The 57,671-nt window shown below is 37.3% G+C and carries 54 protein-coding genes and 1 pseudogene (2 of these 55 cut by a window edge); 18 read left to right on the forward strand and 37 right to left on the reverse strand.

From position 1 onward, the window contains the following. The 3 genes in view from H3T47_RS00530 to H3T47_RS00540 are tightly spaced (each overlapping or abutting the next) and all read left to right on the forward strand, a layout consistent with a single transcriptional unit that may run on beyond the window. On the forward strand, positions 1 to 28 hold the 3' portion of the coding sequence (locus H3T47_RS00530; RefSeq protein ID WP_199282192.1) for a sensor histidine kinase. 1,301 nt of this gene lie to the left of the window's left edge; only the last 28 of its 1,329 coding nucleotides appear in the window; the start codon falls outside the window, past its left edge; the stop codon is at positions 26 to 28. Next, positions 21 to 710 (forward strand): response regulator transcription factor, encoded by a 690-nt coding sequence (locus H3T47_RS00535; protein WP_038521043.1) that lies wholly within the window; start codon positions 21 to 23, stop codon positions 708 to 710. The genes H3T47_RS00530 and H3T47_RS00535 overlap by 8 nt, the downstream gene beginning before the upstream one ends. Next, complete coding sequence (locus tag H3T47_RS00540) at positions 688 to 1,992, forward strand: ABC transporter substrate-binding protein (protein ID WP_199282193.1); 1,305 nt, start codon at positions 688 to 690, stop codon at positions 1,990 to 1,992. The genes H3T47_RS00535 and H3T47_RS00540 overlap by 23 nt, the downstream gene beginning before the upstream one ends. 55 nt (positions 1,993 to 2,047) lie before the next feature. On the opposite strand, the gene H3T47_RS00545 is transcribed toward H3T47_RS00540, so the two are convergent. The 7 genes from H3T47_RS00545 to H3T47_RS00575 all read right to left on the reverse strand — a co-directional run bounded on the left by H3T47_RS00545 (position 2,048) and on the right by H3T47_RS00575 (position 8,607). Then, complete coding sequence (locus H3T47_RS00545) at positions 2,048 to 4,369, reverse strand: SLAP domain-containing protein (protein WP_199282194.1); 2,322 nt, start codon at positions 4,367 to 4,369, stop codon at positions 2,048 to 2,050. A gap of 171 nt (positions 4,370 to 4,540) precedes the next feature. Continuing rightward, positions 4,541 to 4,708, reverse strand: coding sequence for a hypothetical protein (locus H3T47_RS00550; RefSeq protein WP_199282195.1), 168 nt, complete (start codon positions 4,706 to 4,708; stop codon positions 4,541 to 4,543). A gap of 248 nt (positions 4,709 to 4,956) precedes the next feature. Next, positions 4,957 to 5,805: a PTS system mannose/fructose/sorbose family transporter subunit IID gene (locus H3T47_RS00555; RefSeq protein WP_046326663.1), complete on the reverse strand. Its 849-nt coding sequence runs from the start codon at positions 5,803 to 5,805 to the stop codon at positions 4,957 to 4,959. Next, the gene (locus H3T47_RS00560; protein WP_109917970.1) at positions 5,802 to 6,623 is read right to left on the reverse strand and encodes a PTS sugar transporter subunit IIC; all 822 of its coding nucleotides are present in this window, start codon (positions 6,621 to 6,623) and stop codon (positions 5,802 to 5,804) included. Before H3T47_RS00560 ends, H3T47_RS00555 begins: the two co-directional genes overlap by 4 nt. After that, positions 6,620 to 7,096, reverse strand: a complete 477-nt coding sequence (locus tag H3T47_RS00565; RefSeq protein WP_038521026.1) for a PTS sugar transporter subunit IIB — start codon at positions 7,094 to 7,096, stop codon at positions 6,620 to 6,622. Before H3T47_RS00565 ends, H3T47_RS00560 begins: the two co-directional genes overlap by 4 nt. After that, the gene (locus tag H3T47_RS00570) at positions 7,077 to 7,526 is read right to left on the reverse strand and encodes a PTS sugar transporter subunit IIA (protein WP_038521023.1); all 450 of its coding nucleotides are present in this window, start codon (positions 7,524 to 7,526) and stop codon (positions 7,077 to 7,079) included. Before H3T47_RS00570 ends, H3T47_RS00565 begins: the two co-directional genes overlap by 20 nt. Then, positions 7,516 to 8,607, reverse strand: coding sequence for a tyrosine-protein phosphatase (locus H3T47_RS00575; RefSeq protein WP_199282196.1), 1,092 nt, complete (start codon positions 8,605 to 8,607; stop codon positions 7,516 to 7,518). The genes H3T47_RS00570 and H3T47_RS00575 overlap by 11 nt, the downstream gene beginning before the upstream one ends. Before the next feature lie 166 nt (positions 8,608 to 8,773). Here H3T47_RS00575 and H3T47_RS00580 point away from each other — a divergent pair, with 166 nt between their 5' ends. Beyond that, a complete protein-coding gene (locus tag H3T47_RS00580) occupies positions 8,774 to 9,574 on the forward strand; it encodes a MurR/RpiR family transcriptional regulator (RefSeq protein WP_046326661.1) in 801 nt (266 codons plus the stop codon). Positions 9,575 to 9,634: 60 nt separating this feature from the next. Here the strand turns inward: H3T47_RS00580 and efp are convergent, their stop codons facing one another. Together efp and coaA are read right to left on the reverse strand one after the other, a co-directional pair. Then, positions 9,635 to 10,207 (reverse strand): elongation factor P, encoded by a 573-nt coding sequence (gene efp / locus H3T47_RS00585; RefSeq protein ID WP_187159485.1) that lies wholly within the window; start codon positions 10,205 to 10,207, stop codon positions 9,635 to 9,637. 267 nt (positions 10,208 to 10,474) lie between these two features. After that, positions 10,475 to 11,389 (reverse strand): type I pantothenate kinase, encoded by a 915-nt coding sequence (gene coaA / locus H3T47_RS00590; RefSeq protein WP_199282197.1) that lies wholly within the window; start codon positions 11,387 to 11,389, stop codon positions 10,475 to 10,477. Between the two features lie 90 nt (positions 11,390 to 11,479). Between coaA and H3T47_RS00595 the strand changes: the two genes are divergently transcribed. Continuing rightward, the gene (locus H3T47_RS00595; protein ID WP_199282198.1) at positions 11,480 to 12,052 is read left to right on the forward strand and encodes an SGNH/GDSL hydrolase family protein; all 573 of its coding nucleotides are present in this window, start codon (positions 11,480 to 11,482) and stop codon (positions 12,050 to 12,052) included. Between the two features lie 14 nt (positions 12,053 to 12,066). Here the strand turns inward: H3T47_RS00595 and H3T47_RS00600 are convergent, their stop codons facing one another. Both H3T47_RS00600 and helD read right to left on the reverse strand, forming a co-directional pair. Continuing rightward, positions 12,067 to 12,516, reverse strand: coding sequence for a GNAT family N-acetyltransferase (locus H3T47_RS00600; RefSeq protein ID WP_109917964.1), 450 nt, complete (start codon positions 12,514 to 12,516; stop codon positions 12,067 to 12,069). Between the two features lie 8 nt (positions 12,517 to 12,524). After that, positions 12,525 to 14,819 carry an RNA polymerase recycling motor HelD gene (helD, locus tag H3T47_RS00605; RefSeq protein WP_199282199.1) on the reverse strand — a complete coding sequence of 765 codons (2,295 nt, stop codon included), beginning with the start codon at positions 14,817 to 14,819 and terminating at the stop codon, positions 12,525 to 12,527. 178 nt (positions 14,820 to 14,997) lie between these two features. Between helD and H3T47_RS00610 the strand changes: the two genes are divergently transcribed. Genes H3T47_RS00610 through H3T47_RS00620 form a run of 3 tightly spaced genes read left to right on the forward strand, consistent with a single transcriptional unit; the run spans position 14,998 to position 17,227 of the window. After that, complete coding sequence (locus H3T47_RS00610) at positions 14,998 to 15,672, forward strand: matrixin family metalloprotease (RefSeq protein ID WP_199282200.1); 675 nt, start codon at positions 14,998 to 15,000, stop codon at positions 15,670 to 15,672. Positions 15,673 to 15,696: 24 nt separating this feature from the next. Further along, a complete protein-coding gene (locus H3T47_RS00615; protein WP_199282201.1) occupies positions 15,697 to 16,341 on the forward strand; it encodes a histidine phosphatase family protein in 645 nt (214 codons plus the stop codon). A gap of 28 nt (positions 16,342 to 16,369) precedes the next feature. Next, positions 16,370 to 17,227, forward strand: a complete 858-nt coding sequence (locus H3T47_RS00620; RefSeq protein WP_199282202.1) for a bifunctional 2-polyprenyl-6-hydroxyphenol methylase/3-demethylubiquinol 3-O-methyltransferase UbiG — start codon at positions 16,370 to 16,372, stop codon at positions 17,225 to 17,227. 123 nt (positions 17,228 to 17,350) lie between these two features. Here the strand turns inward: H3T47_RS00620 and H3T47_RS00625 are convergent, their stop codons facing one another. From H3T47_RS00625 to H3T47_RS00645, 5 genes are read right to left on the reverse strand one after another with little or no spacing between them, the layout of a single operon-like run. After that, positions 17,351 to 18,061, reverse strand: coding sequence for an ABC transporter ATP-binding protein (locus tag H3T47_RS00625; RefSeq protein WP_162542253.1), 711 nt, complete (start codon positions 18,059 to 18,061; stop codon positions 17,351 to 17,353). Continuing rightward, entirely contained in the window at positions 18,062 to 18,844 is a 783-nt protein-coding gene (locus tag H3T47_RS00630; RefSeq protein ID WP_199282203.1) for an ABC transporter ATP-binding protein, read from the reverse strand. A 3-nt stretch (positions 18,845 to 18,847) separates the two neighbouring features. Continuing rightward, positions 18,848 to 19,804 (reverse strand): branched-chain amino acid ABC transporter permease, encoded by a 957-nt coding sequence (locus H3T47_RS00635; protein ID WP_109917960.1) that lies wholly within the window; start codon positions 19,802 to 19,804, stop codon positions 18,848 to 18,850. Between the two features lie 8 nt (positions 19,805 to 19,812). Next, positions 19,813 to 20,691, reverse strand: a complete 879-nt coding sequence (locus H3T47_RS00640) for a branched-chain amino acid ABC transporter permease (protein WP_038520996.1) — start codon at positions 20,689 to 20,691, stop codon at positions 19,813 to 19,815. Between the two features lie 28 nt (positions 20,692 to 20,719). Then, complete coding sequence (locus H3T47_RS00645) at positions 20,720 to 21,919, reverse strand: ABC transporter substrate-binding protein (protein ID WP_038520994.1); 1,200 nt, start codon at positions 21,917 to 21,919, stop codon at positions 20,720 to 20,722. A gap of 462 nt (positions 21,920 to 22,381) precedes the next feature. Here H3T47_RS00645 and H3T47_RS00650 point away from each other — a divergent pair, with 462 nt between their 5' ends. Beyond that, on the forward strand, positions 22,382 to 22,696 hold the full coding sequence (locus H3T47_RS00650; RefSeq protein ID WP_199282204.1) for a hypothetical protein: 315 nt from the start codon (positions 22,382 to 22,384) through the stop codon (positions 22,694 to 22,696). A gap of 90 nt (positions 22,697 to 22,786) precedes the next feature. On the opposite strand, the gene H3T47_RS00655 is transcribed toward H3T47_RS00650, so the two are convergent. The 4 genes from H3T47_RS00655 to H3T47_RS00670 all read right to left on the reverse strand — a co-directional run bounded on the left by H3T47_RS00655 (position 22,787) and on the right by H3T47_RS00670 (position 26,649). Then, positions 22,787 to 23,746 (reverse strand): polyprenyl synthetase family protein, encoded by a 960-nt coding sequence (locus H3T47_RS00655; RefSeq protein ID WP_199282205.1) that lies wholly within the window; start codon positions 23,744 to 23,746, stop codon positions 22,787 to 22,789. 1 nt (position 23,747) lies between these two features. After that, entirely contained in the window at positions 23,748 to 24,293 is a 546-nt protein-coding gene (locus H3T47_RS00660) for a Gx transporter family protein (RefSeq protein ID WP_199282206.1), read from the reverse strand. A gap of 11 nt (positions 24,294 to 24,304) precedes the next feature. Continuing rightward, positions 24,305 to 24,679 (reverse strand): NusG domain II-containing protein, encoded by a 375-nt coding sequence (locus H3T47_RS00665; RefSeq protein WP_199282207.1) that lies wholly within the window; start codon positions 24,677 to 24,679, stop codon positions 24,305 to 24,307. 74 nt (positions 24,680 to 24,753) lie between these two features. Beyond that, complete coding sequence (locus H3T47_RS00670) at positions 24,754 to 26,649, reverse strand: FAD-dependent oxidoreductase (protein ID WP_199282208.1); 1,896 nt, start codon at positions 26,647 to 26,649, stop codon at positions 24,754 to 24,756. A 247-nt stretch (positions 26,650 to 26,896) separates the two neighbouring features. On the opposite strand from H3T47_RS00670, the gene pplA reads away from it, so the two are divergent. The 3 genes from pplA to H3T47_RS00685 all read left to right on the forward strand — a co-directional run bounded on the left by pplA (position 26,897) and on the right by H3T47_RS00685 (position 30,028). Beyond that, positions 26,897 to 27,814, forward strand: a complete 918-nt coding sequence (gene pplA, locus H3T47_RS00675; RefSeq protein ID WP_199282209.1) for an extracellular electron transfer flavoprotein PplA — start codon at positions 26,897 to 26,899, stop codon at positions 27,812 to 27,814. Between the two features lie 69 nt (positions 27,815 to 27,883). Next, positions 27,884 to 28,975: an FAD:protein FMN transferase gene (locus H3T47_RS00680; RefSeq protein WP_199282210.1), complete on the forward strand. Its 1,092-nt coding sequence runs from the start codon at positions 27,884 to 27,886 to the stop codon at positions 28,973 to 28,975. A 39-nt stretch (positions 28,976 to 29,014) separates the two neighbouring features. After that, complete coding sequence (locus tag H3T47_RS00685) at positions 29,015 to 30,028, forward strand: UbiA family prenyltransferase (RefSeq protein ID WP_199282211.1); 1,014 nt, start codon at positions 29,015 to 29,017, stop codon at positions 30,026 to 30,028. Between the two features lie 55 nt (positions 30,029 to 30,083). Here the strand turns inward: H3T47_RS00685 and H3T47_RS00690 are convergent, their stop codons facing one another. From H3T47_RS00690 to H3T47_RS00700, 3 genes are all read right to left on the reverse strand, one after another. Then, positions 30,084 to 31,586 carry a hypothetical protein gene (locus H3T47_RS00690; RefSeq protein WP_199282212.1) on the reverse strand — a complete coding sequence of 501 codons (1,503 nt, stop codon included), beginning with the start codon at positions 31,584 to 31,586 and terminating at the stop codon, positions 30,084 to 30,086. A gap of 410 nt (positions 31,587 to 31,996) precedes the next feature. Next, a complete protein-coding gene (locus H3T47_RS00695; protein ID WP_038520966.1) occupies positions 31,997 to 32,845 on the reverse strand; it encodes a helix-turn-helix domain-containing protein in 849 nt (282 codons plus the stop codon). Positions 32,846 to 32,994: 149 nt separating this feature from the next. Next, positions 32,995 to 34,587 carry an ABC transporter ATP-binding protein gene (locus tag H3T47_RS00700; protein WP_038520963.1) on the reverse strand — a complete coding sequence of 531 codons (1,593 nt, stop codon included), beginning with the start codon at positions 34,585 to 34,587 and terminating at the stop codon, positions 32,995 to 32,997. A gap of 707 nt (positions 34,588 to 35,294) precedes the next feature. On the opposite strand from H3T47_RS00700, the pseudogene H3T47_RS09385 reads away from it, so the two are divergent. Continuing rightward, a pseudogene (locus H3T47_RS09385) lies at positions 35,295 to 35,460 on the forward strand (IS3 family transposase); the annotation flags it as partial. Between the two features lie 42 nt (positions 35,461 to 35,502). Here H3T47_RS09385 and H3T47_RS00710 read toward each other — a convergent pair. The 5 genes from H3T47_RS00710 to H3T47_RS00730 all read right to left on the reverse strand — a co-directional run bounded on the left by H3T47_RS00710 (position 35,503) and on the right by H3T47_RS00730 (position 41,651). Further along, a complete protein-coding gene (locus H3T47_RS00710) occupies positions 35,503 to 37,317 on the reverse strand; it encodes an FtsX-like permease family protein (RefSeq protein WP_199282213.1) in 1,815 nt (604 codons plus the stop codon). Between the two features lie 54 nt (positions 37,318 to 37,371). Beyond that, positions 37,372 to 39,177, reverse strand: coding sequence for an FtsX-like permease family protein (locus H3T47_RS00715; protein WP_199282214.1), 1,806 nt, complete (start codon positions 39,175 to 39,177; stop codon positions 37,372 to 37,374). Between the two features lie 11 nt (positions 39,178 to 39,188). Next, the gene (locus H3T47_RS00720) at positions 39,189 to 39,938 is read right to left on the reverse strand and encodes an ABC transporter ATP-binding protein (protein ID WP_199282215.1); all 750 of its coding nucleotides are present in this window, start codon (positions 39,936 to 39,938) and stop codon (positions 39,189 to 39,191) included. Positions 39,939 to 40,114: 176 nt separating this feature from the next. Next, positions 40,115 to 40,729, reverse strand: coding sequence for an ECF transporter S component (locus tag H3T47_RS00725; protein WP_199282216.1), 615 nt, complete (start codon positions 40,727 to 40,729; stop codon positions 40,115 to 40,117). 124 nt (positions 40,730 to 40,853) lie between these two features. Further along, positions 40,854 to 41,651, reverse strand: a complete 798-nt coding sequence (locus H3T47_RS00730) for a DUF4931 domain-containing protein (RefSeq protein WP_187159336.1) — start codon at positions 41,649 to 41,651, stop codon at positions 40,854 to 40,856. Between the two features lie 114 nt (positions 41,652 to 41,765). On the opposite strand from H3T47_RS00730, the gene H3T47_RS00735 reads away from it, so the two are divergent. Next, entirely contained in the window at positions 41,766 to 42,977 is a 1,212-nt protein-coding gene (locus tag H3T47_RS00735; RefSeq protein ID WP_046326636.1) for a L,D-transpeptidase, read from the forward strand. Between the two features lie 162 nt (positions 42,978 to 43,139). On the opposite strand, the gene H3T47_RS00740 is transcribed toward H3T47_RS00735, so the two are convergent. From H3T47_RS00740 to H3T47_RS00750, 3 genes are read right to left on the reverse strand one after another with little or no spacing between them, the layout of a single operon-like run. Beyond that, complete coding sequence (locus tag H3T47_RS00740; protein ID WP_038520944.1) at positions 43,140 to 44,465, reverse strand: maltose-6'-phosphate glucosidase; 1,326 nt, start codon at positions 44,463 to 44,465, stop codon at positions 43,140 to 43,142. Between the two features lie 18 nt (positions 44,466 to 44,483). After that, on the reverse strand, positions 44,484 to 46,112 hold the full coding sequence (locus H3T47_RS00745; RefSeq protein WP_109917943.1) for a PTS transporter subunit EIIC: 1,629 nt from the start codon (positions 46,110 to 46,112) through the stop codon (positions 44,484 to 44,486). Positions 46,113 to 46,139: 27 nt separating this feature from the next. Continuing rightward, on the reverse strand, positions 46,140 to 46,925 hold the full coding sequence (locus H3T47_RS00750) for a carbohydrate deacetylase (protein WP_199282217.1): 786 nt from the start codon (positions 46,923 to 46,925) through the stop codon (positions 46,140 to 46,142). A 140-nt stretch (positions 46,926 to 47,065) separates the two neighbouring features. Between H3T47_RS00750 and H3T47_RS00755 the strand changes: the two genes are divergently transcribed. Continuing rightward, complete coding sequence (locus H3T47_RS00755; protein WP_046326633.1) at positions 47,066 to 47,779, forward strand: MurR/RpiR family transcriptional regulator; 714 nt, start codon at positions 47,066 to 47,068, stop codon at positions 47,777 to 47,779. A gap of 117 nt (positions 47,780 to 47,896) precedes the next feature. Here H3T47_RS00755 and H3T47_RS00760 read toward each other — a convergent pair whose 3' ends face one another. Together H3T47_RS00760 and H3T47_RS00765 are read right to left on the reverse strand one after the other, a co-directional pair. Further along, entirely contained in the window at positions 47,897 to 49,150 is a 1,254-nt protein-coding gene (locus H3T47_RS00760) for a glycoside hydrolase family 16 protein (RefSeq protein WP_199282218.1), read from the reverse strand. Between the two features lie 242 nt (positions 49,151 to 49,392). After that, positions 49,393 to 51,924 carry a M1 family metallopeptidase gene (locus tag H3T47_RS00765; RefSeq protein ID WP_199282219.1) on the reverse strand — a complete coding sequence of 844 codons (2,532 nt, stop codon included), beginning with the start codon at positions 51,922 to 51,924 and terminating at the stop codon, positions 49,393 to 49,395. 220 nt (positions 51,925 to 52,144) lie between these two features. On the opposite strand from H3T47_RS00765, the gene H3T47_RS09235 reads away from it, so the two are divergent. From H3T47_RS09235 to H3T47_RS00780, 3 genes are all read left to right on the forward strand, one after another. Next, positions 52,145 to 53,146 carry an SLAP domain-containing protein gene (locus H3T47_RS09235; RefSeq protein WP_233335796.1) on the forward strand — a complete coding sequence of 334 codons (1,002 nt, stop codon included), beginning with the start codon at positions 52,145 to 52,147 and terminating at the stop codon, positions 53,144 to 53,146. 26 nt (positions 53,147 to 53,172) lie between these two features. Beyond that, positions 53,173 to 54,105, forward strand: a complete 933-nt coding sequence (locus H3T47_RS00775; protein ID WP_199282220.1) for an SLAP domain-containing protein — start codon at positions 53,173 to 53,175, stop codon at positions 54,103 to 54,105. 179 nt (positions 54,106 to 54,284) lie between these two features. Then, on the forward strand, positions 54,285 to 54,644 hold the full coding sequence (locus H3T47_RS00780; protein WP_038520922.1) for a hypothetical protein: 360 nt from the start codon (positions 54,285 to 54,287) through the stop codon (positions 54,642 to 54,644). An 87-nt stretch (positions 54,645 to 54,731) separates the two neighbouring features. Here the strand turns inward: H3T47_RS00780 and H3T47_RS00785 are convergent, their stop codons facing one another. The 4 genes in view from H3T47_RS00785 to H3T47_RS00800 are tightly spaced (at most 21 nt apart) and all read right to left on the reverse strand, a layout consistent with a single transcriptional unit that may run on beyond the window. Continuing rightward, complete coding sequence (locus tag H3T47_RS00785; protein WP_199282221.1) at positions 54,732 to 55,607, reverse strand: aldose 1-epimerase family protein; 876 nt, start codon at positions 55,605 to 55,607, stop codon at positions 54,732 to 54,734. A 17-nt stretch (positions 55,608 to 55,624) separates the two neighbouring features. Continuing rightward, complete coding sequence (locus H3T47_RS00790) at positions 55,625 to 56,092, reverse strand: PTS sugar transporter subunit IIA (RefSeq protein WP_109917938.1); 468 nt, start codon at positions 56,090 to 56,092, stop codon at positions 55,625 to 55,627. A gap of 21 nt (positions 56,093 to 56,113) precedes the next feature. Then, the gene (locus H3T47_RS00795; RefSeq protein WP_038520915.1) at positions 56,114 to 56,710 is read right to left on the reverse strand and encodes a class II aldolase/adducin family protein; all 597 of its coding nucleotides are present in this window, start codon (positions 56,708 to 56,710) and stop codon (positions 56,114 to 56,116) included. An 18-nt stretch (positions 56,711 to 56,728) separates the two neighbouring features. Then, positions 56,729 to 57,671: the 3' portion of a galactitol-1-phosphate 5-dehydrogenase gene (locus H3T47_RS00800; protein ID WP_199282222.1), read on the reverse strand. 92 nt of this gene lie beyond the right edge of the window; the window shows 943 of its 1,035 coding nt (coding positions 93–1,035); its start codon lies off the right edge, out of view — the gene reads right to left on this strand; its stop codon occupies positions 56,729 to 56,731.

Consider the following 57,671-nt stretch of genomic DNA (forward strand, 5'->3'; position numbering starts at 1 on the left):
TCCAGCAGAGGGTGATATGTATGATTAAAATAATGATAGCTGACGATCAACAATTAATAAGAGACTCGTTAAAAATAATTCTTGATGCCAATCCCGACTTCACCGTTACAGATACCGTTGCTAATGGTCAGGAAGTATTGGCGAGTATTAAAAAGAAAAAGCCAGACATTATCCTAATGGATGTGCGGATGCCAGTCATGGATGGTACTGTTTGCACAAAATATGTCAAAGAAAAATATCCTAGTATTAAGGTAATAATCTTAACTACTTTTGATGACGATGATTTTATTTTCAGCGCCTTAAAATATGGTGCTTCAGGTTATTTGTTAAAAGGCGCTTCAACAAAGGAACTATATCAGGCAATTAAAACTGTGTATCACGGTGGAGCAATGATCAATCCTGATATTGCTGAAAAGGTCTTTCGCCTCTTTTCCAAAATGGCACAGGCCAACTATGCTATTCAAGTAAACGATAAAGATACTAAGAATTTTTCCCAACATGAATGGCGGGTAATCCAACAAGTAGGATTAGGCTTATCCAACAAAGAAATTGCAGCTAAACTCTTTTTATCAGAAGGAACTGTCCGGAACTACATTTCAAAAATTCTGGATAAGCTGCAACTACGCGACCGCACACAACTAGCAATTTGGGCTGTGCAAACTGGAGTCACGAGCGAAAATATTAAGGATGACAATGAAACGCAAAAATAAAATTATCATAATACTGGTTACACTTATCCTAGTCATCAGTGGCGCTTTTTATTGGCGCTACCGTGTGAAAGAAAACGAAAAGACGCTAACAATCGGTCTTTATACCAGTAGTAGCTGGAACGTACCCAACGGACACCAATATAAAGTAATTGATTATGCTATCCGCAAATTTAAGCAGGAACACCCCAACATCAAAATAAAGTATGAAAGTGGTATTCAACAAGATGATTACCGTAATTGGTTAAGTGAAAAAATCATTGAAAATAAAACCCCGGACCTGATAATTGTGCCTAACCGCGATTTTAATGCCCTGGCCAGTGAAGGCGCTTTTAAAAATCTATCCTCTTTCATGTGGCAAGATAACATCAAAAACTCAACTTTTTATGCCAGTACGCTTAAAGCAGGGCAATATGGTGGTCAGCAGCTGGCCTTGCCTTATGAAGCTAATCCCACACTAATGGTCATGAACAAAACGCTACTGCAGAAATTCAAAATCAAAACACCGAGTTATGACTGGACACCGCAGCAATTTTATAAACTGTGCCACCAAGTCACTTATTCCAATACCAAGAAAAAATACTATGGTGTAACGATGAATTACAATTGGCAAGACGCCCAATTTGCCTACGGTGCGCAAATATTTAATAAAAATGACGGCAAAGTTGAATTGACCTCAGATCGTTCCAGACGTGCTTTTGCTCTGATAGAAAACATTGTGAACGACCAGTCGACTTTTAACGTTACCTCCCAGTTATTTGACAAAGGACGTGTAGCCTTCATGCCGTTGGGGCTGGCCCAATACCGGACTTACACTTCTTATCCTTTCCATATCACCCGCAATAACAAATTTTTATGGAAGTGTACCAAAATGCCCGGTATGGAAGGAATTAAAGCGACTCCAATTGAGACCACCATGTTTGCAATCTCAAGTAAAGCCAAAAACACCAAGGGAGCTTGGGATTTCATGAAGTTACTATGCACTAATAAAAAAGTCCAAAGAGAAGTCATGAAGACCAATATGGGCTGCTCGGTTTTACCAGCAGTCGTAAAAAGCACACAAGCACAAAAAATCTTGGATGAAAAGGTGATTAACTTTCATAACCTAACTATTAAAAAGCTTGATTTAATTATGAAAGACGGTGCGGTTTTACCTAAATTCAAGGATTACAACGATAATCTGGAAAAGTTAGATTACAAAATACAAAATGCCCTCAAAGCCGGCAATTTAGAAACCCAACTATTCAATATCCAATTACAGGTTAATCAGAGTGAAACAAATTAAATAGCAAAAATGCACTTTCAGATTGTGAAAGTGCATTTTTATCTATTCAGAATAGTTAAAAATTAGCTCGTTTGACATACATGTTCTTGCCAATGATATAAAAGGCTTTATGCTTGAGTTTCACGCTGCCACCAAAAGTTACCAATTTTTTACCTTTCTTGAAGTAGTAACGTTTAATTCTTTGTCCTTTTTGATTGTAGACAAAAGCATTGTGGCGTAGTTGCCGTTTCCTGCCCGTCACATTAGTTGCCAGAATATACTTATCATTTGCTAAAACATAGTACTTCTTGCCTTTGACTTCTGTTACACCATACGTAGAAATCGTTGCCCCAGCATTTATTTTGAGAAAAGATTTTTTGCCATTGCTGTGATAAACCCAAGAATTATGCATCACAACCCTTTTTTGTACCTGCTTTTTCTTTGCTGAATTATCAGTTTCTTTATTTGTCTCAGGCTTATTAGTTACAGGGTTATTTACAGTAGGAGTTTCAGTGTTAATTACGTTATTTTCGCTACTAGTACTTCCACCAGATTCACTTGCTGCAGGCTTTTCTTCAAAGCCGATCAGGTCTTTGCCTACTTGACCATAGTTTATTTCGTATTGATTCTTCTTACTTTCATCTTGGGCATCTATTTGCACATCTTGCACATTGTTAACGCAAAAACGGGCTACAGTTGCCGCTTGACCATTCTCAAAGAAAATTTCAATGGCATTTTTATCAGTATAAACTGTGATTGTAAATTCAGCTGACCCTTTCAAGCCGGAGTCATTGATATAGCCCATGCCGCTTTCATAACCATTTTTATAATAACTAGCTGCGTTTCCTGATAATTCACTGCTTACGCCGTCAAGACGGTACTTGCCGGTTGCTGGATCAAAAATTAGAATGTTGTTGTCCTGTCCTTGATTAAGAACCAGTCTCACAGCTCCTTGATATGCACTTTGGTCTTTAGTTGAAAAGTGCAACACATACTTACTATTTGCTGGTTGCTTTTTTAAATTTAACAAACTGTAGTAGTCATCAGCAATCGGCTTTTGGCTGGCAACCTCTCCTACACTCTTTTGGACATTCTTTTCCTCTAGTCCTGTGGTTAAAGGCACACTAGTGATTGTCAGATCGTCATTTAAACTTATTTTTCTGGCTAAGGAATATGTTCCTATCCGCGTTGAATTTGGTAAAAAGCCTTCTTGATTCGCCTTAATCCCTGAATTGGTATAGTTCCAGTTGCCAATCCAACCCATTGAGATGAGTGAATCGTCCGCTTTTTCCAAGTCGTAATTGCCACTGAAGTTGGCACCATAATAATCAGTACCCTGGTCTAATCTTTTCGCTTCCGTTTCGGGGGTAAACATTCCCTTGTCGTCCAGGTGTCCAACTATATAATAAGTGCCAGTTGTCTGTTTCGCTTGTGGCGCTTTGGCACCGAAGAAAAGCACTTGTTTTGTTTCTCCGCCTGCCGTTTTCATGCTCCTTAAAGCGGGGCATTCGACAGGTGCTTCAAACGGCAGTCCTTTGAAAAAAGTACTGCTGGCAATTTTGCTGTCAGCCTGATTACCATTTGCGTTAGACCAGTTAAGACCATCATCAGACTGGTAAACGCCAATATTATCGCCTTCAGCTACGTACATAATGAGTTTATTGTGCCAATAAAAAACAGCAGGGTCTCTTTCATCTGACCTATTAATTGAAGTCCACGGCCAATAATGATCTAATATGATTTTTTTATCATTTAAAGGATGAGCAAAGGTCTTGCCTTTATCATCAGACCAAGCGGCCCAGATATTCTGCTGGTTATCTTTATTGCTTAAGCCTGAAAAGAATGCGACTTGAGCACCTTTGGGAATGCCCGCAATATTGCCTGCGTTAACAATGATTGAACCTGTCCAAGCACTACTCCAGGCATCACCTATATCACCTTTTAAATCCTTGATGGCGATAGTTGGCTGAGAAAAATGAATAAAGTCCTTTGTGGTTACGCGCTGCCAATTTTGCTGGGCACCAGCATCACCATTGACTACTTTTGCTGTATGTAAATAATAAATAACCCACTCTTTATTTTTATTATCATAAACTATTGTTTGCAAGTCATTAGACCAACCTTCATCCGTATCCAGATGATAGGAGCTCTCCCGCTCCGGTGATGTGTCGCTGGGATTGAGATATGTATAACCACCATCCGTGTAACCATTAGAAACATACTTGCCGTTTAACAAGGGATCTTGACCTTTCTGCTCAAAATCTTTTTGCTGTATAAGTACTGCTGGAACATCAATTTGAGCTGCTTTGGCATTTGTTGTACTTAACACTTTTAGACTTAAGCCTAAAAGTGTTGCCACAGTGATTTGAGTAATAAAACGATATTTACTGCACTTCATAGTTATCTCCTAAAAATTAAATTACATTTTTTAAAGCGCTTTCTAAGTCATGACAAGGTCATTATAACGGTAAAATAACAAGACTCAAAGATGATAAATGTCACTTTTTCATGATTATTAATTGCTCTTTGCCCTTAAAAAAGGTATCTAGCGTTTATACTAGATACCCTTTTAGTTAAGATATTGCAACAATTGTTTAATATCCGTTTCTTTTTTGGCATGTGGCATATTATCATTATTCAGAATTTCGATAATATGCTGCACTATTGAATACACCTTTATCATTTTTACTATCTCAGCTGCTGCTGTTACCCACTCAGATAATGGTCCTATACTCATAGTCATTTTCCTCCCGGCTATTATTATACCTTTAACAAATGGACAGCGAAGCACTTTTTAATACCCATTTTTATTCTAGATAGCAAATAAATATCTTAAACAACTTAAAAGCCCTAGAAAAATATTTTAATAAGGAAGAAATAGCAAGTTGGTTATACCTTAAAAGGCTGCTAAATTAGCGTTTTGTTAACGCAATTTAGCAGCCTTTTTAATTATATTAAAGCTTTAGACTAAAGAATCGACTTGTATTATAAAATCTTGAAATAAGTTAAGCCCACTACTACCACCATCATTGCAATAATTAACATTGCCGCATGTTTACCATTCGTCTTCTTTAAGATGTAGTAAACCAAAACAGTTACCAGTAGACTTAACAGACCTGGCATAATCTTATCAAACATTGTTTGCAAGCTAATGACATTGCCACCAACCTTGTTAGAGACATTAGAATGAACCACAATTTTTAATGGTGTTTTGACTTTGATAACTGTTGAAATCAAAGCGCCAACAACCATTAGTCCTACTACATTAGCCATTGTGGAAATACGCTGGATAACATCGTTTTGTTCATTATTATTTAAAAAATCAATGCCCTTCTTATAACCAAATGAGACGGCATAGTATCTTGCCCCCATGTTAATTACGTTATAGAGAATAAACATTAAAATCGGGCCAAAGATACTGCCACCAAAAGCAATTGAAGCACCAATACTACCAACGATTGGCAGCCAGGTAAATTTGATCAGACTATCGCCTAAACCAGCTAGTGGCCCCATCAATCCGGTTTTTAACGGGTTGATACCATCTTTCTCATCGGGAGTTGTTGTTTCCTCCATCGCAGCTGATAATCCTAAAATCACGGCATCGAAGTTAACGTGGGAATTATAGAAAACCAAATGCCGCTTCATAGCTTCTGATAAGTCTTTTTTATCAGGATAAATCTTTGCCAAAGCTGGTGCGATTGCCCGCATAAATCCTACACCTTGCAGTGTTTCATAGTTTAGGGTAATGCGCATTGTATTGAGTCGCATAAACATGCGCCAAATATCTCTATTGTTCAATTTATGTTCTGGCGCAGTTAATTTTTCTTCACTCATAGGTCATAGTCCTCCTCATCATCTTCTTCAGCGCTATTTGAATTGTCGACTTGAGTATTTGGTGAAACTTGCGCTTTAGCACTGGGCTCACGAGTTGCTCTTTCATATAAGAAGGCAAATACTAAGGCGATCAGTGTAATCGGTAAGATATCCAGCTTTAAATAGGACGATAACACAAAGCCTAAAATAATAAACATCCATAATTCACCTTTTTTAAGCATTGTCATCATTAATAATGCAATACCTACAGAAGGGATGATTGAACCTGCTGTGCTTAAACCATTAATGATAAATTTAGGCAGGTCATTTATTGCTTGTTGAATTGCGCCAGCACCAAATTGTAATGCCAAAAAAGTAGGAAATGCACAAGCAAAACCGTATAAAAATGCCGGTGGCCAAGTCAGCCAAAATGTACCTTTAACGTCAGCATTATCAGCTAGCCGTTTGGCCCAGCCGTTAAGAGAACAGTTAACTGTTTCAATTAAGACCAGCAATTGTTGTGCCAAAATTGATGTTGGAACAGCAAGTGTAATTGCAGTTGCCACCATTGTCGAAATATTGCCACTGGTATTACCCATTATTGCAAGTGAAGTGCTGATCATCGTACCGGTAATGATATCTGGAGCCATATAGGCACCAACGTCACCAATACCCATCCACATAACTTCAAGCGTTGCACCAATAATAAGTCCGGCTTGTAAATTACCTAAAATAATGCCCACGATTGGTGCTATTAACAAAGGACGCCTGAACATCTTTGTACTGACATTATCAATTCCTAAGAGAAAGGCCAAAGCCGTTAAGATAAAGACTTTCATTTCTGTAAAACCTCACTTAATTTGACGGCTCCATCTGTTGGAACCATTTGAATTTCTATATCTACTCCTAAGTCCAGCAACTTCTCCAATGCTTTCTTTTCTTCATCAGTTAAGAAAACAGCTTTCGTATATTGCTTACGCTCATCATTGCCGCGAATACCGCCAATATTTAATTTTGGTATTTGATAACCACTGTCAACAATCTTTTCCACCGTAAATGGAGAGGCAAACAAAAGCATAGTTCTCCTTGTTACCGGGTTGTGAGGAACAATTTTTAAAAATTTTTCAGTCGAAAAAATATGTAATTTAACATTGCGTGGAACGCTCATTTTTAAAACATTCGATTGAATCTTATCCTTAGCAACTTTATCATCAACAATGATTACCTGCTCAATTTGCTTAACATTAAGCCAAGTTGTTACCACTTGTCCATGAATTAAACGATCATCAATTCTACAAAATTCCACTGCCATCTTCGTCTTGCTCCTCTTCTTTAAATCTTTCTGAAATATTCTGAAATCCCATGTTGTAGGACTTCTCAAGTGATTCTGCTAGCTCAGCCAAGCTGCGATTACGATTTGTAAATAAATCTAACAGCATTGGCAAGTTCAACCCGCTTAACACCAAGATATTTTCTTTTTCTAAGCAAAAGGTACCACTGACATTTGACGGGGTGCCACCTAAAATGTCGCATATAATGATGGTGCCATTACTGGTGTCAAGCTCATCATACATTTGATTCATTTTTTCTTTTGCTTGATCCAGATTCAGATTTTCAGTCACAGCCAAATAAGCACAATTTTCTTGCTTGCCTACAATCATTTCTGCGCTCCGCAATGCTTCTTTTGCCAAATAGCCATGACTGGCTAAAATTACTGCAACTTCGGAATTGTTATTTGCCATTTTCATTCCCCTTTTCTAAGTAAAAATCTCTAGCACGGTTAATTTCAGCCATAGTTAATTTAAAATGTTGCTGAAAGTAGTTTTCGGGAGTACCAAAGAGCTCGTATATTTTATTGATTGACGCCTTAATGTAACTTTCACGCGTGTCAATCATAGCCATCAAATAATCAAGATATGATTTTTTCTGAACCAGTTTATGATACAAGTCATACTTTAACTGGTTTCTTTCTTTGCGAATAATCTTAGTCAGCATGTAATCGCGCACTATATCTTCTTCTTTGATGTTCAACAGCAGCAATATCAGCATTGAGCCAAAACCGGTTCTATCTTTGCCACCACGGCAATGATGGAGCAATGGCAAAGCTTCTCTGCGCACAACAGCTTTTAGCATTCTGCCATAAGACTTTTGCGCAATTGGAGAGGTTACCAAGTCTTCATAACTTTCAATGACGTTTTCGCCCCGATCGTTAATATACTTTTCTGGGACTTCTCCATTTTCTAAAGACTGAACCAATTTTTCATTTTCACCCTTTAAATCAACTACATTTGCGGCGGCTTCAGAAAAACTTGACTGTGGATCACAATTGAGAATTTCTAAAACCGTAGGTAAATATTTATTAGGATGAAACTGTCTTTCATGTGGTGAACGATAATCAACAATTGTCTGCAAGTTATAATTTGTTAATATTTGTTGATCGCTGTCATTAAGCTTTGATAACTGGTCTCCCCGAAACAAGATGCCCCATTTCAAAAAGCGTCCATCTTTAGCCTCATATCCGCCCATATCCCGAATATTAATTGCATTCTCAAGGGGAATAACACGTTCAGCAAAGATATTGGTTGCAAAGCCAGGCTCTGTGCTCTTGATGATGTAGTATTTTGGCAGGTCTTTACGCGCGATTTTGATTGTAAAATCACCGGTAGAACTTTCTGCTACAACATTTTGAATATGTTTAACTTCTGGCACATCACCCATTAAGAGTTGATAAGGACCACTGTTTTCATTTTGTAATTTAATAGTCAGCTGCTTGCCATCACGCTTCATATAAATATTTGGTAGAATGTATGGTTGCTTTTTCATTAGCTCTTGATACCCCTTTCATTACTGATAATACTACAAGAAAATAATTTTCGCAATTTTATTTTAAAGAAAATTATTTTCATTTTTGACAAAAAAGAGTACAATGAAAAAAAGCAAACCTATCCACTTACAATAAATTTTAAGGCTTTGTCAGGAGGAAATTATTTTGAATCCACTTATAGCAATTCAAAAAAACTATTTAAATTTTTCTAAGAACGAAAAAGTTATTGCCAATTACATTTTGCAAAACAGTCCAGAAATAAATAATATGAAAATTACAGAATTGGCTAACCGTACTTCGACTTCCATTTCTACTATTACCAGGTTTGTTAAAAAAATCGGCTGCAAAAGTTACTCCGATATGAAGGTTAACATTGGTCATCATTTAATTAATACTGTTCCTAAACAAAAAGATGACATTTTGAGTGAAGTTTTCACTTTTTATCAAACAGTTATTAAAAATACTCAACAAATGATCGATCAAAGTTTAATCAAGCAATTTATTTCGTTGTTAAAAAAGCAGGAACATATTATTGTAATTGGTTCAAGTAGTTCCGGGGTTTCTGCCGCTACACTGGGTTTGCGACTAATGCGCATGGGATTTGATGCCCAGAGCTTCAGCGATCCTAATTGGATGGAAATGCGTGCCAGTATTGCCAAAAGCAATGACCTGTTTTTAGCGGTATCAAATAGTGGTACAACCGATTGCATTGTTAAAACATTGACATCAGCACAAAAACACCATGCCAAAATTGTTTCGATTACCAGTTATCTCGAAAATCCGGTTGCCCAACTTAGTGACTTGATTTTTCACGTCTATAATCCGCGGTTTGCTAATAATGAAAAATTTATCAACTCACAATTCTCGAATATGTATCTAATTGATATTTTGACCTCATGTTTGCAAGAAGAAACTGCTTTACAAGAATCAATGCTTACCACGAGAAAAGCTGTGGGTGATATTTAACCAGAAAAAAGGACGTAATCATAAAAATTACGTCCTTTTATTATTCAGTTAATGACAGAACTACTTGCCAGCATCTGCTCTTGACTTGTAGACACCTTCAGAGGTATTGATGACTAGTTCCTCTCCTTCTTTGATAAAGTCAGGAACTTGCACAACCAAACCAGTTTCCATAGTAGCCGGTTTGCCAGAGCCAGTGACAGTTGCACCCTTAATCCCTGGTTCAGTATGAGTAACCTTCATGGTCACAGTTGCCGGCAACTCAACACCAAGCAATTTGTGGTCATTAGCAAATTCCAATTGCACTTCAATGTTAGGCATTAAGTAAAGCTTATCATCACCTAATTGATCGCTTGCTACTTCATATTGCTCATAAGTTTCTGTATCCATAAAGGTATAAATATCGCCTTCATTATAGAGATATTGGGCATTCTTCTTAGTAATTTCTACTAAATCAACCTTTTCGGTTGGACGCATAGTTTTATGAACAACAGCACCACTTTCCACATTACGCAAATCCATTTGCATAACAGTGTTGCCCTTTCCGGGTTTATGATGATTAGCTTTCAAAACCCGAATCAATTTGCCGTCTTGACTGAAAACCATACCTTTTTTTAAGTTAATTGCTTGCATTATTTTTTACTCCTTTAAATCTATTTATAAATTAATTGATAATTAGAGGAAACCACGCTGGAGGCAAAGCAAATTTTTTTATTAATAGTAAATAAATCTCATTCATAATGATTAGTATAGCAAAATTTAGTCTTTACCAACACCTTAAAATCAAGCATTTTTATTTTTAAAAAAGTTTGCGTTCTAGCTAGTAAAAAAGCAACTTACCACATTGATGCTGACTCTTTGTCTAACACTTGAGCACAAATAGACTTTGCTGCCGTTAAGCTGTTATATTTGCTTTAAATATATTTGGTCAATCACGTGTCCTGCCGTTTTATGCAAAATTAAACTTGCCCGTTGTTTAGTAGGGGCGATATATTCTCGTAAATTAACCAAATTTACCATTTGCCAAGTTTCTTGCGCAAACTGCAAAGCTGCATCCTTTGGACCATTTGCCATTTCATAATAAAAGTTATGTGGATTATCTTTGTTTAATTCCAGTAACCTGACAAAACGTTGCATAAACCATTTTTCAATCAGATCCTCAGGTGCATCAATATAAATAGAAAAATCAAAAAAATCACTGGTCACTATTTGACCATTGGTGGGCAGCTGTAGCGTATTAATACCCTCAATTATTAAAATGTCAGGTTGGCGCACATGTCCGTATTTCCCTGGTACTATATCGCTCAGTTCCTGTGAATAAAGCGGGTAGACAATATCTTTTTTCCCACTTAATACATCCTGCAAAAAATTGGTAAGCAAGTTCATGTTATAGCTTTCAGGAAAACCTTTGCGCTCAAGTAAATTACGCCTTTTTAATTCTTGATTTGAATAAATAAAACCATCCGTGGTCATCAAATGAACCTTTAAGTCAGGATAAGTACGGCTTAATAAGACCTTTAACAATCTGGCAGTAGTAGATTTACCCACCGCTACTGAACCGGAGATGCCAATAATAAAGGGCGCAGCAGCTACTTTTTGGTGCAAAAATTCACTTTGCTTTTGTTGTAAAGACAATTTTTCCTGGTAAATTAAAAAAAGGTATTTAACCAAACTGCTATAAATTTCTTGTACATCAGTTAAGTTAATAATATCCCCCACCGATTTTATCTGTGCCAGCTCCGTATCAGTGATTTTGACTGGTGCAGCAGTAGAAAAAGACTGCCATTGTTCCCTGTTAAACTGTAAATAGTTCTTCATCTTAATCTTCCTTAAGTTTTTGTTTTAATATATAAAGTAAATTAATACCACTCATCAAGTTAATTTGCTAGCTAAAAGAAAGGTGCTTTTATGAAAAAAATAATTCTCTTCGGTGACTCTTTATTTAACGGCTATCGTGCTGGGCGTGATACCAATGTGATAACCAGCGGTGTGCAGAAAAAACTTGGGGATAACGCGCAGATTATCAATTTATCTTTAAGTGGGGCAACAACTACTGCAGGAATACAGAGGTTAAATCTAATCCGTGAAGATGCAGATATAGTAGTGCTTGAATATGGCACAAATGACATGTCAAATAGTTGGGGCATCAGCAGCAGTAATTATGCTGCCAACCTTAATCACATGGTTCAAAATATTGGCGCTTCCCGCCTGATTATTACAGGTCCGTCTTATCAAGACCCTAATAACAAGGATATCATGCAATATTACACTCTTAAGGACATGGAAATTTACAATCAGATTGCTGCAGATTGTGCCTCTAAAAATAATATTCCTTTTATTAATTTGATTGCGCATTTTAGCCAATTGGCAAATCTATCTTCATATTATCAAGAAGATGGGCAGCACTTTACCGCTTTAGGTAACGAAATTTTAATTAATCTCGTAGCCGCAGCAATTAAACAAAAACTTGCACAATTATAGTGCAAGTTGTTTTGTTATAAATCTTTATACATCATGACATGCTTAATGTCAGCTTCTACAAAGGGCTCCCCTTTTGTTTTATAGCCTAAAAAGTCATAAAAGGGCTTGGCCTGCCATTGTGCATGGCAATAAAGCCGGTTAGCGCCTTGATTACGCAAATATTCATCAACTTGCGCCATCATTTTGGTCCCCAGCTTTTGACCACGGGCTGCTGCAGCAACAGCTACTCTGCCTAACATCCACTTGCCATTTTCTGGAAAAATACGACAAACAGCTAAAGCGGCAGTTTCTTCTTTATTTAGCAAATAAACTTGAATAGCATCTAGATCCTGATCATCAAGTTCCGGTACCGTGATCTTCTGTTCAGTTACAAACGTATCAATCCTTAAACGGGCAACACAAAACATTTCCCGCCCGGTCATTTGCGCAATTGGTTTGAAGGTAAATTTTTCAGTGTTAGTCATAGAATCGCCTATTTTTCTACATAACTTTCCCGGTCTACCTCGAGCAGCGGACTCTTTTCATTAGTGTAAATAATGTCAAGCTTGTACATCGCACGGGAAGTTATTGTATAAACTAATTGCGTTTCATCAACGCGATGATAATTATCTTTTGAAGCTGCCCACATGATAACAGCATCAAATTCAAGTCCTTTAGCTAAATATGACGGAATAACCAGTGTGCCGTCGACTAACCGCTGATTAGCGCTGGCAATCAATGTGGCCTTCACCCCATCATCTTTCAGTTTTTGTGCAACAATCTTCGCACTGGCTAAATCTTTAGTGATAACAGCTGTTGTCATTTTACCTTCATTATTTTGGGCTAAAATTTTTTCCAGCACTGCTACAGCCGCTGCATTAGTGGAGCGTCCCCAAAGTGCCGGTTTAGGTCCTTGCCGGTTAAAAGACTCAATTTTTTCACCTTGCCGTAAAATTTGCTTGGTAAAATTAGTCAGCTGCTCAGTTGACCGGTAGGACTTTGTCAACTGAACGACATCTGTTTTTTCAGGATCAAATAAACCGCTAATCTGCTTAAGCAAACTTCTACTTTCATCTTTAGTAAAAATAGCTTGGTTCAAGTCTCCCAACATTGTGAATTTGGCACGCGGGAAATTATATTTCAAATAACAAAGTTGAAACGGAGTGTAGTCCTGAATTTCATCAATAAACGCATACCGCATTTCATAATCAACATGACGCCCGGTAATTAGGTCATAGAGGTATAAATAGGCGGAAACATCACTCATGTGAATGTAATGCTTCATAAAGCTTTGTTTAACCTCTGCAACATGCTTTTCCCAATCCTCCACTGTGATTTGCCATTTAGCTAAATCAGTCATTTTAGGAACTGCACGGAGAAAATTCAGGTACTGCGCTCTCATGTTGATAAAATTATTGCGTCTAATTTGTTGGAAAACCTTATCTAGTGCTTTCACAACGATTTTACGACTAAGGAACTTTTCTTCTTTTTCTTCAGATTCAAATTCTTGGTCAGGATGATCATAAAGAGCATTCAATTGTTCTTGGCTCAAGTTTTGGATAGCGTCAGACACCCAAGCCTTCTTAGTTTCACCATTAATCTTGCGGTTAAGTGACTTAATTAATTCCTCTCTTGTAGCATCAATTCTGTTGCTTAAATTGTAATTATCGTTAAAGGAATAATAGAGTTCACTGATTTTTTCTTTGGTAAAAAATGGTCGTTTTTTATTACGGAAATAAATATTTTTAAAAATTAAGCCGCGCTTATTAAGGTATTTAGCATAATGGTGCAGTAAATTGAAAAAATTGGTAGAGTCTTTAAACTGACTAATGGCGGAATCAGCAGCGCTGTCTTCAAATTGATCAAATAAGTTTTCCACGGTCATTCCCGGCAACCTTCTAGCCACAAACTGCCAATAAGTCATTTGCACCATGTTTTGCTCGCCCATTTCAGGCAAAACGTTTTTAATATAATCGTTAAATAACTGGTTGGGGCTAAACATAATCACGTCACTGCTGGTTAAGTTGCCACGGTAGCGGTAAAGCAAGTAGGCAATACGCTGCAATATAGCAGAGGTTTTACCTGAGCCAGCAGCACCTTGTACAAAGAGCAAATCAGCACTGGTATTTCTGATGATTTTATTTTGCTCGCGTTGAATTGTCGTGACAATTGACTTCATCTGCGTGCTGGATTTTTCACCTAACACTTCCAGCAGCATTTGGTCACCAATGGATTCATTAGTATCAAACATATTAGTGATTTTGCCGTCTTCAATCATGAATTGCCGCTTTTTGGTCATGTCAACGGTAATCTCACCTTCTGGCGACATATAGGAGACTTTGCCAATCTTACCATCATAGTATATCGACGAAATTGGTGCTCGCCAGTCGTAAATCAGAAAATGATTATTTTTATCAGCAAAGGAACCCAGACCAATATAAATAGTCTCTGGCTTTTCACCATTTTCTTTAAAATCAACTCTGGCAAAATATGGTTTTTGCTCTAGTTTTTGTACTGTACTTAGCTGTTTGGCTGCATGCTGCCAGGCATTTTGCCGTTCATCAAGTAGTTGTTGTTGCTGATGAATAGACAGTGCAGTTTCCATTGAGGTTGAATAACCGTCATAATCCAATTTTACATCATCAAAAAAGTGTGAATTAAGATCTTGGGCCTCGCCTTCAGCGGATCTAATTGACGAAGACAGCTCGGCTTTCTTTGCTCTGATCATTTTCAAAATCTGGTCGAGATGTTTTTGTTCGAATTCTTTATCATTCATCGCTTTTGTCATAAACTCACCTATTTTTTTCAAAACTTGCATACTATTTTACCATGAAATCGGTTTATATTAAAACCTATTAACTATTTTTACAAAAAGGAAAAAATTTATGAAAGTTGAGCAATTAATAACTATAATTTTAAGTAATAAAGTTGGTAAAATATGATACTTTTACTATTTTTCTTATATAATGAAAGGTAATGGAGTTGATCAAGGCATGAAAAATATGCGCCATTTCTTAGCTAAACTGGCTTGTGCATTAATAGTTGTTTTAACAATTGGAAGTAATTTACCAGCAATTACAGATAATTCATCATCTGTGTGGTCTTCTCAAGTCATTTATGCCAAAAAAGCTAAGAAGAAAGCCAAGAAAAGTAAAAATACCAAGAAGAAAAAAGCAGCTGCTGTCGCCACATCTTGGCGTTGGAAAAAACCTAAGGCATCAGTCTATATTGATCTTGAAGACAACCAGGAACTTATTTCTGCTACAAACGATGCGATTGAGGCTTGGAACAAGACCGATGCCTTTACTTTTACCAAAGCAAGCAGTAGAAAAAAAGCCAATATTGTTGTTGAACAAGTTTATAGTCCCAACACCAACTATGCTGGTTACACCACTTTTCATTATTACGTGAAGACTGGAATTATGTATTCTGCCGTTACCAGATTAAACATTTATTATTTACAGAACTTTTCACCGTATAATTATACCTACGAACGTATTCTCAATACTGTAGAACACGAACTAGGGCACGCAATTGGACTTAAGCATAATAACGGTGTGTCTGTGATGTACCCAACGGGTTCACTATACCCTATTGAGCCTATTGATATTGACCGAGTAGATAAACTATATCACGAATAAATTTTTAGAGGTGCGGAGGAGAAAATGAAAAGAATATATATTGTTCGTCATGGTCAAACTTACATTAACCGTTACCACAAAATGCAGGGTTGGTGTGACACACCCTTGACAGACAAAGGTATAGCCGGCGCTGATCAAGCTGGTGAAATTTTAAAAGATATTCCTTTTGATATTGCTTTATCAAGTGATGTGAAAAGAGCTAGTGATACCTGCGACATCATTGTTAAGCACAATGTTAATCATGATGAAATTCAGCATATTGCGACGCCTTTCTTCCGTGAACACTTTTACGGCTACTTTGAAGGCATGGATATTGACGCTGCTTGGCAAATGATTGGCGGTCCTCACGGCTACCAGAACCACAGTGACTTATTTAAAAATGAACCAATTGACACCATTAAGAACTGGATTAAAGATGCAGACCCATTTCATGACGCGGAAAACGCGCAAGAATATTGGCAAAGACTTGATAAAGGCTTTAAATTAATTAGCCAATTAGATGGTGCCGAAAATATTTTACTTGTAACTCATGGTTTTACTATCCGCAGTATTGCAGATCGTTATGGTGATTTTGCTATTACCAAAGATCCACGCAATGCTTCTGTAACAGTTATGAATATGACTGAGCAAAAAATGAAAGTTGTTTCATATAACAAAACAAAGATATGATATTTTCCTGCAACTAGGAGGAGAACTTATGCAGTCTCAGGATGACCATTCTGCAATTACGGATAATTTGAACAATTGGAACGATCGGGCTGATGTTCATGCACATGGCGGTTATGGCAATCTGTCTGAATTTGCCCAGAACCCCGAGGCTATCACTACTACAGTGAAACATGACTTAGCAGTATTAAAGCCCTTTTTACCTGCCAATTCTGTTAAAAATAAGCGCTTACTGCATTTGCAATGTCACATTGGTGACGATACACTCAGCTGGGCACGTCTGGGAGCTAAAGACGTTTATGGGTTGGATTTTTCACCTACGGCTTTGAAACATGCACGTAATCTAGCCAAACAAGCTAAAACACCAATTACTTATGTCGAAGGCGATGCTCGTTTTGCGGCTGCAGCCATGCCTGAAAAATTAGGTCAATTTGACTTAATTGTCACTAGTGCTGGTACTATTACATGGCTTCCTGACCTTAAATCATGGGCAAACTCTATTGCGCGACTGTTAGCGGTCGGTGGCACTTTTATGATTAGGGACAGTCATCCAATATTATTTGCTTTAGACAATGCGGGATTGGAAATTATTCAAGATTATTTTAGCGGCACTGAAGTTACCTATCAGTCAGATGCTTCGTATACGCCTAATTCTGCTGGTAAAATAAAGCACCAGACTAATCATAATTGGGCTCATGACTTTGCTGAAATTATTAATTCATTGATTGCTGCGGGCTTAACCATTAAACAAGTTGGTGAGGAAAAAGTTACTGATTGGAAAGCTTTGCCATCATTAATCTATAGTAAAGAAGATGAGGGCTGGGTTCTTCCCTCTGATTCACCACAATTTCCCCTTGAGTTTTCAGTAGTTGCGCAAAAATTATCATAAACCCGCTTAAGTTCACTAAAAAGGCTAACTTTTATAATTATAAAAGTTAGCCTTTTAATGTAGTTTAGTTTATTTTTGACCTAAGATTGTATTTAAAATTTTTACTTAAAAAAATATTATCAGCTATCCACCAAAATAGACCTTCTGGACTTCTGGATTAGCTAATAGTTCTTTACCAGTGCCGCTTAATTGCACTACTCCAGTTGCAAGCACATACCCGCGATCAGCAATTGATAATGCTTGTTTAGCATTTTGCTCAATCAATAAAATAGTCGTGCCCTTTTCATTCAATTCTTTAATGATTTTAAAAATTTCCTGAATATATAAAGGCGAAAGCCCCATTGAGGGTTCATCTAATAACAGCAATTTGGGCTTTGCCATTAAGGCACGACCCATTGCCAGCATTTGCTGCTCACCACCAGACAGTGTGGCGGCATCTTGGTGACGCCTTTTTTGCAAAATAGGGAATCGTTTGAAGATTTCCTGATAAGTCTTTGCAGTTTCCTCATGATTTTTTTGGAGAAAGGCTCCCATTTGCAGATTTTCCATTACTGTCATCCCTGCAAAAATATGTCTGCCTTCTGCAACTTGTGAAATGCCGGCGCTGACGATTTGCGGGGCACTTTTATGTTCAATTTCTTTACCAAGATATAAAATCTGACCGCTCTTAGGCTTGAGCAATCCTGAAATTGTCTTGACAATAGTTGATTTGCCGGCACCATTAGCTCCGATTAAAGTTACTATTTCACCTTGATTAATTTCAAAACTGACGTTTTTAACTGCTTGAATGACACCATAGTTAACAGACAAATCTCGTACTTCTAACATAGCCATCTAGTCTTCACCCTCTCCTAGATATGCTTCAATCACTTTAGGATTTGCTTTGACTTCTTCTGGACTGCCAGTAGCAAGCATTTCTCCTTGATCAAGAACATAAATTCGTTCTGCTAAATTCATCACTAAAGACATGTCATGTTCTATTAGAAGAACGGTAATTTGAAATTCTTTTTGAATATATTTGATAAGATTGGTTAAGTCAGCTGTTTCCTCGGGATTCATACCGGCAGCGGGTTCATCTAAGAAAAGAATTTGCGGTTGTGTAGCTAAAGCACGGACAATTTCTAACCGTCTTTGTGTACCATAGGGCAAGTTTTTGGCAAGAGTATTTTCGTTTTCAGTTAAATCAAAAATTTGCAGTAGTTTTTGTGCCGCTTCTTTCATGTCTTTCTCAGTTTTATAATAACGGGGGAAACGAAAAACAGTGGTTAAAAAGCCTTCTTGGTACTCATTGGTCATCGCAGTCAAAACGTTATCCATGACAGATAAGTTTTTAAATAACCGAATATTCTGAAAAGTTCTGGATAAGCCCAAGTCAGCAATTTGGACAGCACTTTTATGGGTTAAGTCATAATTTTGATTATTAACTTGTAAATTGATTTTGCCGCTTGTTACCTGCACCATACCAGTTAACAAATTAAATAAAGTGGTCTTGCCCGCACCATTAGGTCCAATCAAGGCAACTAGTTCATGCTTATCTAAATGAAGTGAAACGTCATTAACTGCAGTCAATCCGCCAAATTTGCGCACTACATGTTCAACCTGTAATAAGTGTGCCATATACTAGCCTCTTTCCTTTTTGCCAAAATGGCGGGTTAAGTTTTTAAGTGAAAATTCCCAATTACCTAAAAGCCCAGATGGTTTGAAAATCATAATTAATATGAGGGCAATAGCATAGATAACCATTCTCAAAGAACCAAAGTTTTGTAAAACAGTATCTAAAACTCCCAGCACAGTTGCTGCTACAAATGTGCCTGTCATACTACCAACACCACCTAAAACAACTATAACTAAGATAGAAATTGATTCCATGATACCAAAATTTGATGGTGAAATTGTTTGTAAATAAGAGGCATGTAAACTGCCGGCGATAGCAGCAGTAGCTGCGCCCAATACAAAAGCAGCTAATTTCCATTTAGTAGTATTAATGCCCATTGCTTCGGCGGCTATCTCATCTTCACGCACAGCCTTAATTGCACGCCCATTTTTGGAACGAATAAAATTCATCAAAACAATTGTAGTCACACAAACTAAGATATAAACGGTAGGCCATGAACATAACTGGGGAATATTAAACATGCCGGCAGAGCCGCCCGTAATTTTCAAATTATTAATTACGTTGCGAATAATTTCGGCAGCCCCTAACGTGGCAATTGCCAGATAGTCGCCTTTCAAGCGAATAAATGTGGCTGTTCCAATCACACCCGCAATAATGACGGCTAAAAGCACACCTACTAGCAGTGAAAGCAAAAAACCAACTTCATTACTCATGTGTTGCGTAATGATTGCAGTAGCGTACGCACCAATTGCCATAAAACCGGCATGACCCAGTGAAAACTGACCGCTAAAGCCGATAATCAGGTTCAAACCTGTTGCCAAAATAATATTAATGCCAATCGTAACCAGCATGTTTTCAATAAAATCATCAATTACGCCAACTATGATTAAGGCGTTGATTAAGTAAAAGCCGGCTACCATAATTACGAGCCACGATAAAATGTATTTCCAATTAACCTTCATTTTGCCACCTATACCTTTTCCTTGGCATTTTTGCCGAAAATACCTGCTGGTAAAAAGAGCAAAATGACTATTAACACAAGATAAACTACTGCATCTTTATATGCGGACAAACCGATAGATTGGAAGAAGGTTTCTAAAATACCGATTAAGAAGCCACCAAGTGAGGCACCGGGTACCGAACCAATTCCTCCTAAAACGGCTGCCACAAAGGCTTTAATACCGGGAGTCATCCCCATTAAAGGATCAATTTGATTATAGTACATGCCAATCAGCACTCCTGCCGCACCAGCTAAAGCTGAACCCAAGGCAAAAGTAAAAGAAATTGTGTGATTAACATTAACTCCAACTAATTCGGCAGCAGCAGGATCAACAGATACAGCCCGCATTGCACGTCCCATCTTAGTTTTTTTAATAATCAGTTGCAGTGAAACCATTAGTATCAAAGCAGTTACTAAAATTAAAATTTGAATATTGGAAATTTGAACGCCGCCAAAAACATAGTTGACTTGTTCAATTACCTGCGGAAAACTACGTGCGTTTGAACCCACAAAGTAAGACATGCCATTTTCAAGTAAAAATGAAACTCCGATAGCTGTTATTAAGACAGCAATTCGCGGTGATTTACGCAATGGTCTATAAGCAAAATACTCGATCACTACACCCGAAACCGCTCCAACAATCATTGCTGAAAGTAATGCCGTGATGAAGTTAAAATGCCAAGCATTAATTACATAGTAGGCAAAGAATGCCCCTAGCATGTAGATATCGCCATGAGCAAAGTTAATTAAATTAATAATGCCGTAAACCATGCTATAGCCTAACGCCAGCAAGGCATATATTGAGCCCAGTGACAAGGCATTAATGATTTGCTGTAATACTGTTTGCAAATTTAAGCGCCCCTTTTAAATTTTGGATCTATTCAACACTAAATGAATTACTTACTTTGCCATTAGTCATTTCTTCAATTGCAATTGGCATTTCTGGGTCATGAGTTTTATTAACTGTAATCTTACCGGTAACCCCATCAAAATCTTTTATCTTAGCTAAGCCGGCAGCGACTTTAGTTGAATCATCTGATTTTTGTTGTTCAATGGCAGTCTTAACCATGTAGACTGCATCATAAGCTAAAGCTGAAAATGTTGGCGCCGGTGCATGATAACGAGCTTTAAAGGCATTCATAAACTTGACAGCTGTTGGATTTTTAGCAGCTACACGAGTGGAAAATGGTGTAGTGTAGTATACTTTGGTAGCATTCTTAGCACCAGCAATTTGGGCAAGTTTAGGATCAGCCATACCGTCACTACCCACAATTGGCACTTTAATACCCATTTGCCGTGCCTGCTTAACAATCAGACCAACTTCTGTGTAATAGCCCGGAACATAAATAGCGTCAATCTTCTTTGACTTAAATGAAGTTAAAACGGCATTAAAGTCCTTGTCACCTTCTGAATATGTTTGGCTATCAACTACTTTACCTTTATATGTATTCTTAAAGGCTTTTGCTAAACCAGTACCGTAATCACTTGAATTATCAGCGTAAACGGCTACACGCTTTGCTTTCAGCTTCTTTGTGACAAACTTAGCGGCACTTTCTCCTTGGAAATTGTTTTGGAAACAAGCTCTAAAAACGTATGGTTGAACCTTGCCGTTTTTCTGTTTAGTGTAATCAGGATCAGTTGCAGAAGGACTCACGCTAGGAACTGCTGCTTTAGTAATGTTAGGAATTTCAGCTGTTCCCGCATTAGTAGTGGCCGGCCCTACAATTGCTGCCACCTTATCTTTATTTACCAGTTGTGCTGCTACTGAAGCAGAAGTGGCAATCGCTGTTTTGTTATCGCGAATAATCAGCTTAATTTTCTTTTTATGACCGTTAACATCAATGCCGCCAGCCTTGTTAATTTCAGCTGCTGCTAGCTGAATTCCCTGTTTTTGGGCATTTCCGTAACCTGCAGCCGTGCCAGATAATTCCATGTTGACACCAATTTTGACAGTGTCTTTATCTTGATGAGTACCGCTACTGTTACTATTCTTGGCAACTGAACAACCTGCCATCATAAAGGCGGCTGTTCCTACCGTTAGGATACCCATCATTTTTTTAGTAAACTTGTTCATCATTTTCTCCTTCTATAACTAGCCTGGTAACAAAAACCTCATTCAACTTAATGAATGAGGCCCAAGATAGTTATTTGTTAAGCCCTATTCATTAAGACGCAAACAAGGGCTCAACATGTTAATTACTAAAAGTAATTCTTTCACGCTAAGTCCTACGCGACAACAACAAGGCAATCAAATTTTGAGAAATGCTGTTTCTAATGTTGATTCGTTTACTTAAAAATTGATATTTCATTAAAATTGCCTCCTCAAAATTTAATTTAATACTTAGGATTATAAGTAAAGGTATGTGGCATGTCAAGTACAATTAGTAATTATTTTGAACAAATTTCTAAGTTTTTTTTATTAATCCTGCTGGCAATAGGATTAGCAGCTGGCAAAATACTATTTGCACTTGCTCACAAATTAAGCATGTGATCTTATGAACTTTATGGTAAAATAAAGTTGTTGAGAAGGAGGCATAATATGTTTGCTACAGTTTTTTACTGGATTATAATTGCTGCTACCGGTCTTTGGGGAGTATGGTCAGCAGTCTGGTCGATGATATATGTTGCTAAACATGAAAACGGCAACTTATGGATTTTTGCAATAATTAATGTTTTGATTTTAGCTTTATTAGGTCTGGCTGATTTGATCTATAGCACTGAAGGCAATCAGTGGTATTGGTTTTCTTCCACTAGGGCAGACATTAGCCTTTTGGTATATATGCTTATTGCATATTGCGCTTTGGTAGTTTTGCAAGTATTGTTCGGCATTACACGTAAGCCTAAAAAAGCTTAAAATTAAAACTAACAATCATCTTTAGTACCTTAAAAAGTTTTTACTAATATCGAAAAAGGAGGTTGAATAATCAACCTCCTTTTTTGATATTTAATAATTTCTGGTAAGCATTTTTTGAACTATCTCAACAACTTCATCATATCCAGAATAATTGCTAAATTTATCTTTAAGCAGTACCAACGCATTACTCGTAAAGTCATTTGCTAACTTCTGGGCATGCCTAATGCCGCCTAATTCATTGACCAAATATTCTATTTGGGTTAACTCACTAGAACTTATGCCTTTACCTTTCTTAACGAGCCTATTTAATTTACCAGTAGTATCTTTTTTTAAGGCAAAAATTAGTGGCCCGGTATAAACACCATTAACTACATCAGATAAAACCGGCTTTTTTAATTCAGCAGTTGACGCAGTGTAATCTAAAATATCATCCCGCAATTGAAACGCTTGTCCAAATAGCACACCCACTTGCTGAGCACTTCTGGCCAGTCTTTTGTTAAGACCGCCTTCAAGCGCCCCAATATAACAGGCATAACCAAACAGACTTGCCGTTTTACCCCGAATCTGTTCAAGATATTCTTTTTCACTAATTGCAGTATCGTATTCATTACTAAACTGAGTAGTCTCACCTGCAAGAATTTTTTGCATTGTAGTACCATTAACACGCAGATTGGTTATTTTTGAAGTATTTTCACTCAGTAGCTGCAGGGAAAGAGCAAATAAATAGTCTCCAGCATAGAGCGCAATGGTCTTGCCATATTTCGCCTGCACTGATTCCCTGCCCCTTCTGACACTGGAATTGTCTATAATATCATCATGAATTAACGTCGCATTATGCAGGATTTCAACCGAACCGGCAATATTAATTAGTCTTTCCTTTTTTGGTTCACCACCCATATTGCCAAAAAGTAAGACAAAACTGGGACGTAATTGTTTGCCTGGCTTGGAAAATGTGTACCTGATTGCCTCTCCCAATTTACCTTTGGGTGCTTTGATATTTTTTTGAATGGTACTTTGGACTTGTTTTAATTCTTTTTCTAGCCTTGACATGTTAAATACCTTTATTAATTATCCCTTTAATAAAACTCAATGCATCAACGTAATGCATTAAAAAACTACTGACAAGACCAACTATTGTTCCAGAAAGAATTCCGAATACTGTCAATAATGGCAGATATAATAAAACATATTTACTTTGCGCTATTAGTACGGCAATTAATAATTGACCAAAATTATGACAGACGCCGCCAAGGATTGATACTCCTATTATGCTCAGAAATCTGGGAACCAACGGTAAAAATATTTTCATTAAAAACAGACTTAAAAATGAACCTGCAGCAGCAAATAAAAAGGTACTGGTGCCCCCTGTCATCAAAGCGGCTAATACTAAGCGCAAAAACGTCAATAAAATACAATCTTTAAAAGGCAAAATCATTAATGCCATCATCGTAATAATGTTGGTTAAGCCAAGCCTAGCACCAGGTGCAAAGAAAAAGGGCGAAGGAAACATTTGCTCAACCACGCTAAGAATAATTCCTTGTGAGCATAAAATTCCTGTAAACACATACGTGCGTAAATAATTATTTGTTTCAGTCATAATACTTAAATCTATTCATCATCAATTTGATTTTCGCTTTTCAATTCAACTAAAAATTTGTGTGGCAAGCAAACAATTGTATCTCCGCTTTTACTTTTCCAGCCTTCTTTAATGCATACTTGGTCCTTGCAGTTAGCATCAATTACGCGAATTTTGTGGTTTTTCACCTGAACAATATTAATTTTACCGTCTTTTTGATACTGCCATTTTTGGTCATGATCTAAAGAAAGCTTTTTGACTTGGCGATTATTAACTTTAACTATACCGATAACTCGATTACTCTCTTTGCTGGAGTTATGCACCATATAAAAGGGCGTGAAACTGATAATTAATAAAATTACTACAATTAAAAAGTCACCGAGTTTAAGCCTCTTTAAAAATTCCATGTTTTACCTCACTAACAATTAAAACTAAAAAAGTCTTATAGATAAAACCATAGGACTTTTTAGAATTACCATTGTTAGTTTTTTATTCCATTTTTATCAACGTGGTAAATCGGCTTCAAGACGCCATATCTCAGCTTAGTCAGCTTCTTTTCCAGCCACGGAACAAACCACATATCAAGACCGAATGCTCTACCTGAACCATTCATTACAGCGATAGCAGCAAATACCATCCAGACATTGACCCAGTAGTTCATCCCTGATAAGCAGAAAATAGCTACGAAGATTGCGCTCATGCCACCAGCAAACCACGTGCATAAGCCTAATACTAGCATAATTCCTAAAACAATTTCCAAACACGTCATAGTCTTTTGTGCTACTAGTGCAGCTTCTTTATTAGGGATTAGAACTTTAGTTACTGCTTGCACCCAACTTGGCATTTTATCAAAAACTGCCATTGGGGAATGACCATAATCATAATTGAGGGAAAATAGAGCAGAGGCAGCAGTTGTAGCGGCTTTACCACTTGCGGCAGTTGTAGCCGCTGCCTTCTGTGAAGCACCACTGGTAGCAGCTTGAATCAGCCACGGGAACTGCAATTGCAGCTTGTCAGTGAACCAAGAGCCACTCCCCTGTACCTTGTACCAGCAGTCAACCAACCACATCAAGCCTAAATAAATTCTCAAAGGTACTGCCCATAAAACGTTGCCGTACCTATTAAGGTTGCCCCGCCATAAAGTAGGCCGTTTAATTCTGAACCATTCGTCCATTACATAGTGGAAAAGATAGTAACCGGAATAGATTTCCATAAAGTAAATCATGTCCACTACGTCTTTCATCAAGATAGCGAAAAAGCCACTCAGATGGAAAGTATTAACTAAAGACGCTACACCCCAACTAGGTCCAAGCGAAACCATAAAGCCGGAATAGGTACCCTTAAATTTAACGGGTTCACCGCCGTTAATCTGACTTAAAATATTCCTCAAAGCACATTTACCAGCAGATTCAGCTCCCTGAACCACCTGTGGTTCACCACGACCGCTGCCGTCAGCATCATAAAGAGCCACATCACCTATGACATAAACATGGGGATCGGTTGGAATTTGTGAATATTCATTAACTAAAATTCTACCGCCTCTACCAGTTTCAAAGCCAAAGTTTTCAGCTGTAGCAACAGCCTTAACACCAGCAGTCCAGATCAATGTCCTCGTTGGATACGTTGAACCGTCTTTCAGGTCAATATAATTTTCATGAACACCCACTACACCTGTATTGACTTTAATATCTACGCCCTGCTTTAAGAGATATTTCTCCGCCTTGTCAGCATCAGCGCGATCAAGCATATTCATTACCGTTGGCGCCATTTCCATCATGGTTATCTTGAGGTCGTCTTTTTGCAAATTATATTTTTTAGCTAAATCACCACGCCAGGAGTTTAATTCCCCAGCCATCTCGGTTCCGGTAAAGCCAGTACCAACAACGACGAAGTTGAGGTATTGTGCCCTTTTTTCAGGATCTCTTTCTTGAGAGCCTAAATGAACCATCATATCAATGTGATCCCGCAGTTTTTCTGCATCATCAAGATTGCCTAAAACAAAGCCGTTTTCTTTAACACCAGGAGTGTTAAAGTCATTAGGCTGCGAACCAATAGCTAAAATGACGTAATCGTATGGATAAGTGCAGTTATCGCCAATAACTTTTTTGGCAGATTGATCAATTTTAGTAATATTGTCAGTTACTACATCAACGTTTTTTCTCCGTGAAAATAAACGCTGCAGATCATACTTAAGACTCTTAGCTTCTACTCGGTTAGCTGCTACTTCGTGTAAAGAAGTCATCATGGTCATATAGGGATTTTTATCAATCAGCGTAATTTTAACATCATGCCGCTTTTTTAATTTTTTGGCAAGATGCTTGGTGGTATACAGACCGCCGTAACCGCCGCCAATTACTACAATATTCGTTTCAGCCACTTTTAACACTCCTTAATGCAAATGTACTAGTTGTCTTTTATTATACTAGTATTTACATTTATGGTAAAGTGGCTACTTTCACAATCTTTCATAATTTTGTTTTTGTTACGCGCTTTCTTTGCTGTTAAAATAACTTTTTTGTTTTTAAATTTTGTAGTTGCACAAAGTAAAACTGTATTTTATAATCTAATTAAGTGAATGTGTACACAATGTTATATGGTTTGATATTATCACTGAGGGAGATATTATGAAAAATAATAAATTTATAACCAGCACAGCTATTTTGGCACTTTCTACGCTTTTGCTTAGTGCTTGTTCAACTACGGCTAAGAAAAGTTCTTCAAGCGATTCTAAGCCAAAAGAAAGTCAGGTTGAGAAAAAGAAAACCCCTAAGCAGATTGCCGGTGGCAAATTACAAGATGGAGTTTACAAGTTAGTCGAAGACAATTATTTCAATGGCTATAAAGTAAAGGTTTCTATGACCGTTAAAGATGGCAAGGTTACAGACACTAGCTATGATAATGTAGACAAGAATGGTAAATCAAAGGCGAAAGACGCTAAATATGAAGCACAAATGAAGAAGTATTCTCAAGCAAAAATCGGTCCTAAAGAATACATCCCTAAATTGCAAAAATCATTTGCCGCTAGTGGCGCTAATTCAAGCGCTATCCAAGTCGTTTCCGGTGCTACCAGTTCAAGCACCACTTTAAAGAACTATGTCAACCAGTTAACACAGGCAGCTCAAAAGGGCGATACTGCTACCATTCACATCAATAACAATCAAAAATTAAAAGACGGCACATATAAATTAGCAGAAAAGAACTACAGCCACGGTTACCGTCAAGTGTTAACCATGGTAGTTAAAAAAGGCAAAGTCAGTGATTTTAAATACGACCAAATTAACAAAAAAGGTGTTTCCAAGACCAAGAATGCTGCTTACGAAAAGCAAATGAAGAAAGTTAACAAAGTTGGACCGAAAGAATACATTCCAAAATTACAGGAAGAATTCTTAAAAGCTAAAGGAAACACCGAAAAAGTTCAAGCAGTTTCAGGAGCAACAGAGTCTTCTCATTCATTTATCGCTTATGCTGATCAACTAATTAATGCCGCACAAAAGGGTGAAAGCGGAACTATCAAGGTTGACAATATTGTTTATCAAGAATAAAAAGTTAATTAGTTAATTACAAAAAGAGTGACATTTAGCCGCTCTTTTTTATTAGGAGAAATAAGTGATATGACCAAGCAACCAAACAAGTTTATGCTGGTAATTGCAGTATTATTAGCATGTTTTAGCCTAACTTCTTGCTCAACTCAAAGTAAAACTAGTGCCCCGACAAAAACACCTGTTACCACTACTCCCACTTCAGATACCCAATTTTTAATGGGAACAGTTTGCACCATCAAAATTTACAACAAACACCAGCAAAAAGCCCTGAAGGCCGGCTTTAACCGAATTAAGGAATTAGCAGCTCAAACCACAGTTAATCAAAAAGGCAGTGAAATAGACAAAATCAACAGGTATGCCGGAATTAAACCAGTCAAAGTTACCCCTACTATTTACCGTATGTGTAAAGACGCCTATCATTACAGCAAAATTTCTGCTGGTACGTTCGACTTAACAATTGGACCAATTACCAGCTTATGGCGAATAGGCTTCCCCGATGCCCATAAACCTAAAGCAAGTACCATCAAAAAACGGCTACCGTTAGTTAATTACCGTAATGTGGTTTTTAACGACCAAAAACGCACCGTTTTCTTAAAGAAAAAGAAGATGATGCTTGATTTAGGAGGAATGGCTAAAGGCTTTATTTCTGATGAAGTCATGAAAGTCTTGCAAAAAAAGGGCGTCACCAGTGCCATTATTGATCTGGGCGGCAATATCTACGTTTTAGGCAACTCCCCAACCAATAACAGTAATTGGACCGTGGGGATTCAAGACCCCAGTGCTGCGCGGGGTGATGCGATCGGCTCCTTACCGGAAAAGAATGCTACTGCAGTAACATCAGGCATTTATGAGCGTTATCTCAAAGTCGGAAACAAAATTTATAGTCACTTAATGGATCCCCAAACGGGTTACCCTTGTCAAAACAACTTGTTAAGTGTCACAATTATTGCTAAGCGGTCAACCACAGGTGATGGACTGTCAACTGCAGTATATAATCGCGGACTGAAAAAGGGCTATGACTATGTAGAACATCTGTCTGGCGTAGAGGCAATTTTTATTACTAAAAAGAAAAAAGTCTACGTCACCTCGGGCTTAAAGCATAAATTCAAACTGTTTACGGATAATGGTTATCAACTGGCAAAGATAAAAACCAGCAATTAATTTTGGATAAATAAAGACAATATTTTGAAAGGAAAACCAATGGAGGCTAAAAAGAAGTACAGTCACTTTACAGTAACCGATTTTTTTGAGTTGGTGCGGCTTAATACCAAGCTCAATAGTTTAATGCCTTATTTATTAGGAATTCTATTTGCTTACTTTTATTTTCATACTTTTAATTGGCAAAATTCTTTAATATACTTAGTTGCTCAAGGCGCAATCGCTTTATTTGTGACTGGTTTTAATAACGTTCAGGACTATCGTCTGGCTAAAAGCAAAGATTATCAAAAAGAACATAATTTAATTGGCAAACGTAATTTATCACCGACAACTGCAATGACGGTTATGCTTACTCTGCTTTTAATCGCAGCAGTCTTAGGAATTTGGCTAACTGTGCGAACCAATCTTTTTATTTTGCTGATCGGCGCCCCCGGACTTTTTGTGGCTGTATTTTACACCTACGGCCCCGTTCCCTTTTCCCGAGTACCGCTAGGCGAAATTCTTGCTGGCTTATTCGAAGGACTGGGAATTACGTTCTTAGCCGTTTACATCAATTCACCAGTAACGCAATTAGCCTATTTAAACTTTGATTGGCCGCAATTTATTGTTGGGGGCAATTTAGCCAACCTCTTGTTAATTTTTTGGGTAGCTTTACCCCAAGCATTCTTTAACGCAGCGACAATGCTGGCGGATAATACCTGCGACTTAAAACAAGATCTGGCTAACGGACGCCATACCCTCCCCTCATACATTGGCGTAAAAAATTCATTAAACTTATTCAGTTTTTTAACTCTGGCACCATTTGCTATAGTTGCTATCAGCGTCATATTCCGTCTTTTACCCATTTGGCAACTATTAATTTTTGTAACTTTGCCGAAGCTCTATAAAAACGTGCAGGCATTCAGACAGAAGCAGACCAAGGATATGGCTTTCTGGGTTGATGAAGATAATATCAAACACCGGGTACCCACAACTTTTGATTTAGCACCGCAAAATTTATTTTGGTTTCAGTTAATGCAAGTTTGCGGACTAATTTTAGGCATTATCTTTCATTAATTAAAGACGCTGAAAAAAGCACGCTCTTTAGCGTGCTTTTTCATTGTCTAAATTTTTAAAACTCAACTTTGTGATGCCACATTACTGTTAGCAGATAAATAGCAAAATAAGCCAGTAACATTAATACTATTGGCAGCCAAACTTCATAATATGCTGTTGGCAAAACCTGATTGAAAAATCTCAAGCCAAACAAAACATCAAAGACCCCAAATATTGCGGGAATAAAGAACAAAAGCCCGGTTTTGCTCTGCCATGTTCTTTTAGTCAGCCTCTCATTTACTAATTTCTGATCTCGTTTAGCAGCTTTGACTACTATTATCAAGATCGCAATCAGGCTTGCACCAAATACAAATGCCAGTGAGTAGCCCAAGATCTTCATTTCTTTACTCATCCCCAATATCAGCTGATAAGTAGCCGCCTTAGAGTTGCTATAGAGGTGACTATAAGCAAGATTACTTTGAGCCTGTTTATGCTCAATTTTTAGTAAAAACGGCCAGTCTCTATCAAAACTGTTTAGCTGCACCACAGTCAGATATTTAGTTTTACCTTTAATCTTATTTAATTCTGCAGTTGAACGAAGTGCAATTTTTTTATTTTTAAAACCATTGGGAACGAGTTCACGAAAACTGTCATCTGCTAGAGAATTTTTATTCAATTGGTCTAACTTAATAGATTTGACTTGAAAATTGCGTCTACCGGTGCTTTTGACATACTTAATTGGATTATTTGCCAATTCATTACGAACAAAATAAAAGTGCCCTTTTGTTTCTTTATAATGATAAGTTTGTTGCTTTTTAATTTTTAGTTGCGCCACATCGTTTTTAATATTGGCGGTGTTGCTGACAATTACGCCATCATAATAAGTTCCCCTCTTAATATCTTGAGAAAAGGCATTAAAGTCATGACTTAAAGCCAGAGCGCCCATAGTCAAGGCGAAAAGTAAGGAAATGATAGTAAAAACGCCAGCATAATGATGAAGTCCCAGCAGCGTTTTTCCTTTAGTTAACTTAATTTTGTTAAACCAAGTTGCAGGCAGCAAGCTTAATAACGAGTGGCAAAGTAAATAAGTACCTGACACAATTGTAACAAAGGCTGCCAATAAAGTATTAAACAGATTTTGACTAGGCAAATTTAGTATAAAATAGCCGGTTACTATTAGTATCAACCCTAAAACCATTTCAATTATTCTTAGTCCTAAATGTTTTTGAAAAATTGCAGGTGCAACTTCTTTTGCAGCTACACTTTTTAAAATAGTTCTGGTTAACCTATAAGTTACTACTATGCCGCCAACAATTATTAGAACCGCCAGTAACATAGCCACTTGCATGCCTGAATTTATCCGCAGAAAACTGTTAATGACGTTAAAATTCGGCACATTTGGTTTTATTAAACCGCTAAATAACTTAATAATTAAAGAAGCTATATCCAACCCTAAAATAATACCAGCAATTATCATCAAACCGCCAATAATGAGTGTCGCACAAAGTTCTATCAGTCCAACGCGCATATTTTTTAATTTTTGCATCAAGATCACCAAACTTTCTGTTCGCTCCTTCAAGCAGACCACCTTTTAACTTAATTATAGTTAGCGCTACCAACTTTTTAATAAGCTATCTATTTTCTTTAGCATATTTTAATACTTAGTTTTTAAAGCATTTCCCTTTATAGAAAACTTGCTTATCTTTATAATTTTTTTCCGGTCTAAACTTTATAAATAATCCATCTACAAATGCTTCATAAATATGATCATCTACTTTAGACATAATTTTTAAATCTTCGCTTAACTTACAAAACATTTTTCCCATGTTTCTAATTAATCTAAATTGAGCACAATAAGAATTAATTTATGTAATAAATTTTCAATTTTCTTACTCCTTTCTATTTACTTCTAGTTTATTACGATTTTATATAAGCATATAAAAAATGTCATATTTAACTCTTAATGGTTTAATATGACATTTAAAAATTTTATTTATTAGCAATCATTAGTTCTTCAAGTTCTTTACCATAACTGGGCATGCCAGCAATTTTTACACTTTTAATTATTATTTGTATTTTATTAAGATACTTAGGATTTTGATCATAATGATATTTGACTATATTTTCAAAAGCTGGAGCAATAGTTTTATAGAAAAATATATCTGGTTTTGTTTTGATTTGTTGTTCACTACTAACATAAAATGCTGTTTCTTCGAATTTTTTGTTACGAATACACAAAATCATCATATTAATAATTATAGATAAAACTAACTTCTGAATATCTATGCTACTTGAACCAATAAACTGACGTATTACTCTTTTTGAAATCAATAAATTACTATCTAAATCATAAAAACTCATAAGGTTGCAGTACAATCTTAAACTATCAGAATTAAAATGAGAAACATCAAACGTTCTTTCTTTCAATCTATCTATAACGCCACTATCAATACTGGAAAGATTTTTGTTAATTATTGCAATAAAGATATCAATTATATCTAATTTATCTTCTTTATTTGGAAAATCACTTTCCGCAACAAAATTTCGTATTTGCTGCAGATCATGCACAGAATTTTGATAATACGCTTCATTAACCATTCTATCAATCTCTAGGTTCTCGTCATGTACGGTCTTCGCCTGGTGGTTTAACTTACCAAAAAAATCAGTTAATGAAATTTTGTTAACGTTTAATAGTTCAATTAAATTATCTGCTGAAATGCTGCTTAAATTTTTTTCAACTTTTGCATAAAATGACGGGCTTACCACATCATTAACCCATTGCCTTTGTGTTTTCTTTTGCTGAATGCGATAGTCTTTTAGTAATTCACCAATTGTCATTTAAATTTCCTCAACTATTTGATTAACTATCAAATATTAAATTCTTTAATTTTATTATAATCTATTATAATCAAAAAATATAAAAGTATTATTAAATTAAAAATGAAAATTATATAATGCTGAGGTAAATTGGGTTATTATCTATCTGACTACGACAGGCTCTTATCGTTAAATTGGTATTGATTAAAATCAACAACTACATCATACTTTTGCAGTTCTTCTGGATCGTAATGATGAATAACTTCAACAAAAGTAAAGTTTGAATCAAAAATATATTGGTGAATTGCCTTTGATGAAGTTTTATCAAGTGAAGCATTAATTTCATCCAGTAATAAAATTGGTCGATTGGCTAAAATAGCCCGTGCCACCTCAATTCTGGACAATTGGCCACCAGATAGTTGATCTGCATTGTCACCTAATTGATAATCAAATCCCTTTTCTTTAATTAATTGTCCTAACTGTAGTCCTTGACATACCTCAAGAACTTTTTCTTTAGCTATATTGGCTCCTAGAGTTAGATTAAACCAAAGCGTATCAGAAAAAATAACTGCACTCTGGCTGGAATAGGCAAACAACTTAGTAAACGATCCTGCCGCTACTTCGTTATGATCAAGTATAATTTTTTTAGATTTACCATACTTACCATACATTAGAAACTGTAACATCGTAGATTTCCCTGATCCTGAGGGTCCGATGACCGCAACTTTTTGGCCAGACTTAATATCAAGATTAATATGTTGTGCTAATACCTTATCCTGACGCATTAAATCTAGGTCTTGCACTTGTAGTTCATTAAATGTAGGATCATTGGTTTGTTCACGCTCCACATTATCTGCTTTTTGTATATATTGCTTTATCTTTCGAACAATTGGCTTTGTAGTAGACAAATTATTTCGTTCTTGCAGAATTTGTAAAATTGGATTTACAAATGAATTCGATAATTGCGTTATTGCAAAAAGAGCACCTAAAGTAGTTTGGCCTTTAATTACTAATGCAATACCAATTGCAAACGGCAATAAATAAGTACCCATAATTGCAATTGCATTAAGAAAAGCACTGGTATTAGTATTAAGCACATTCATCTTGGCTAATTTTTCTTCTAATTGGTTAACTTTATACTGATTTTGTTTAACTGCATTATCCTGCTTATCATATAAATTAAAGGTAGCAGTACCAGATAACAAATTTTTAGTTTGATTAACATATTTATCATTAGCATTTGTCCAAGCCTCTGCAGCATTTTGAATAGGCTTTTGGAAAAAGGTGGAAACAATTGTTGGTATAACCGAACCAATAAAGAATATTATTGTAAGCTGCCAATTTAGATACAAAGCGAATGCCATAGCAAATACGACAGTGTATGAATAAATCAAAATTCCTATTTCAGCATCATAGCGATTTGTTTCCAAAAGTTTAAAATCATTAGTTAAAAAACCTAAATTAGAAGCATTTTCTTGCTCATCCGAGAGCATACCCCTCATCACTTTAAGCCTTAACTTAGTATTGACCTGCTTAGCAGCGTCTGCTTTAAGATAATCAAAAATTAAAGTAGCGACTAAAATTAAGATCAATAACAAAATATTTTTACCAAAAAAGACTGGAATAGCTGCAAAATTTTTAGCTGTTGCCAAATTAATTAACGAACCAACAATGTATGCTGTAACAATATTCTGCATACTGGAAATTAATCCAAAAATATTTAAACAAAAAAACTTAAAATGCGAATAATATTTATAAACCATGATTTTCTTTTCCTTTCAAAAAACCTTCGTTATTTATATAAATAATATAATTGCCTTTTTATTTTTATTAATAAAACTGTCATATTTGACGCAAATAAGGTGGATATGACAAATCCAAAAGCTAGCAGAATTTATTTCCTATCGACTTTCACCTATACCAAAGTAGCTTAACATAGTATATTAATTGAAATAGAGCTAAAGCCAAGTAACTAGCAATTTTAAAAGGTACATAAAAAATAAAGCAGTAATCAAAAAGAGGTAGGACAAAAGTCCATTTCTTTCTGATTACTACTTAAATAACCGAAGCATCTTTTCGATTAAATTGGCTAATTTATCAAAATCTTGTCCTAGCTTGCGCAATGCAGGCGTTAGACTTGTTAGTAGTAAACACTTCAGAAGAAATAAATGTACAATCCTTCCCATGCTATCACCTTTTTTCGGGGAGGATCGAAAGGCGTACTTCACTATTCTCTCATGTGTTCTTATGCTATAATTTCAGTAGAAGAAATAAAGTGCGATCTTTGCATGCAAAAGAGGCGTACTAGACGTCTAGGCAATCCAGTGGATTGCTTTTTTGCTTTTTTAAAAGAAAGCCTAGGCTGCCCACTTTAACTTTCACAAACCAGAACCCAGCTACTTACCCTCCTGCATTCGTTACATGCTTTCGGGGATAAACTTATCACTGGATCACGGACTCAACAAAGAACTTCTTTGAGTTCTTAAAAGCAGAAATGCTTTATAGTCCGGGGGATTGCCATCAAAACTTAATCGAATTGGAGAAGGGCAATCAGTGATTACATTAATAAAAGAATCAAGAGCAGATTAAAAGGCTTGACGCCGATTGAATATCGACATCAAGCCTTAACAAAATAATTATTAAAAATTCTAATCTAACTTTGGGAACTCACCCTAAAATTATTCAGTTGTTAGGACAATCTTTTGATATAACGTAACTGTTAACAAGTAATAACCCAGATAAAGCACAATAAATATTGTGAATGGAATCCAGATATTATGGTATGGAGATATCAGCAATGTTTTAAACAGTTGTAAGCCACAAAGGACATCTATTATGCCTAAAATTGCAGGCATGGTGAACAAAGTACCAATTTCCTTTCTAATTGAACTACGTAACAATCGTTGTCTGGCACCAATTTCATGTAGCATCTGGTAGCGTACCTTGTCACTAGCGGCACCACTTAAAACTTTAAACATTAACGTCGAAGCGAGCATAGTCAGAAATGCTATTCCTAAGAAAAAGCCCATAAATTCAAAAGCACTGGTAAAGCCAATCATATTATTATAGTTATATGATTTGGAAGAAAGGTAAATATCTTGGTAATTGCGATTTTCCTTCAGTTGCTGTTTTTGAATTTGTTTAATCACTGGAAAATCATGGGCAAAGTCTTTGACATTAATATAACTGACGAATTTTTTCTGACCACTAAGTGTACTCCACCTTTTTGGTGAAACTAGCTTAATTTTCTTAGGAATGCCGTTAGGCACCATTTGACTAAAAATGCTGTTGGCAGCTGTTTCCGGTCGATCCAGTTCGGCAGTAACCAGTGTTTTCACTTTATATGTAGGTAAATTGTCTTGATTGTCATGAAAATAGATTTCTATTTCTTTCAGCGGCTGTTTTTCAAATTCCGCGCGGTTAAAGTAAAGATGCATCCCCTTTTCTTTGTAGTGATAAGTCTGCTTATTAGTAATGGTTAACTTAGCTTCTGCTTTTTTAACTGCTGGCGTATGACTAACAATTGTAGCATCATAATAAATGCTTTTTTGCGTCTCATCCTTCATGGAGCCAAAATTAAGCCCCACTGTGATTGCACCTAGTGCCAAGGCAAACAGAATTGAAATCATAGTTAATATCTTGGTATAGCTTTGCAAACGAAATTTCAATTGCCCAAGAGTAAATTCATTAATGCCACGATACGAAAAAGATTTTTTATTAAGTAAATAATTAATTATAGCTGTAAAGACACCATTAAAGACGAAGAAAGAACCAACAATAATTGTTACTAAGGCGGTGGGAATAAGAAAGTAAATATATCTGGTGGACAAAGTCATTACATAGTAACCGACAGCCAGCAAAAGCACACCGCAAATTGCTTCAATTCCCCGCAAAACTGGATGATGATTAAGATTAATGGGAGTTTGATCTTCGTGTAAAAGATCAATTACCGGAGTATGTGTAAGTTTGTGCACATTGCTCAGTGCACCCAAGAGAAAAATAATAACAAAGAAAAGCAAAGTCCCTATTATTGCGCTGGGTAATATTGCCTTATAGTGCGTAATTTCGAGCCCTAATTTACCTACCAGCACCTTGGTAACTATTGTGGTCAACCCGAGCCCCAGTATTATTCCCAGTAGAACTGCTAAAAAGCCGGTTAACAGAGTTTCAGAAAAAATTAGTAAGCCAATCCGCGTGCTTTTGGCCCCGAGCATCATATACATGCCATAGTCATGTTTACGCATACTTAACAAAAATGAATTGGCATAAATTAGGTAGACGGATGTAATGATTACTAACAAAATAATGCCAAAGGTAAAAATATACGTCAGGTATGCTGTTCTACCATAGACATCTTTACTAATAAATACAGGGTTAGTAGCAATTGACAAGAACATATAGAAAATCATGCTGGCTACAATCAAGCCGGAAAATAATACCAGATAGTCTTTCAGCCTATTCTTAATACCCGTCACGGACAGCTTCCAAATCATTACTGCTCCTTTTCTTTTACTAAAAACAAACTTGTATTAATTACCGCCCCAATTTTATTCATGTGCAAGCACAATTTTTTCATATAATTTCACCGTTAATAAGTAATAAATCAGATAAAGCACGATAAAAATTGTAAACGGAATCCATAAATTCTGGTAGGGGTGCGGCAAAAGCAATTTAAACAGTCTTAACCCGAAAAGCACGTCGATTACGCCCAATACACCGGGTAGAAGAAACAGAACTCCAATCTCATTTCTGATAGATTGACGCAATACCTTTACCCTTGTACCAATTTCAAATAACATTTGGTAGCGCACTTTGTCACTGGCTGCGCCACTTAGCACCTTGAACATCAGGGTTGAAGCCAGCATGGTTAGAAAGGCAATACCTAAAAAGAAGCCCATAAATTCAAACCCGCTGCTGAAATTCTTGATTAACTGGTAACTGCCAGCCTTGCTCGAAGTATATATATACTCATAAGCAGAATTTTCTTTTAACTGCTGTTTTTGTAATTTTAAGATGGTGGGGTAATCTTGATCGAAATTTTTCACATTTACGAAACTGACAAATTTATTCTGCCCTTTTTTCTGTGCCCACTTTTCAGGTGAAACCAAGCGAATAATTTTAGCGATACCATTAGGAACCATAGCGCCAAAAGCATTGTTAGCATACGTTGCTGGCACATCTAATTTTTCAGTAGGCAAGTTGATCGTCTTGTAGGCGGGCTGACCATTTTTCATGTAAAACTTGACGTTTTTAACTGGATTATTATTAAATTCACTGCGGTTAAAGTATAAATACTTGCCCTGTTCCTTATAATGATAAGTTTGCTTACGGGTAATAGTTAGCTTATTTTTAGCCTGCTCAACTTTGGGAGAGTCACTGATAATAGTGGTGTCATAATAAAAATTGCCTTCAAGCTGCTCACTGAGGGTGCCAAAATTAAGTCCCACAGTAATAGCACCAAGTGCCAAGGCAAAAAGCAGTGAAACCACGGTTAAAATTCGGGTATAATCATGCAGCCGAAACTTCAACTGGCCTAAAGTAAATACCCGGATGCCATGATAAGAAAAGCTTCTGCGGTTAAGCAAGAACCCAATTAAGGCACTGAAAAAAGCATTAAATGTGAAGTATGAACCGGCAACTATGGTCACTAGCGCTGCTGGAATAATAAATAAGATAGCACCGCCAGGAAGACCCAGAATAAAGTAGCCTGCAGCTAAAAGTAACAGACCCAGTATTCCTTGAATCCAGTGCAAGACCGGCTGGCGTTTGTAGGCGACCGGCTTTTGGTTATCACGCAATAATTCAATTATCGGCGTCTTGGTTAATTTACGGACATTTTTCAAAGCACCAAATAAGAAGATGAAAATGAAGAAGATAATCGTCCAGATAATAGCATTGGGTAAAATAACGGCAAAATGCTTCACCGTCAAGCCTAAACGAGATATCAGCAGCTGCGATACAATAGCGGTCAGACCAACGCCCAGCATAATACCAACTATTGTGGCCAAAATACCGGTTATCAAAGTTTCCAGAAAAATTAGTGCCCCGATTTTAGTACTCTTAGCTCCGAGCATCATGTACATGCCGTAATCATGTTTGCGCATGCTCAGTAAAAAAGAGTTGGCATAAACCAGGTAAACCGCAGTGATGATGACCAACAAGACAATACCAAAACCAAAGGTAAAGCGAACATAGTTACTTGGTGCTGCAACATCATTTTTGATAAAAGTAGGATTAATGGTGATTGTGAGGAACATGTAAAAAATCATGCTGGCAACAACCAAGCCGGAAAACAAAACCGCGTAATCTTTAAAGCGACTCTTGATTCCTGTTAAGGACAACTTCCAAATCATTTTTGTTCTCCTTATTCATCAGTATCTAAGTGATCAATTAATAGATGATAAAATTCCTGCCTCGACTGCCCATTTTTCAACATTTGTTCACCAATTTGGCCGTCTTTAATAAATAAAATGCGACTGGCAAAGCTGGCAGCAAACGGATCGTGCGTAACCATCAGAGTAGTAATACCATCATTTTGGTTTAAATCAGCCATAGTATAAAGCAGCTCGCGGGCGCTCTTTGAATCCAAGGCGCCAGTTGGCTCGTCCGCAAGCAAAATTGCCGGTTCATGCACCAACGCCCTAGCAGCTGCCACTCTCTGCTTTTGCCCACCAGATACTTCAGCAGGATATTTAGCCAATATTTCTCTAATCCCTAACCTAGTCGCAATTTTGTCAACCAGCGGATCAATTTTTCTGGGAGAAATACCCTGTAAGCTTAAAGGTAAAGCAATGTTTTCGCGATTAGTTAAATTTTCCAAGAGATTGAAATCTTGAAAAATAAAGCCAATTTGCTGACTCCTAAAATCAGCCAGCTGATTAGCATTTAACGTGCTGTTATCTTCGTGATTAATAAAAACATTACCCGTTGTTGGTTTATCTAAAGTCGACAAGATATTGAGCAACGTTGTTTTACCAGAACCAGAAGCACCCATAATCGCTACAAATTCGCCTGAATTGACCGCAAAATTAATTCCTTTGAGAGCCTGATACTGCTTTTCGCCCCGCTTGCCGTATGTCTTAGTGACTTGATCTACTCGTAAAATTTCAGTCATTTGTATAATCCTCTTTGTAATACTTGTGTACTATTTATCTAATACACTAATTTAACTACTCAACATTGTCAACAAAAAAATAAGCCTTTCAAAAATTGAAAGACTTATAGCAGCTTCTTTCCTTGATGCTACTGGTAAACAAGAAATATTAAATTTTGTTTAAAAATTTGCTGGGTTTATCCTAGTCGAGCTAAAACCTTATTGAGCGGGGTAACAATAATCGGTGTCACCACCGCAGTAAACACCGCTTCAACCAGACCATTCATGCCTAAAGCAATTATTAAAGCTTTAATTAAGGGCGTGCCGTGGCTAAAATTGCCTAAGTGCCCTACTAGTTGAGCGGGATTACCCATAAAAATAAGGCTGGTTAGCAAAATTACAAAAATGGTGTTGGTCAAAGAAGTAATAGCACCAGCGGCGGTATAACTTACTTCTTTAAAACGGTTTTTCTTTTTAACGGTTAATTTGCCAATTAGTCCGGGGAATAGTCCCGCTAAGACACTTGGAATCACGGCGATAACAAAATTCTGAAAGAGCATTAAACTCACAATATCTCCCGGTTGGGTATAAGCCTGTACCAAACGGGCAATACCCCAGAAAATACCAAAGAAAGTCCCGGCTATTGGTCCCATAATTAAAGAATAGATAGCAACAGTCAAGGGAACAGTTGTGATAGCAGGAAGTGTCGGTAATATTCGAATATAACCGATATTAGGGATGAAAGTTTGCAATAAAAAGATTGCGACAAATATGGCTGTAATAGCCAGGTTCTTAGTTTCTTTTCTACGCATCTAAGTCCTCCTTAAAAAAACACCTTGCTATTATATTGCTTACAGTTATTTGCCGCAAATATTAGCGTCGCTATTAGTGAATTTTAAAAATACTTAAATGCTTTTAATTAGTGTCTGCTGCTAATTACGCTTGAACAATCGAGCCGGAGGCAAAAAAGTTTTTGAACTTATTTGCTTCTATAATTAACTTTTCTCTATTGTCTACTTGCGATAATTTATAACCGACAAAATACGGTGACACAATAAAACGCGAAATTAGTTTCGCACAAATGCCCCGATCGCTGCGCGGATAGAAAAACAGATTATAAGAATCGCACCTGCCATTTGACAAAACTTGCAGCATGTATTTTGCCCCACTCTGAATCCAGTCAGACCACTCATCGATGCTGCTTTCTTCAAGCAGGTTAAAATCGAGTTCGATGTAGCCTTGAACGGGATGAGTACAAACGTTAACTTCTAAACCATTATGTTGATATAAAGTGATGCCGGCAAAAGCACTGGGTCCAATGAATTGGTAGCCGTCCAGCTTTTTTAATCCTACTATCTGCATGTGGGGATGTTCTAATGAACCACCAGAATGCGGACCATAATTTTTGTACCATAAGACAGACCTAAATTTGCCAGAATTGTTCACTTGGTTAAAGCAGGATAGCGAAAAACGCATTAAAGCGCGATTATAGTCCACTGAATAAGAAGTGATGTCACCTTGATGTTTGCTAGATTCAATTAGAACCGTTTGGAAAGTGTCATGGAGTGTGGAATACTTGTTAAGCAGCCAAATCATGCCACCCTCACGCCTAAAAATATGAGTGAGCCCTGCGGGGTCGCAAAAGGGACAGCCGGAATTATTTTTAACTTTACGGTAAGAATTAGGTTTATCTTTAGCTATGTTAACATCAAATACTAATGGGTCGTTTTCCATTTGGCAATCCCTCCTAAAAATTTTTCTTAAAGCTTGCATTTTACTAGAGCCGCAATAGATGGTAAACTGTAACCGCAATTATTTTTTGAAATTACGTTTGACGGTGGTAGGACTATGCAATCAAAAAGAAACTTAAAAAAATATAATAACCGCAATAACTTGTTTCTGATTATTATTGGAATAATCTTAATTCTAGCAGTTGTCTTTGGCGTGGTTCTATATAATAATCATGTTGAATCGCAAAAGCAGGCCAAAGCATTCGCTACAAATCATTTTAACCCTAATGTTAATATTTATGGCGTCGAAGTTGGAAACTTAACAATTACTAAAGCAACTGCCAAGATTAATCGGAAAGCGAATAATATCGTTTCTTTGGAAAACGGCAAAGTTGCGATTGAACGCGATCCCAATATTGACACTATCAAAAAGCAGGAAGTTGCAAATTATTTTAAAAAGCAACATACAACCATGCCTGACAAACAAGTTTATGAATACCGCAATACTGATTTGGATGCTGCAAACAAAAAGATGCATGCAGTCAGTCATGCTGTAGTTAATTATCATGTTGCCGGCAAAGATTATCAGCTCAAAGCACAAAAGTTAATTAATCAAGCAATTTATAAAAAAGGCAAGTACAGTTTTCTTAATTCCGAAAATTTAACGGCGGAACTGAATAAAATTGACCAAGAAGTGTCAACAATTCACCAGAGTTACAAATTTGCGGTGCCAAAAGGCAATAAAACAGCAGGAAAGAAAATTACTGTTAAAAATCAAAGCTATGGTTGGGGCGTACATGTCAAAAGAGCCCAAACAGCCGTAGAACAAGCATTTTTAAGCGGAACTAAAAATCTGGATGGCAAGAACTATATTTATGGTCTTGGCTACAGCACTTATGGTTTAGGCTACGGCAAAAGCAATCATGGCATAGGCAATGACTATATTGTAGTTTCAATCAAAAAGCAGGAAATGTGGATTGTGCGTAAAGGCAAGGTGGTCGTTCACCTTAATGACGTAGTTACTGGAACAAAAGACGGTAATAAAAATAACCGCACCCCTCAAGGAGTCTGGTATATTCACTATAAACAAGGTCATGCAGTTTTACGCGGGCGCAATAATGACGGCTCTAAATATGCTTCACCAGTCAGATACTGGATGCCATTTACTTTAACTGGCTGTGGTTTTCACGATGCCGGTTGGCGCGGTGATTGGAGTAAAAAAGCTTATTTAAGAGGCGGTTCACATGGCTGCATTAATATTAAGCCTAGAGAAATCAAACAAGTCTGGCGCAATGTAAGTAAGCACCAGCCAGTTATTATTTACGACTAAATTTTAGACAAAAAAGTCAAAATATTACGTTGCAAGACTAGCTTTCAGTTCAAAGCTAGTCTTTTTCTTTGTTTCCCAAAATTATTACTCACATAAAAAAGACTAGCAATAACTACAGTTAAAGCTAATCTTTTTAATAATTAGATTTTTATTTCAAACACATTAGTGCAATTCTGGCCAGTATTCTTTATTGGCCTCATATAACTCATCCAAAACCTTTTTACCAACATGATAATCTGGAATAGTCTTATTAAGAACAACTGCTTCTAAAGCGACTTGATATGAACCAGACAGAGCGGCGTCTACTGTCCGTTTCTCATAAGCCTTTTGCAGTTCCATCAGTCCTTTATGGAAAGTTGGAATCTTACCAATACTAATGGTTTCTGCACCCATACTGCCAATGTATGCCGGCACTTCTACAACAGCATCAGTATCAAAATTAGATATTGCGCCATTGTTCTTTTGGTTAACAGTGAAACGCTCGCGGGTGTTATGGATAATTGCGTTGGCAATATCCACGATATAGTTGCCGTGAACACCGGAGTTAAGGGAAGAACCTTTAGCTGTGCCGGCTTTTAAAACCCGACGACATTCTGTGAAGATTCTCTTTTCACGTCCCTGCATTACCCAGTCACCACGTGTGAAGTTAACATCTGATTCAGCCATCATTACATCAGGCATCAGGTAATATTGCAGGTAGCAGTTAGGGAAATATTCAGGGAAACGCTTGAAGATGGTAATCATACGCTTGTACGTATCAATCCAATATTGGTCATCAAGAGTTTCGTCATTCCATTGTGCAAGGGTGTCAATCTTACCGGATTGCACATCTTCACGCAGTTGTGGCAACAAGTCTTTACCATTCTCATCAATCATTGACGTCCACCAACCAAAGTGGTTCATGCCAAAGTATTTAAAGGTAATATCTTTTAAATCTTTGTGGAAGTATTGTGCAATTGCGCCCTCAATTGAAATTGGCATATCACAGATACAAATAACTTTTGCTTCTGGAAATTCGCGGTAAATTGCTTCTGATAAAATCGCTTCAGGGTTAGTGTAATTTAAAATCCACGCATTTGGACAAATTTGCTTAACCTTCTTGATGATAGCAATAATATCTGGGATTACCCTCATCGCGAAGGAAAAACCGCCAAGTCCACAAGTTTCTTGTCCAATAACGCCATTACGAATACAAATTTTTTCGTCTATTGCCCGTTGTTTATTTAGACCTGGACGAATTTGCATAAAGAGAAAGTCGGCATCTTGCAGAGCTTCTTCTAGATTGGTTGTATAAGAAACATGAACCGGTGAACCTGTCTCTTTGTAATACATTTTGGTGTATTGCCCTAAAAGAGATACTCTTTCTTCATCAGTATCATATAGAACCAGTTGGTTCATATCCAAGTCAGCAGAGCGTTGACGTAAAACTTCCAAGATACTTGGTGATTGAGTTGATCCGCCACCAATGATTACAAATTTATTTGCCATTTCAATAAGCCTCCTATGTTACTTTCCGCTTTGGGATGGGTGTTTTTTCAGATAATCAAGATATTCATCGACTTTATCATGAATACTCTCGACATCGACTCCGAATACAATCTGAATATTATGACCATCTTGCATGACGCCTTTAGTACCGGTCTTTTGCTTCAATAGATCCATATCCAATTTGCTTGTATCTTTAACATCAACACGAAGCCGAGTATAACAATTAACCATTTCATCGATGTTTTCTGGACCACCTAGACCAGTTACAATATTTTTAGTTTGATTATCAAATTTTGCAGTGTCTGCAGATTCTGCATCACTGTCACTTTGAGCAAGTTCTTCTTCTGCCTCTTGAACAGATTCATCTTCACTTTCTGCACCATTAAGTAGTGATTCGTCAGCATTAGCACGTCCAATAGTTGGAATGTTGAAACGCTTAATCATAAAGACGAAGACAAAGTATTCAAGTAAACCGGTGACGACAAACATTATTGGTATGAGATACTGGTGCCCCAGCCTTGCCGGAAAGGCAAAACTGTTAATAATCATATTAATACCGGTATCAAACTGAATATCAATACCAACTATATTTGTCAAAAATAGACTAATTCCGTAAACAACTGAGTGAGCCAGCCATAGTAATGGTGACAAGAACAGGAACATAAATTCCAAAGGTTCGGTAACACCTGCTAAAAAGGCTGTAGTAACAGTTGGGATTAGAATAGCCGCAACTTTTTGCCTATTCTTCGGCTCTGCCATCTTCCAGAAAGCAAAAGCAATACCGATAGGTAATGAAATTGAACCAAAGTTAGACAGATAACCAATAGATTGGTGCATTGCAGTAATATGACTTGGGTTACCTAATTCAGCTAGCCAAATGTTAAACGCACCAGTGTATAGTTTGCCGGCAATTCTGGCAGTACCACCAAGTGGAGTGTAAAACAAAGGCATCCATAAGAAGTGGTGCAATCCAACAGGTAAAAGCAAACGGTTCAAAAGTCCATAGAGGAAGAACCCAATGGATCCCGTAGTTGACATTACCTTAACAATGTTTTCAATGACCCAGTTAACTGCTGGCCAAACATAAGTAATCGCAATTGCGAACAGAATTGTTACAAATACTAAAATAATGTAAACAGATTTTGTTCCTGCATAAGGTGATAAATACTTATGGAGCTTAATATTACCCCATTTATTTACCATCCAGCCTACTAGGATTCCTAAAATAATCCCGAGGAAAACTCCCATATCAGTGACTTGGATACCGAAAACCATGTTTTGTCCAGTACCATATAGTCCCTGAGAATTTGGCTTAGCCAAACGGTGAGTCAATTGCAGCCAAGAGTTGTTGGCGAACAAAAAGATTAAATAAGTAACGATACCTAAAATAGCAGCATCAGTTTTATATTTAGGCTTAGCTAAAGCTGCAGCGATACCTACACAGAAAATACAACTTAATTGTCCGATCATACCGCTTGAGAGAATATTGTAAATAAAATTACCGGTATCTTTCAAAACGGTCGGCATTAAGTCCAACTTCAAAATGGCACAAACTGATAAGATAATACCAGTTACCGCCATAAACATAACGGGTTGAATTATTGCCCGCGAAAATACATTCGCGGACTTCATAAACTTACCCTTCATAATTTTGCCTCCTTTACACTTTTTTATTTAAAAATTAGGATATGGAATCACTTCTACCTGATTTTCTTGCAGCTTCTGTTTAAAAGCCGAATCGCAAAGAATTGTCACTTCTTTAATTCGGGGTATATTAAATGAAGAACCAAAGTAAAGAGTTTCATCCACAAATGCGGGATGAACCATAAACTCAGTTATTTGATTGTCTTGCAGGCGATCAAGAACAGCTTGTATTTCTATTAAACATTGCTCTTGATCCGCATGATAAGATTTATCCAAACTGCGAATATGCGGGTAATTCATCAGATCATCAAAACCAGCAATTCCTCTTTGATATGACAACTTAACTTGATCTTCGATACCGTAGCAATTTCTAACCGGTAACTGATACTTATCAGAAATACGCTGAGTAAGAGCTAAGTTCTCAGGAAAAGAATGAACATGGTGATGACTATCTAAATGAGTCAGCTCCACTCCTTTACTTAATAAGAAATCGACTTGCGCGCACCACTCACGGTAAATTTCCCCCGGATCCATTTCACTGCGATGCTCTTTATAGCCGGCCAAATGATAAAATTCGCCGTTTTCATCAACTAGTGACTTAGCGTCCGTCATGGGTTTACCAGTTGTGATGTTGAGGTGACAACCAACTCCTAAGTCTTTGTTTTCACTTGCTAACTTGATTGCCTCTAAACAACCTGGCATGTTCGCCATAAGTGTTGTAGAAGAAACCATCCCATCTTTATACGCTTTAATAACTCCTCGATTTACAGCCAGTGAATAGCCAAAATCATCGGCATTAATAACAACTTGCTTCATGCACACACGCCTTTCAAATTATTTAAAACGCTTTCTTTCAACAAAGTTAATATAGTATAATGAAAGTGTAATAACAATAAATCACTCGAATTATGACGTGATTTTCAAAAAAGGAAAATATTTTCAGGGTGATATAATAAATGACCAAAATCTTCCAAATTGACCGGTTATTCCCTAATAATCATTTGCGTCCCCAAGATATTAAAGTGATTGAATCAATTATTGACTCAATTACCGCAAACGACAATTTAGATATTCGCTTTATAGCTAAGAAAAACTATCTTTCTACTGCTTCAATCAGCAGATTGGTCAAGCGGGCAGGTTTTGCCAATTTTAAAGAATTTATCTTTTTTCTTTCTTCTCGTTATAAAAATCAGCCGTTAAAAACTTATGGCAACCTGCCGTATGTCCACTGTAATGTAGGTAATGAAGTAGTTGCCGACTTTTTTCAGAAAATCAAGCTGGAAAAAAGAACCTATTTATTTGGTGAGGGCTTTTGCAAAATTCTGGTTAATTACACTTACCGCAAGCTCTTACTCAAAAGAATTTATGGTGTCGATCTTGATGGCGTTGAAATTTCAATTGCGTCAGACCAATTGCCCCACACTTTGATTACATTCTCGCAATCAGGAGAAAATAAAAATGGTTTAATCAAAATTGCAGGTTGTAAAAAAGATGGAGGCAATATCATTACCATCACTGCTACACCGCACAGCACTTATGCCAACATTGGCGACCTTGCCTTTGTCGTAGACAGTGGCAGCGGCGTGCCTGATCCTGAAAATACCAACCTCAACTATTTTTACGGCAATACTATTAACTTAATTGAAAATATTGTTAACCAGTATTTATAACAAAATAAAAAAATTCCTAACAACAAATCTGTTAGGAATTTTTACTTATATAATTATTTTTCTTTTAACCTTGACTATTATTTTTATGACTTTAGCTAAATTTTCTTTAGTTTTGAACTAATTGTTCCAGAGATTGTCTGCAGTTGGACTGGTAAAATCTTTATTTTGCAAACTACTACTCGTTGAATCAACCGCAAGTGTCTTATTTGGCTGCCAGCGATTGACAAAATAAATTTGGTTATCCTTAGTAATCTTTTGCCATTGCGCGCTCCAATGAGTAGCTGGTACCTTGCCATGTTCTACATAGTCCTTCATATCTTCAATATGGAGTAATTCTTTGGTAGCAACATTTTGAATTAAGAAGTATCGGCCCTTTGGCACTAATTGCCAAGTCGAATATTCTGTTGGCTCAGAGGTAACCTGCACTGCAGCAGAATTAGGATCTAAAGTGACATACTTCTTGCTGGCAGAATTTTGCAGTGTTGTCTTTGGCAGATCATAGCCGCCGTTCTTCTTGTAAACTCTGAAGTAGTCGATTGACCATGATTTAGGGAAGATATCATTCCCCTTACCAGAACCGGCATCAGTATAAATATTCAAGATCGTACCCATTGGGTAATCTGGTGCCTGATTAATTTGCTTATACAATTTGCCATCATAGTAGAACTTTAATGACCCCGGTTCCCAATCAAGACCATAGGTGTGGTATTCCTTTGTTGGGTTTCCTTCTGGAACAGGATCTTCAAATAGTTCCCATTGGTTTTCAAAGAACGGATCGTTCCAACCAAAAGCCGCAATTCGCCAAGTGTTTTGTCTTCTAAAGAAAGTTTCCAAAACATCAATTTCGGCTGTTTGCTTGGAATTAAACCAGTCATTAGTATCATCTTGCATACCAACCATCCACCAAGCTTGGTGACCACCGCCACCAACATCGGAAAGTTTGGCACGAATTTCAAAGTAACCATATTTTGTGACATAACCCTGCCACTCTTTTTGGTTGCTTAAGATCTGATTATTACCACTGAAATTATGAATCCAATTCTTATTAAATGACATAATCGCACTTGATTTGACCGTACCATCCAAAGTTGGTGACCAAGGTTTCTGATCTTTAGCAATATATTCTATCAACTTGCCATCTTCAAAGCGATAGTTTGCCTTCGCAGTTTCTGGATCAGCAGTCCAATGAGGTAAATAATAATCAGTCCACTTTGACTTATCTAAAGTTGGACCGTTAAATTCATCATCAAAATCAAGTGTATATCCCGGTTTAGCTGGTGCTTCATCAGCAGCCTTGACTGCCTGTGCACTCCCCAAGCCGAGCAACACGCCTGCTCCGATTGTTAACAATCTAGACCATCGTTTTTTCATTACTTACAACTCCTTCCATATAAAATATCATTACTTATTTGTAAGCTCTTTCACGCTAGAATATAGCATTTTTTATTTTCAGTCACAACTAAAAGCACTCAAATTTAGTATTATTTTTTTAAAGCTTGAAGTTAGTAATAGCATTAAAAAAGCTGGTAAATCATGCCTTTAAAGCATTGACTTACCAACTTTTTGAAATAATATTTGAATATATAATTAACTGATTACTTAAATTTTAATTATTAAAGAGCAGCTTTAATTGCTTGATTGACAGCATCCTTTTCAGCATTAATTACGTCAACCTTGGACTCGATATTCTTGGTATCCATTCTGATCTCACGCCCAAGACCCGGCTGATCAACCTTTGGCTCAAAGAATTCTTTGAATTCTTCCAATCTCTTTTCAGTATGGAAAATGTTTGAAGCCACAGTAATATAAGTGGTAAATTCCATATCACCACCGACTGTTTTCTCGAGCCATGACCATTGGTCTCGTAACCAGTCCCAAGCAAATTGTTCGCCTTTTGGATTAGCTAAGACATTCGCAAACCAAGAGCGCAAATCTTGAGGCTTAACAACTGCAGCATTCTCAAAATTCTCAATAAGTTTCTTGATTTCAGCGGGATTCTTGGTGTTGGTAATAGCATCAGTAAGATCGTCCTTATAGTTAGGATCGATGGCAGCTTGATATTCTTTCAGCAAACGGTCAACTAGACCCGCTTTATTATAGTTTTTAACTTCATTCATTAAAACATACGGTCTAACTGAAGCATCAATTTCGTTTAAGTTTTGATCGTGCTCAACAAAAATTTGGTGACCAGCTTTTATCACAGCAGAATTATCGGCATACAAAGCTAAGGCTATTTCTAGTGGTCGAATTCTCTTATCATCATCTGTATCAGAATCTTTTGCTTGCCAACCTAAACGTTCAACTTGCTTTTGGGCTAATTTATTAACAAACGCCTTCAAATCTTTTTCTTGAGCTGAATCAGGTGTAACAAATTTAAATAATGAACGGATACTAGATAACAAGGCACTAATGACAATGTATGATTTGGAATCCGCAAATTTCGGCAGCAACGGGACAATTTCAGCGTATGAAATTTGCTTGCCTTCTGCTAAAAGTCCTAAATCTTGCAATAATTGCAATTGATCTACCGGTTTAAGCTGCTTAAATTCAGCCATAATATCGTTCATCAAGGTTTCATCATAATTGACAATGAAGTGTGAACTATTGCCTACGTTTACACGCAAAGCGTGACCAGCTGCACTGCGTAATTCTTGGTAATCTCCCAGATCCAGTTCTTGTTCAGACATAATCTGCGGTGCCTCAAAGTTTGCGTTCAAAGGAATAGCCCACTTGCGCCCAACTTCTTTACCTTCACCGACGAAGAACTGCTTTTGGCTCAAAATTAAGTGACCAGTTGAGTTTACTTTAGCGGAAACAACAGGGTAACCCGGTTGGTCAAGCCAAGTATGCATGATCTTACCAATATCTAAATCGGTGGCAGTCGAAAGAGCATTCCATAAGTCGTCACCCGTAGCGTTGCCATATTGGTGCTGCTCAAAGTAATATTTAAGTCCCTTACGCAAAGCATCATCTCCTAAGAGTGCCCGTACCATAACCAACATTCTTGAACCTTTAGCGTAAACAATTGCACTATCAAAAATCGAATCAATATCAGCTGGATGCTCTACATTAACGTGAACGGATTGGACACCATCAGTGGCATCACGCTTTAAAGCTGCTGGCACCTCAGAAATTTGGTAAAGATTATCCCAAACATGCCAGCTTGGCTCCAAAGCATCAACTGAAACATATTCCATCATGTTGGCAAAACTTTCATTAAGCCATAAGTCATCCCACCACTTCATGGTAACTAAGTCGCCAAACCATTGGTGCGCTAATTCATGAGTGATAACCGTTGCCACATACGCCTTTTGATAAGGAGTAGCATTATCAGGATCAAGCAAAATTGCGACTTCACGGTATGTGACTAAGCCCCAGTTTTCCATTGCTCCGGCAGAAAAGTCAGGCAGCGCCAATTGCCAAGAATGTGGCAGCGGGTACTTGGTTTGGTAAAATTCTTCGTAAAATTCAATTGCCCCTTTTGCGATATCCAAAGCAAAGTCTAATTCCTTAGCTTGATGTGCTTTAGTCGCAAAAACTCCCACTTGAACGCCGTCTTTGGTTTCGGTAAGCTTTGATTGTAATTCACCGAAAGCAAAGGCAATCAAGTAGCTGGACATTCTAACGGTTTGCTCGAAGTAGTGCACACCAGCTTCAACTTTAACTTCTGGCATATTAGCAATTGTAGTTTCACCTTCATGCTCATCATACTTAAGTGCTAAAGAAAAAGTGGCCTTGGCTTCTGGCTCATCAACACATGGGAAAGCCTGACGTGCAGCTGTTGTTTCAAATTGAGTACCGATAATCTGTTTTTGAACACCATCAACTTGATAGTAAGACGGATAAATTCCCATCATAGAATCAGTCAGCGGTGCCGAATACTTAATCTCAACTGTGACTTTGCCGGTTTGACCCAGTTCAATAGCAATTGCTTCTTTGTCCTCATTGACAGTGAACGGCACATCCTTGCCTGCACTGGTAACAGAAGCAATTTTCATATACTTCTGATTAATTAAAATAGTATTTTCGAGTGCCTCACCTGTAATTGTTGAAGTACCATTAATACTTTTCTGTGCCCGATTAATGTCTATGAACAAGTCATAGTGTTCAGGGTGAAAAGTTTCATAAAAATGTTTAGCAGCCATATTTACCTCCTAAAATAATAGTTATTATCAATTTTAACAGACATATATGGAAATAACATTAAAATTTAATTGCAGCTAAGACTTGCTTTTCACATAATAATTACCATTACGGTACTTTCATGTAGTATACTGATAGAAAAAGATAGTATTTTACTCCCAGTTCGGTTAGGTGCCTTTCTGCCTGTGAAACAATTAATTTTTTATTATAAGGAGTGAAAAAATGAAAAAGAATAAACGCATAATCTTTGCGACAATGGCCGCGTTAAGTCTAGCCGCACCAATGACGGCAGTCTTCAACTTTGACAATGTTCAAACCGTTTCAGCCAATCACCAAGGAACCAAAGTTTGGCTACAATATGGTACCTTAAAGTACGCTTTAAAAGGACCATCTGGTAGAGTTTACCCTGCTGGTACTAAAGTGGTGCGTGAAATGGGTGCTGCTGATACGAAACCAAATATTTCATTTCCAGGTAGACCATTTAATTTAACATGGATGATTGGCGGTATTCCAAATAATCAGCGTTTGCAAGATGTTGGCGGTGGTGAAATTGCTGAAGCTTATGTTAACTATGAAGACTGGCATGAAATTGACTATCCATCAGATTATACCGTATTAGTACAAAATACCGAAGATTACAATGATTTAAAATCTAGTGATTTTCACCCTGTAGATAATAGTAATCCTGATGTGCCAGTAGCAAATCTTGATGCGCTAAATGCTGCTTTTGATAAGTATTTAAGTGATATTAACTTTTCTAAATTATCTAAAGCAGATAACGATTGGGGAACTGATATGATTAAACGCTACCACGCAGCACATGGCATGGGTGCTACTCAAGCGAGTGTTGATGCTCTAACCAAAGAGATTAATGATGCTGTTGCTAACTACAAGAAGACTGGTCACCTCGTAAGTGGCAATTCAGATTCTGGCAATAACAGTAATTCTGGCTCATCTAATTCTTCTAACAGTAATGGCGGATCAACTAGTGGCAACACTAATTCATCTGGCTCATCTACTTCCAAGAAATCTAAGTCACGAGTAGTAAGATTGCGTAAAGCATCTTACCGCTATACTCACAAGGGTAAACGTGTATCTAAGAAACTGCTTAAGAAAGGCTCATATGTCAAGATTAACGGCAAGACCTACCGCATTAAGGGCAAGACCTTCTACCGTATTGGTAAAAACCGTTATATCCGCAAAGTGAACGTTGCTAAGAAATAAGCCATTAGAGCTTAAGGAGTGAAAAAATGAAGAAGAATAAACGCATAATCTTCGCGACAATTGCCGCGTTAAGTCTGGCTGCACCAATGACAGCAGTCTTCAACTTTGACAATGTTCAAACCGTTTCGGCCAACCACCAAGGAACTAAAATCTGGCTACAATATGGTACCTTAAAGTACGCTTTAAAGGGACCATCTGGCAGAGTTTATCCTGCTGGTACTAAAGTAGTGCGTGAAATGGGTGCTGCTGATACGAAACCAAATATTTCATTTCCAGGTAGACCATTTAATTTAACATGGGTAATTGGTGGTATTCCAAATAATCAACGTTTGCAAGACGTTGGTGGCGGGCAAATTGCCGAAGCTTATGTTAACTATGAAGATTGGCAAGAAATTGATTATCCATCAGCTGATACAGTAATAGTACAAAATACTACTGACTTCACTGACCTTGCATCTTCCGATTTTCATCCTGTAGATAATAACAATCCCGATGTACCTGTTGCAAATACTGATAAGCTCAATGCAGTTTATAATGAGTACGTATTTAATGTAAACTTTTCAAAATTAAATAGTGCTGATAATGCATGGGTTGCCAATATTAATAAGCGTGTAAGTGCTGCTGAAGGTATGGGGGTTCCACAGTCAACTGTTGATGCTCTTACTGATGAAATTACTAGTGCATATGCCAACTATAAGAAAACTGGTCACCTCGTAAGTGGCAATTCAGGTTCTAGCAACACCAGCAACTCCGCCAAGCCCAAATCTAAATCACGCAAAGTAAAATTACGTAAAGCCTCCTACCAATACACCCACAAAGGCAAGCGTGTTTCGAAGAAGAAACTCAAGAAAGGCACGATTGTCAAAATCAACGGCAAAGCTTACCGCATTAAAGGCAAAAAATACTACTGCATTGCTAAAAATCGCTATATTCGCGCCGTCAATGTTGTAAAAAAGTAAAATTTAAATAAAGCAGACTACTACTATAGTTAGGCTGCTTTTATTTTTCAATAGTGGCAAAATTATTAAATTTTTAAAAAATATTGTAAGAGTTGCGTGTTCTTTCTGTAACAACAATGACACATTGACTGTGTATTATTATCCATAGAATTAATATAGTTAATTGTGGGGATTGAAATATATTGAAGAACAGTAAAAGTTTAATACTTAAGTTAATTACAGCACTGGCGCTTTCATTTAGCTTTGTCACTGCGGTAGAAACAACTAACACCGGCTCGTGTACACAAACTGTACAAGCCGCTCGTAAGATGTCAAAAGCTGAACGTGCAGCTAAAAGATGGATTGCTATGCGTGAATCAGGCGGTAATTATTACGCACGCAACGGTGTTTGTTATGGCAAATATCAATTAAACATTGCTTACCTGAACGGTAATTATTCTAAGAAGAACCAAGAAAGAACCGCTGACAGATACGTTTACGGTCGTTATGGTTCATGGGTTAATGCCAAGAACTTCTGGCTAACACATCACTGGTATTAGAAGATACCTCTTTAATACAACTATCCCATTAAGAAAAGCAGCCTAACTAATTGTTAGGCTGCCTTTTTTATTAGTAAAAATCACTTGTTAAAATGTTCCGATGACCGTTTCAAAATGCTTGCTTTCTCCCGGAGCAAGCAAATTATTGCCCAATTTTTGATACCAATCTACTGGTTCTCCGGCTTTATCCGGCAATCCCGCAAATGACTCAATACAAACAAACGGTGCGTTTTTGCCTTCTGGACTCCATAAAGTTAAGTACGGAAAATCTTTAATATTAATCCGCAAAATATTGCTGTCAGGCTTGCGTTTTAGTAAGACTGAATTAGCGTTATGCACATCCAGAATGACCAAGCCCTGATCTAGGAAACTATGACCAAGCGGAATTTTATTAAAGATTGCCTCGGCTAACGGTGCAATCATGCCATTGCGAAAAGGTACTGGACCCACACCATATCTTGCAACAGGGGTAGCACTACCCTCAAGTTCTATACTGTATTCTTCCAGAAAACCTTTAATGTTCCAGCCCGGATGAAAGCCTAATGCAAACGGCATTATTGTTTGATTGGGATTTTCTACAGTGAAACTGATTTTCAAACCTGCACTAACCAGCTCATACATGACACGCAATACGTAAGCAAAAGGAAAAACCTTTTTAGTTTCAGGCGTCGCATGTTGCACCAGTTCTACCTTAGTAGAACCATACCGCTTAACTTCGTCGAACCGGTAGTCACGAGCAAAGCCGTGTTGTTTCATCTTATAAAATTTATTGTTCAGTAGGTATTTGCCCTCATTTGACCGACCAATAGCAGGAAAAAGAATTGGTGCATGGCGTTTCCAAATTGAGCCGTCTGGATCATTCCAAACTAAGTCATAATTGACATCTTTAAGCACAAAATGTGTTAATTCTGCTCCAACCTCGTTTATTTCTGCTTGATATTTGTCATTTTCAATCTTGATCAATTTATTACTGCACCTTCTTAATCAACTTGTAAATGTTTAGTAACACTGGCAGATATTTCTTGAGCTGTAGTTGCTGCCAAAAAATCTTGGGCGAATGCATCATTCACAAATAAGTTCATGAGCGCTGCTAAAACATCAACCTGCTTGCGGCCGTCTTTAATGCCTAGAATAAAGACATCTTTAACCTTAATCTTTTCTCTGTCAGCCATCTGTTCCACCACAATTGGTTTAGCCAAGCGCAAAATATAAATGAACGGTGCATTGACGTTTTCGGGATCGGCATGCGGAATTGCAATATTAAAGTTTTTAGTCATTAAGCCGGTGGGAAATTCTTTTTCTCTCTTGGTCAAAGCCGCCGCATATCCCGGCTTTACCAAACCTTTTGCTAATAACTTTTTAGCCGCATAAGCAAACAAATCGGGTTCATTGTCTACCTCAATGTTTATATCTATCAAATCAGTTTTAAAAATATCCTGCAAACTCATTGGTCAACTCTCTTTTCACTTTTAAGAAAGCTTTTTATAAACAAAGCTCTCTTTGGCAATTTTGGCATTCCATTCCAGCCTTTCCGCCATATCATAGGCTTTTTCAAGGGTTGGTCCCGTTACTAAGATGCCGTGACGATTAAGTAAATATGCCTTAGTCGCTTGTTGATCAGCGCGTACTTGTGCCCGCACAGTGTTAGCAAGATCCATTGTCATCGCCTGATGATACTTAAAACACTTAATAGTCCCAATCTTCTGGGTTGCCTCAGTTAAGTTAGGCATATCAATCCCCAGCGTTGAAAAAGTCATTGATTCAAGAGCATGAGCGTGGACAACAGCACCTATTTCCGGATTTTCTTCATAACAAGCCAGATGCATATTAACTTCACGTGTAACTTTGCCGTCGCCTTCAATGACGTTTGCGTCTTTATCTAAAACCAGAATTTGATCAGGACGCAAATCACAGTGAAAATCTTCTGCCATCAATCTGGGCGTCATAATATAGTGATTTTCATCAACCTTCACACTGACGTTTCCACCAGCGGAATTAGTTACTTTGCGTTCATACATGTTTTTGACAAATTTAACCAGTTTTTCACGTTCACTTTGGTATAGCATAATTTTTTATTTTTCTCCTTAGCTTATTTTGTACATTACTTTGATTGCGCCGGCATTTTTATCACTTAATACTGCAAACGGCTTATCTTGATCTGTTAGTGAATAGACTCCCGTAATCAGTTTTTGCGTGCTGATCCTGCCTGATGAAAGGTAAGCAATAGCAGCTTGCCATTCGTACCCGGGAAACGGTGCAGAAAATGACAGCCACGAACCAGTAATCTCCAACTCCTTGCGCAAAATCTGTTCAAATTCCTGATATTGAAACGTTGTGGGCTTAGTCGTCTTACCGATAAAAACCACTTGGGCATGTTTAGCGGCATACTTCAATGCTTGAACTTGAGTAATAGGGTTACCCGCAGTTTCAAAAACCGCATCAAATAATTTACGCTTTGACAAATATTGGTCTAAATTGACCTTGGCTGAATTGATGACAACATCTGCACCACATTCTTGAGCGACCTTTAAACTGGCATCTTTAATGTCAACCACCGTAATTTTCCCTGCACCTCTTGCTTTAAGTGCCATCACGGTCAATAAGCCGACGGAGCCCACGCCTAAGACCAGAACGTTTGCCCCCGCTTTAAAATGGACCCGCTCAATTCCATGAATAGCTACCGTAAGTGGTTCAATAGTTGCTGCTTCAGTTAAAGAAATATTGTCGGGTAAGACCAGACAGTTTTGTGCCGGCACCGCCACGTATTCAGCTAATGCCCCCGGAACGCTTGAACCAATAAAAGTATAATTGGTACACATTGATGGTAAGCCTGCTTGGCATTCAGCACATTTGCCACAGGGAATAAGTGGTGCCACGCTAACCCGATCTCCGATGCTTAAACCGGTAACCGCCCTGCCCAATTTGGCTACAGTTCCTGAAAATTCATGACCGGGTATCTGGGGAAAATGATGCACCTTGCCTTCATAGTAACGTGGCAAGTCTGAACCACAAATTCCTGCATACGCT

The organism is Lactobacillus sp. W8093 (assembly GCF_016100925.1).
Lineage (GTDB): Bacteria > Bacillota > Bacilli > Lactobacillales > Lactobacillaceae > Lactobacillus > Lactobacillus helsingborgensis.

Excerpts from the sequence above, each read along its gene's own strand:
- H3T47_RS00535 (WP_038521043.1), top strand. The coding sequence starts at position 21 with ATGATTAAAATAATGATAGCTGACGATCAACAATTAATAAGAGACTCG.
- H3T47_RS00540 (WP_199282193.1), top strand. The coding sequence starts at position 688 with ATGACAATGAAACGCAAAAATAAAATTATCATAATACTGGTTACACTT.
- H3T47_RS00545 (WP_199282194.1), bottom strand. The coding sequence starts at position 4,369 with ATGAAGTGCAGTAAATATCGTTTTATTACTCAAATCACTGTGGCAACA.
- H3T47_RS00550 (WP_199282195.1), bottom strand. The coding sequence starts at position 4,708 with ATGAGTATAGGACCATTATCTGAGTGGGTAACAGCAGCAGCTGAGATA.
- H3T47_RS00555 (WP_046326663.1), bottom strand. The coding sequence starts at position 5,805 with ATGAGTGAAGAAAAATTAACTGCGCCAGAACATAAATTGAACAATAGA.
- H3T47_RS00560 (WP_109917970.1), bottom strand. The coding sequence starts at position 6,623 with ATGAAAGTCTTTATCTTAACGGCTTTGGCCTTTCTCTTAGGAATTGAT.
- H3T47_RS00565 (WP_038521026.1), bottom strand. The coding sequence starts at position 7,096 with ATGGCAGTGGAATTTTGTAGAATTGATGATCGTTTAATTCATGGACAA.
- H3T47_RS00570 (WP_038521023.1), bottom strand. The coding sequence starts at position 7,526 with ATGGCAAATAACAATTCCGAAGTTGCAGTAATTTTAGCCAGTCATGGC.
- H3T47_RS00575 (WP_199282196.1), bottom strand. The coding sequence starts at position 8,607 with ATGAAAAAGCAACCATACATTCTACCAAATATTTATATGAAGCGTGAT.
- coaA (WP_199282197.1), bottom strand. The coding sequence starts at position 11,389 with ATGAAGAACTATTTACAGTTTAACAGGGAACAATGGCAGTCTTTTTCT.
- H3T47_RS00595 (WP_199282198.1), top strand. The coding sequence starts at position 11,480 with ATGAAAAAAATAATTCTCTTCGGTGACTCTTTATTTAACGGCTATCGT.
- H3T47_RS00600 (WP_109917964.1), bottom strand. The coding sequence starts at position 12,516 with ATGACTAACACTGAAAAATTTACCTTCAAACCAATTGCGCAAATGACC.
- helD (WP_199282199.1), bottom strand. The coding sequence starts at position 14,819 with ATGACAAAAGCGATGAATGATAAAGAATTCGAACAAAAACATCTCGAC.
- H3T47_RS00610 (WP_199282200.1), top strand. The coding sequence starts at position 14,998 with ATGAAAGGTAATGGAGTTGATCAAGGCATGAAAAATATGCGCCATTTC.
- H3T47_RS00615 (WP_199282201.1), top strand. The coding sequence starts at position 15,697 with ATGAAAAGAATATATATTGTTCGTCATGGTCAAACTTACATTAACCGT.
- H3T47_RS00620 (WP_199282202.1), top strand. The coding sequence starts at position 16,370 with ATGCAGTCTCAGGATGACCATTCTGCAATTACGGATAATTTGAACAAT.
- H3T47_RS00625 (WP_162542253.1), bottom strand. The coding sequence starts at position 18,061 with ATGGCTATGTTAGAAGTACGAGATTTGTCTGTTAACTATGGTGTCATT.
- H3T47_RS00630 (WP_199282203.1), bottom strand. The coding sequence starts at position 18,844 with ATGGCACACTTATTACAGGTTGAACATGTAGTGCGCAAATTTGGCGGA.
- H3T47_RS00635 (WP_109917960.1), bottom strand. The coding sequence starts at position 19,804 with ATGAAGGTTAATTGGAAATACATTTTATCGTGGCTCGTAATTATGGTA.
- H3T47_RS00645 (WP_038520994.1), bottom strand. The coding sequence starts at position 21,919 with ATGATGAACAAGTTTACTAAAAAAATGATGGGTATCCTAACGGTAGGA.
- H3T47_RS00650 (WP_199282204.1), top strand. The coding sequence starts at position 22,382 with ATGTTTGCTACAGTTTTTTACTGGATTATAATTGCTGCTACCGGTCTT.
- H3T47_RS00655 (WP_199282205.1), bottom strand. The coding sequence starts at position 23,746 with ATGTCAAGGCTAGAAAAAGAATTAAAACAAGTCCAAAGTACCATTCAA.
- H3T47_RS00660 (WP_199282206.1), bottom strand. The coding sequence starts at position 24,293 with ATGACTGAAACAAATAATTATTTACGCACGTATGTGTTTACAGGAATT.
- H3T47_RS00665 (WP_199282207.1), bottom strand. The coding sequence starts at position 24,679 with ATGGAATTTTTAAAGAGGCTTAAACTCGGTGACTTTTTAATTGTAGTA.
- pplA (WP_199282209.1), top strand. The coding sequence starts at position 26,897 with ATGAAAAATAATAAATTTATAACCAGCACAGCTATTTTGGCACTTTCT.
- H3T47_RS00680 (WP_199282210.1), top strand. The coding sequence starts at position 27,884 with ATGACCAAGCAACCAAACAAGTTTATGCTGGTAATTGCAGTATTATTA.
- H3T47_RS00685 (WP_199282211.1), top strand. The coding sequence starts at position 29,015 with ATGGAGGCTAAAAAGAAGTACAGTCACTTTACAGTAACCGATTTTTTT.
- H3T47_RS00695 (WP_038520966.1), bottom strand. The coding sequence starts at position 32,845 with ATGACAATTGGTGAATTACTAAAAGACTATCGCATTCAGCAAAAGAAA.
- H3T47_RS00700 (WP_038520963.1), bottom strand. The coding sequence starts at position 34,587 with ATGGTTTATAAATATTATTCGCATTTTAAGTTTTTTTGTTTAAATATT.
- H3T47_RS00710 (WP_199282213.1), bottom strand. The coding sequence starts at position 37,317 with ATGATTTGGAAGCTGTCCGTGACGGGTATTAAGAATAGGCTGAAAGAC.
- H3T47_RS00715 (WP_199282214.1), bottom strand. The coding sequence starts at position 39,177 with ATGATTTGGAAGTTGTCCTTAACAGGAATCAAGAGTCGCTTTAAAGAT.
- H3T47_RS00720 (WP_199282215.1), bottom strand. The coding sequence starts at position 39,938 with ATGACTGAAATTTTACGAGTAGATCAAGTCACTAAGACATACGGCAAG.
- H3T47_RS00725 (WP_199282216.1), bottom strand. The coding sequence starts at position 40,729 with ATGCGTAGAAAAGAAACTAAGAACCTGGCTATTACAGCCATATTTGTC.
- H3T47_RS00730 (WP_187159336.1), bottom strand. The coding sequence starts at position 41,651 with ATGGAAAACGACCCATTAGTATTTGATGTTAACATAGCTAAAGATAAA.
- H3T47_RS00735 (WP_046326636.1), top strand. The coding sequence starts at position 41,766 with ATGCAATCAAAAAGAAACTTAAAAAAATATAATAACCGCAATAACTTG.
- H3T47_RS00740 (WP_038520944.1), bottom strand. The coding sequence starts at position 44,465 with ATGGCAAATAAATTTGTAATCATTGGTGGCGGATCAACTCAATCACCA.
- H3T47_RS00745 (WP_109917943.1), bottom strand. The coding sequence starts at position 46,112 with ATGAAGGGTAAGTTTATGAAGTCCGCGAATGTATTTTCGCGGGCAATA.
- H3T47_RS00750 (WP_199282217.1), bottom strand. The coding sequence starts at position 46,925 with ATGAAGCAAGTTGTTATTAATGCCGATGATTTTGGCTATTCACTGGCT.
- H3T47_RS00755 (WP_046326633.1), top strand. The coding sequence starts at position 47,066 with ATGACCAAAATCTTCCAAATTGACCGGTTATTCCCTAATAATCATTTG.
- H3T47_RS00760 (WP_199282218.1), bottom strand. The coding sequence starts at position 49,150 with ATGAAAAAACGATGGTCTAGATTGTTAACAATCGGAGCAGGCGTGTTG.
- H3T47_RS00765 (WP_199282219.1), bottom strand. The coding sequence starts at position 51,924 with ATGGCTGCTAAACATTTTTATGAAACTTTTCACCCTGAACACTATGAC.
- H3T47_RS09235 (WP_233335796.1), top strand. The coding sequence starts at position 52,145 with ATGAAAAAGAATAAACGCATAATCTTTGCGACAATGGCCGCGTTAAGT.
- H3T47_RS00775 (WP_199282220.1), top strand. The coding sequence starts at position 53,173 with ATGAAGAAGAATAAACGCATAATCTTCGCGACAATTGCCGCGTTAAGT.
- H3T47_RS00790 (WP_109917938.1), bottom strand. The coding sequence starts at position 56,092 with ATGAGTTTGCAGGATATTTTTAAAACTGATTTGATAGATATAAACATT.
- H3T47_RS00795 (WP_038520915.1), bottom strand. The coding sequence starts at position 56,710 with ATGCTATACCAAAGTGAACGTGAAAAACTGGTTAAATTTGTCAAAAAC.